This is a genomic window from Pseudomonas sp. SWRI68, assembly GCF_014269165.1.
Lineage (GTDB): Bacteria > Pseudomonadota > Gammaproteobacteria > Pseudomonadales > Pseudomonadaceae > Aquipseudomonas > Aquipseudomonas capeferrum.
Genome location: NZ_JABWRU010000010.1, coordinates 57672 through 113122 on the forward strand (window position 1 = coordinate 57672; position 55451 = coordinate 113122).

The 55451-nt window shown below is 63.9% G+C and carries 55 protein-coding genes and 3 pseudogenes (2 of these 58 cut by a window edge); 26 read left to right on the top strand and 32 right to left on the bottom strand.

Features of this window, described 5'->3' with window-relative positions:
• The 7 genes in view from bcsB to HU770_RS16230 are tightly spaced (each overlapping or abutting the next) and all read right to left on the bottom strand, a layout consistent with a single transcriptional unit that may run on beyond the window.
• Positions 1-2234 carry the 5' portion of a cellulose biosynthesis cyclic di-GMP-binding regulatory protein BcsB gene (gene bcsB, locus HU770_RS16200; RefSeq protein WP_186664233.1) on the bottom strand. The gene continues 49 nt to the left of window position 1, outside the view, so only the first 2234 of its 2283 coding nucleotides appear in the window; it begins with the start codon at positions 2232-2234; the stop codon falls past the left edge of the window.
• On the bottom strand, positions 2231-4840 hold the full coding sequence (bcsA, locus tag HU770_RS16205; protein ID WP_186664235.1) for a UDP-forming cellulose synthase catalytic subunit: 2610 nt from the start codon (positions 4838-4840) through the stop codon (positions 2231-2233). The genes bcsB and bcsA overlap by 4 nt, the downstream gene beginning before the upstream one ends.
• Positions 4837-5544 carry a cellulose biosynthesis protein BcsQ gene (gene bcsQ, locus HU770_RS16210; RefSeq protein ID WP_186664237.1) on the bottom strand — a complete coding sequence of 236 codons (708 nt, stop codon included), beginning with the start codon at positions 5542-5544 and terminating at the stop codon, positions 4837-4839. Before bcsQ ends, bcsA begins: the two co-directional genes overlap by 4 nt.
• On the bottom strand, positions 5541-5759 hold the full coding sequence (bcsR, locus tag HU770_RS16215; RefSeq protein WP_033698437.1) for a cellulose biosynthesis protein BcsR: 219 nt from the start codon (positions 5757-5759) through the stop codon (positions 5541-5543). The genes bcsQ and bcsR overlap by 4 nt, the downstream gene beginning before the upstream one ends.
• Positions 5756-7375: a cellulose biosynthesis protein BcsG gene (gene bcsG / locus HU770_RS16220; RefSeq protein ID WP_186664241.1), complete on the bottom strand. Its 1620-nt coding sequence runs from the start codon at positions 7373-7375 to the stop codon at positions 5756-5758. The genes bcsR and bcsG overlap by 4 nt, the downstream gene beginning before the upstream one ends.
• Positions 7368-7553: a cellulose biosynthesis protein BcsF gene (gene bcsF, locus HU770_RS16225; protein ID WP_186655988.1), complete on the bottom strand. Its 186-nt coding sequence runs from the start codon at positions 7551-7553 to the stop codon at positions 7368-7370. Before bcsF ends, bcsG begins: the two co-directional genes overlap by 8 nt.
• Positions 7550-9040, bottom strand: coding sequence for a BcsE family c-di-GMP-binding protein (locus HU770_RS16230; RefSeq protein WP_186664243.1), 1491 nt, complete (start codon positions 9038-9040; stop codon positions 7550-7552). Before HU770_RS16230 ends, bcsF begins: the two co-directional genes overlap by 4 nt.
• Positions 9041-9353: 313 nt before the next feature.
• On the opposite strand from HU770_RS16230, the gene HU770_RS16235 reads away from it, so the two are divergent.
• Entirely contained in the window at positions 9354-10949 is a 1596-nt protein-coding gene (locus tag HU770_RS16235) for a sensor domain-containing diguanylate cyclase (protein WP_186664245.1), read from the top strand.
• On the opposite strand, the gene HU770_RS16240 is transcribed toward HU770_RS16235, so the two are convergent.
• Entirely contained in the window at positions 10927-11814 is an 888-nt protein-coding gene (locus tag HU770_RS16240) for a MerR family transcriptional regulator (RefSeq protein ID WP_047583150.1), read from the bottom strand. The two genes, HU770_RS16235 and HU770_RS16240, sit on opposite strands and share 23 nt — an antisense overlap.
• A gap of 154 nt (positions 11815-11968) precedes the next feature.
• Between HU770_RS16240 and HU770_RS16245 the strand changes: the two genes are divergently transcribed.
• The 7 genes from HU770_RS16245 to HU770_RS16275 all read left to right on the top strand — a co-directional run bounded on the left by HU770_RS16245 (position 11969) and on the right by HU770_RS16275 (position 17483).
• Positions 11969-12415, top strand: coding sequence for a PAS domain S-box protein (locus HU770_RS16245; RefSeq protein ID WP_186664247.1), 447 nt, complete (start codon positions 11969-11971; stop codon positions 12413-12415).
• A gap of 105 nt (positions 12416-12520) precedes the next feature.
• Positions 12521-12943, top strand: a complete 423-nt coding sequence (locus HU770_RS16250; protein WP_186656007.1) for a nuclear transport factor 2 family protein — start codon at positions 12521-12523, stop codon at positions 12941-12943.
• Positions 12940-13692, top strand: coding sequence for an SDR family NAD(P)-dependent oxidoreductase (locus HU770_RS16255; protein ID WP_186656022.1), 753 nt, complete (start codon positions 12940-12942; stop codon positions 13690-13692). Before HU770_RS16250 ends, HU770_RS16255 begins: the two co-directional genes overlap by 4 nt.
• A gap of 6 nt (positions 13693-13698) precedes the next feature.
• Entirely contained in the window at positions 13699-14946 is a 1248-nt protein-coding gene (locus HU770_RS16260) for an FAD-dependent oxidoreductase (RefSeq protein WP_186664249.1), read from the top strand.
• The gene (locus tag HU770_RS16265; RefSeq protein WP_186656042.1) at positions 14943-15752 is read left to right on the top strand and encodes a DUF1365 family protein; all 810 of its coding nucleotides are present in this window, start codon (positions 14943-14945) and stop codon (positions 15750-15752) included. The genes HU770_RS16260 and HU770_RS16265 overlap by 4 nt, the downstream gene beginning before the upstream one ends.
• Positions 15727-16989 (top strand): cyclopropane-fatty-acyl-phospholipid synthase family protein, encoded by a 1263-nt coding sequence (locus tag HU770_RS16270; protein WP_186664251.1) that lies wholly within the window; start codon positions 15727-15729, stop codon positions 16987-16989. The genes HU770_RS16265 and HU770_RS16270 overlap by 26 nt, the downstream gene beginning before the upstream one ends.
• Positions 16989-17483, top strand: coding sequence for a DUF2878 domain-containing protein (locus HU770_RS16275; protein ID WP_186664253.1), 495 nt, complete (start codon positions 16989-16991; stop codon positions 17481-17483). Before HU770_RS16270 ends, HU770_RS16275 begins: the two co-directional genes overlap by 1 nt.
• 21 nt (positions 17484-17504) lie before the next feature.
• On the opposite strand, the gene HU770_RS16280 is transcribed toward HU770_RS16275, so the two are convergent.
• Complete coding sequence (locus tag HU770_RS16280) at positions 17505-18041, bottom strand: DUF3833 domain-containing protein (protein WP_186656058.1); 537 nt, start codon at positions 18039-18041, stop codon at positions 17505-17507.
• Positions 18042-18288: 247 nt separating this feature from the next.
• Between HU770_RS16280 and HU770_RS16285 the strand changes: the two genes are divergently transcribed.
• The 6 genes from HU770_RS16285 (at position 18289) to HU770_RS16310 (ending at position 24459) form a co-directional block, all read left to right on the top strand.
• Positions 18289-18780 (top strand): DUF1543 domain-containing protein, encoded by a 492-nt coding sequence (locus tag HU770_RS16285; protein ID WP_186664255.1) that lies wholly within the window; start codon positions 18289-18291, stop codon positions 18778-18780.
• A 313-nt stretch (positions 18781-19093) separates the two neighbouring features.
• Positions 19094-20140 carry a diguanylate cyclase gene (locus HU770_RS16290; protein WP_346014129.1) on the top strand — a complete coding sequence of 349 codons (1047 nt, stop codon included), beginning with the start codon at positions 19094-19096 and terminating at the stop codon, positions 20138-20140.
• Positions 20141-20504: 364 nt separating this feature from the next.
• Entirely contained in the window at positions 20505-21914 is a 1410-nt protein-coding gene (locus HU770_RS16295) for a circularly permuted type 2 ATP-grasp protein (RefSeq protein ID WP_186656069.1), read from the top strand.
• Positions 21915-21917: 3 nt separating this feature from the next.
• Complete coding sequence (locus tag HU770_RS16300; RefSeq protein WP_033698461.1) at positions 21918-22868, top strand: alpha-E domain-containing protein; 951 nt, start codon at positions 21918-21920, stop codon at positions 22866-22868.
• Positions 22865-23644, top strand: a complete 780-nt coding sequence (locus HU770_RS16305) for a transglutaminase family protein (RefSeq protein WP_033698462.1) — start codon at positions 22865-22867, stop codon at positions 23642-23644. The genes HU770_RS16300 and HU770_RS16305 overlap by 4 nt, the downstream gene beginning before the upstream one ends.
• A 77-nt stretch (positions 23645-23721) precedes the next feature.
• A complete protein-coding gene (locus HU770_RS16310) occupies positions 23722-24459 on the top strand; it encodes a proteasome-type protease (protein WP_186664259.1) in 738 nt (245 codons plus the stop codon).
• A gap of 47 nt (positions 24460-24506) precedes the next feature.
• Here HU770_RS16310 and HU770_RS16315 read toward each other — a convergent pair whose 3' ends face one another.
• The 3 genes from HU770_RS16315 to HU770_RS16325 all read right to left on the bottom strand — a co-directional run bounded on the left by HU770_RS16315 (position 24507) and on the right by HU770_RS16325 (position 26395).
• On the bottom strand, positions 24507-25217 hold the full coding sequence (locus tag HU770_RS16315) for an anti-sigma factor (RefSeq protein ID WP_186664261.1): 711 nt from the start codon (positions 25215-25217) through the stop codon (positions 24507-24509).
• Positions 25214-25759 (bottom strand): sigma-70 family RNA polymerase sigma factor, encoded by a 546-nt coding sequence (locus HU770_RS16320; RefSeq protein ID WP_033698465.1) that lies wholly within the window; start codon positions 25757-25759, stop codon positions 25214-25216. Before HU770_RS16320 ends, HU770_RS16315 begins: the two co-directional genes overlap by 4 nt.
• 102 nt (positions 25760-25861) lie before the next feature.
• Positions 25862-26395 (bottom strand): DUF3455 domain-containing protein, encoded by a 534-nt coding sequence (locus HU770_RS16325; protein WP_186656079.1) that lies wholly within the window; start codon positions 26393-26395, stop codon positions 25862-25864.
• A gap of 187 nt (positions 26396-26582) precedes the next feature.
• Between HU770_RS16325 and HU770_RS16330 the strand changes: the two genes are divergently transcribed.
• Together HU770_RS16330 and HU770_RS16335 are read left to right on the top strand one after the other, a co-directional pair.
• The gene (locus tag HU770_RS16330; protein WP_186664263.1) at positions 26583-27122 is read left to right on the top strand and encodes a type 1 glutamine amidotransferase domain-containing protein; all 540 of its coding nucleotides are present in this window, start codon (positions 26583-26585) and stop codon (positions 27120-27122) included.
• 42 nt (positions 27123-27164) lie between these two features.
• Positions 27165-27330 (top strand): annotated as a pseudogene (locus HU770_RS16335) (CinA family protein); the annotation flags it as partial.
• A 40-nt stretch (positions 27331-27370) separates the two neighbouring features.
• Here the strand turns inward: HU770_RS16335 and HU770_RS16340 are convergent.
• Positions 27371-27511: a hypothetical protein gene (locus HU770_RS16340; protein WP_186664265.1), complete on the bottom strand. Its 141-nt coding sequence runs from the start codon at positions 27509-27511 to the stop codon at positions 27371-27373.
• A 415-nt stretch (positions 27512-27926) separates the two neighbouring features.
• Here HU770_RS16340 and HU770_RS16345 point away from each other — a divergent pair, with 415 nt between their 5' ends.
• Positions 27927-28391 carry a hemerythrin domain-containing protein gene (locus tag HU770_RS16345; protein ID WP_033698471.1) on the top strand — a complete coding sequence of 155 codons (465 nt, stop codon included), beginning with the start codon at positions 27927-27929 and terminating at the stop codon, positions 28389-28391.
• A 78-nt stretch (positions 28392-28469) separates the two neighbouring features.
• Positions 28470-28718, top strand: a complete 249-nt coding sequence (locus tag HU770_RS16350) for a hypothetical protein (protein ID WP_186656090.1) — start codon at positions 28470-28472, stop codon at positions 28716-28718.
• A 25-nt stretch (positions 28719-28743) separates the two neighbouring features.
• Here the strand turns inward: HU770_RS16350 and HU770_RS16355 are convergent, their stop codons facing one another.
• From HU770_RS16355 to pedF, 10 genes and pseudogenes are all read right to left on the bottom strand, one after another.
• On the bottom strand, positions 28744-30471 hold the full coding sequence (locus tag HU770_RS16355) for a NahK/ErcS family hybrid sensor histidine kinase/response regulator (protein ID WP_186664267.1): 1728 nt from the start codon (positions 30469-30471) through the stop codon (positions 28744-28746).
• On the bottom strand, positions 30455-31618 hold the full coding sequence (ercA, locus tag HU770_RS16360; RefSeq protein WP_186664269.1) for an alcohol dehydrogenase-like regulatory protein ErcA: 1164 nt from the start codon (positions 31616-31618) through the stop codon (positions 30455-30457). Before ercA ends, HU770_RS16355 begins: the two co-directional genes overlap by 17 nt.
• An 89-nt stretch (positions 31619-31707) precedes the next feature.
• Entirely contained in the window at positions 31708-32850 is a 1143-nt protein-coding gene (gene pqqE, locus HU770_RS16365) for a pyrroloquinoline quinone biosynthesis protein PqqE (protein ID WP_186664271.1), read from the bottom strand.
• Positions 32828-33100, bottom strand: coding sequence for a pyrroloquinoline quinone biosynthesis peptide chaperone PqqD (gene pqqD, locus HU770_RS26975; RefSeq protein ID WP_186656103.1), 273 nt, complete (start codon positions 33098-33100; stop codon positions 32828-32830). The genes pqqE and pqqD overlap by 23 nt, the downstream gene beginning before the upstream one ends.
• Positions 33097-33240 (bottom strand): annotated as a pseudogene (locus tag HU770_RS27100) (pyrroloquinoline quinone biosynthesis protein C); the annotation flags it as partial. The gene pqqD and the pseudogene HU770_RS27100, both read right to left, overlap by 4 nt.
• A gap of 47 nt (positions 33241-33287) precedes the next feature.
• Positions 33288-33359, bottom strand: coding sequence for a pyrroloquinoline quinone precursor peptide PqqA (gene pqqA, locus HU770_RS16380; RefSeq protein ID WP_003253598.1), 72 nt, complete (start codon positions 33357-33359; stop codon positions 33288-33290).
• Between the two features lie 229 nt (positions 33360-33588).
• A complete protein-coding gene (locus HU770_RS16385) occupies positions 33589-35109 on the bottom strand; it encodes an aldehyde dehydrogenase family protein (RefSeq protein WP_186664273.1) in 1521 nt (506 codons plus the stop codon).
• Positions 35110-35283: 174 nt separating this feature from the next.
• Positions 35284-36225, bottom strand: coding sequence for a quinoprotein relay system zinc metallohydrolase 1 (locus tag HU770_RS16390; RefSeq protein ID WP_186664275.1), 942 nt, complete (start codon positions 36223-36225; stop codon positions 35284-35286).
• A gap of 41 nt (positions 36226-36266) precedes the next feature.
• Entirely contained in the window at positions 36267-37034 is a 768-nt protein-coding gene (locus tag HU770_RS16395) for a quinoprotein dehydrogenase-associated SoxYZ-like carrier (RefSeq protein WP_095064530.1), read from the bottom strand.
• Between the two features lie 18 nt (positions 37035-37052).
• Positions 37053-37514: a cytochrome c-550 PedF gene (pedF, locus tag HU770_RS16400; protein WP_047583160.1), complete on the bottom strand. Its 462-nt coding sequence runs from the start codon at positions 37512-37514 to the stop codon at positions 37053-37055.
• A gap of 251 nt (positions 37515-37765) precedes the next feature.
• Between pedF and exaA the strand changes: the two genes are divergently transcribed.
• Positions 37766-39661 (top strand): quinoprotein ethanol dehydrogenase, encoded by a 1896-nt coding sequence (gene exaA, locus HU770_RS16405; protein ID WP_095064532.1) that lies wholly within the window; start codon positions 37766-37768, stop codon positions 39659-39661.
• Positions 39662-39725: 64 nt separating this feature from the next.
• Entirely contained in the window at positions 39726-40385 is a 660-nt protein-coding gene (locus HU770_RS16410; protein ID WP_186664277.1) for a pentapeptide repeat-containing protein, read from the top strand.
• A 56-nt stretch (positions 40386-40441) separates the two neighbouring features.
• Here HU770_RS16410 and HU770_RS16415 read toward each other — a convergent pair whose 3' ends face one another.
• Together HU770_RS16415 and HU770_RS16420 are read right to left on the bottom strand one after the other, a co-directional pair.
• Positions 40442-41080 carry a response regulator transcription factor gene (locus HU770_RS16415; RefSeq protein ID WP_186664279.1) on the bottom strand — a complete coding sequence of 213 codons (639 nt, stop codon included), beginning with the start codon at positions 41078-41080 and terminating at the stop codon, positions 40442-40444.
• Positions 41080-41796 (bottom strand): annotated as a pseudogene (locus tag HU770_RS16420) (sensor histidine kinase); the annotation flags it as partial. The pseudogene HU770_RS16420 and the gene HU770_RS16415, both read right to left, overlap by 1 nt.
• A 266-nt stretch (positions 41797-42062) precedes the next feature.
• Between HU770_RS16420 and HU770_RS16425 the strand changes: the two are divergent.
• Together HU770_RS16425 and HU770_RS16430 are read left to right on the top strand one after the other, a co-directional pair.
• The gene (locus tag HU770_RS16425) at positions 42063-42623 is read left to right on the top strand and encodes a PQQ-dependent catabolism-associated CXXCW motif protein (protein WP_186660875.1); all 561 of its coding nucleotides are present in this window, start codon (positions 42063-42065) and stop codon (positions 42621-42623) included.
• A gap of 57 nt (positions 42624-42680) precedes the next feature.
• Positions 42681-43346: a response regulator transcription factor gene (locus HU770_RS16430; protein WP_033698488.1), complete on the top strand. Its 666-nt coding sequence runs from the start codon at positions 42681-42683 to the stop codon at positions 43344-43346.
• On the opposite strand, the gene nahK is transcribed toward HU770_RS16430, so the two are convergent.
• Together nahK and nosP are read right to left on the bottom strand one after the other, a co-directional pair.
• Positions 43331-45991, bottom strand: coding sequence for a hybrid sensor histidine kinase/response regulator NahK/ErcS' (gene nahK, locus HU770_RS16435; protein ID WP_077068451.1), 2661 nt, complete (start codon positions 45989-45991; stop codon positions 43331-43333). The two genes, HU770_RS16430 and nahK, sit on opposite strands and share 16 nt — an antisense overlap.
• Positions 45921-47084: a nitric oxide-sensing protein NosP gene (gene nosP, locus HU770_RS16440; protein WP_186660877.1), complete on the bottom strand. Its 1164-nt coding sequence runs from the start codon at positions 47082-47084 to the stop codon at positions 45921-45923. Before nosP ends, nahK begins: the two co-directional genes overlap by 71 nt.
• A gap of 224 nt (positions 47085-47308) precedes the next feature.
• Here nosP and HU770_RS16445 point away from each other — a divergent pair, with 224 nt between their 5' ends.
• The 4 genes from HU770_RS16445 to HU770_RS16460 are packed head-to-tail and all read left to right on the top strand — an operon-like array spanning position 47309 to position 50754.
• Positions 47309-47905 (top strand): paraquat-inducible protein A, encoded by a 597-nt coding sequence (locus HU770_RS16445; protein WP_033700120.1) that lies wholly within the window; start codon positions 47309-47311, stop codon positions 47903-47905.
• Entirely contained in the window at positions 47902-48546 is a 645-nt protein-coding gene (locus tag HU770_RS16450; RefSeq protein ID WP_033698493.1) for a paraquat-inducible protein A, read from the top strand. Before HU770_RS16445 ends, HU770_RS16450 begins: the two co-directional genes overlap by 4 nt.
• Positions 48527-50182, top strand: a complete 1656-nt coding sequence (locus HU770_RS16455) for an MlaD family protein (protein WP_186660879.1) — start codon at positions 48527-48529, stop codon at positions 50180-50182. Before HU770_RS16450 ends, HU770_RS16455 begins: the two co-directional genes overlap by 20 nt.
• Positions 50183-50199: 17 nt before the next feature.
• A complete protein-coding gene (locus tag HU770_RS16460) occupies positions 50200-50754 on the top strand; it encodes a PqiC family protein (protein WP_238338656.1) in 555 nt (184 codons plus the stop codon).
• A 10-nt stretch (positions 50755-50764) separates the two neighbouring features.
• Here the strand turns inward: HU770_RS16460 and HU770_RS16465 are convergent, their stop codons facing one another.
• From HU770_RS16465 to HU770_RS16485, 5 genes are all read right to left on the bottom strand, one after another.
• Positions 50765-51943, bottom strand: coding sequence for an MFS transporter (locus HU770_RS16465; RefSeq protein WP_186664281.1), 1179 nt, complete (start codon positions 51941-51943; stop codon positions 50765-50767).
• Positions 51944-51967: 24 nt separating this feature from the next.
• A complete protein-coding gene (locus HU770_RS16470; RefSeq protein WP_186664283.1) occupies positions 51968-53005 on the bottom strand; it encodes a Rieske 2Fe-2S domain-containing protein in 1038 nt (345 codons plus the stop codon).
• A 125-nt stretch (positions 53006-53130) separates the two neighbouring features.
• The gene (locus HU770_RS16475) at positions 53131-53964 is read right to left on the bottom strand and encodes an SDR family oxidoreductase (RefSeq protein WP_186664285.1); all 834 of its coding nucleotides are present in this window, start codon (positions 53962-53964) and stop codon (positions 53131-53133) included.
• Between the two features lie 23 nt (positions 53965-53987).
• Positions 53988-54752, bottom strand: coding sequence for an SDR family oxidoreductase (locus HU770_RS16480; RefSeq protein ID WP_186664287.1), 765 nt, complete (start codon positions 54750-54752; stop codon positions 53988-53990).
• A gap of 133 nt (positions 54753-54885) precedes the next feature.
• Positions 54886-55451, bottom strand: the end of a protein-coding gene (locus tag HU770_RS16485) for a helix-turn-helix transcriptional regulator (protein WP_186664289.1). Its footprint extends 685 nt past the window's final position; the window shows 566 of its 1251 coding nt (coding positions 686-1251); its start codon lies beyond the right edge, outside the window; it ends in the stop codon at positions 54886-54888.

Below are 55451 nucleotides of genomic sequence, written 5' to 3' on the forward strand. Positions count from 1 at the left end.
CACAGCAAGAAGGCAAACAGCACCACGCAAAGGGCCGCGATCGCCGCCAGCAACACTGGGTGCTCGGACAAGTGGAACCACAGCAACATCCACCAGGGCAGCGCACCGACAAAGTAGTGCTCGCCGACGAACTGGCTGGTGACACCACTGCTGCGCACCAGCGTCACCGAACCGGCCACGGCATCGAGTTTGCCCACATCACCCAGCACGTCGCGCAGCAATGCGTAATCGCTGTCGCTGTTGGCCAGCAGGGCGACGACGCTGCGCTGCTCGTGGAACGGCGATTTCAACCCGGTGATGGCCGCGATCGGCGCCTGCGCGCTGACCGCCACACGGCTGCTCGCGGCCACCGGCGCGGTGTCGAAGCGCTGGCTGCCTGGCAACCCTGCGCTACGGCCTTGCAGCAGCCAGTCACGCTGGGCGCTGAGCAGCAGGCCGAGGTTAGGCGCATCGCTCAAGGCCTCGGGCAAGCTGCCAATCAGCAACAAGTCGGCATCGGCGGTCGTTGCCTGCTTCCAGTCATCGACCAGCTTCAGGCCAAGCGCCGGGTAACCGATTTGCCCGGCCAGCCCACCAACCGCATCGAGCAAGGTGCCAACCTGCATCGCCGTGGGCGTTGCCGGCATGATGACCAGGGTTTCGGAAAGGTCGGCCATGCGGCTGAACGGGAAGCCGCTGCGGGCGAAGGCGCGCAGGTCGGGCATGGCGATGTAATGGTGGTAGCCGGACAAGTCGATGGTCGAGTTTTCGTCGATCGCCGCGCGCACATCCACCGGCAGCGACGTCTGGCAATGATCGCGCTGGGCGCTGCCCAGGGTGCTGGCAAAGCTGAAATCGAAACGCAGGCGGTTGCGGTCGCCGATCTTCAACGCCGGCACCAGCGATTTCTCGGTCAATGCGCTGCTGTCACCGGACAACACCGCCAGGCGCACCTGCTCGAGCGTGCCGCCGCGCCGGTCGTTGCCCACCAGCGGCATGCTGGTGATGTACTGGTCATTGACGCTGATGCTCAGGCGCGATTCGTCAGTCACTGCCGGTGCCGTGTAGCGGTACAGCGTGCGCAACGGGATGCCCTGGTTGCGCCAGACGAACAAGTCTGGCGGCAAATTCAGTGACAGCGTCACCGGCCGCGGTTGCAGGCCACTGACTTGCAGTTGCTCGGGGTAGTCGAGCAGTTCGGCGAAGCGCACCGGCCGATCGGTGCGCGTCCAGTTTGGCGCGTCATAGGGCTTGCGCGGCTGCAGCGCGGTCATCTGCTCGACCTGCACTCGGGCACCACGGAACAGGTTGTTGCCCACCGCCAGCGCCGAAGCGGCCTTGATCAGGTCGTCATCGTTGCGCCCCAGTACCAACAGCACCTTGCTGAAGCGGTCATGCGGATGGTCGATCATCTGCAACACCGGGCCGTCGACCAGCGGAAACTGCTGCAGGTCGGCGAGAAATGCCGGGCGGCGTTCATTGCTGGCAAACACGATGCTCGGCTTGGGGGTGTCGGCACTGGCCGGCAGGCGGTTGTACAGCACCGGGAAGGTTGCCTTGCGCCAGCCGGCCTGGCTGCCGAAGTAAGACGCCAGGATCGCGGCCGCACGCTGCTCACCCAGGCTCGGCACGCCACTGAACACCACCGGCAGCTCGACCTTGCCGGTGTCGCGCGCGTCAAAGAACGGCAGCGGGAAGTACGCCAGGTCGTTGTCCAGTGCCAGTGCCTGCTCGTGCAACTGCACCTGGCTCTTGCGGTTCAGGTTCAGCCACAGGCCGCTGTGCGCCGGGTCTTCGCAGATGTCGGTGTAATGCCCGACAAACTCCAGGCGGACCCGGTTGAAGTCGCTGAGCAGCTTCGGGTCCAGGGGCAGTTGGCGGCGCACGCGCTGGCCAAGTTGCTCCTTCTCAACCGGCACTACCCCCATCAACTCGTCATTGAGGTAGACGCGCAGGTGTGACAGGTTCGGCAACAGCGCGGGCGAAGGCGTGTAGTCCAACTGCAAGGTGGCGTCGGTGGCGAGGCGGTCGCGACGCAGGCCGAATTCGATGTGTTCGCTATTGCGCACCCCCAGCAGCAGGCTGTCGGACGCATGCCCGAGCTGCTCCAAGGTTTTCGTAACCGGCCAGCTCGGCACCTTGGGTACGACGGGCTCGGGAAGCGGGGCTTCGGAGGCGGCAGCGGCGCTCTGCGACAAGGCGGCAAACAGCGCCATCGCCAGGCCCCAGGTACGCGCGGGATAACCAGTCATCATGCGTCTCGATCAACAGGGTTCATGAAAGGGATAGGCCGCGGCGTGCGGGGCCTGTAGCTGGCCAGCCAATGCACCAGCGCGCGCAGCGGGCGCAACCACGTCCGCAGCCACGGCGGCATGTGCTCGACCAGCCGCAGGTAACCGACAGCGCCCAGCTTCAGCACCTCGACCAGGCTGCGCAGCGGGCGATCGGCCTCGTGTTGCTGGTGCCAGCCAAGCCAGGCATCGGCACGGGCAAAGGTGCAGTGAACCAGGTCGATGCGCTGTTGCTGGCTCAGGTCGTGGAACACCAGGCCCACGTGTTGCCCGACGGTACGGGTGACGCTGGCCTGGAAGGCAAACTCGCGCTGGCCACGGTTGAGCAGCAGGCGTACCTGCGCCCCGGGTTTGAGCGCAAGGCCTTGGTGCAACTGCAGGCCGACGCCGCCATCGGAGTAATCGACCAGGGTGCAGGGGTAGGCGTGACCGCTGGCCAGCACCAGCCCCGCCGGCAAGTGCATCTGCACCCGGTGGGCGCGGCGTACCTGGCGCACCTCGGCGGCCACGGCAACGGCGGCGCCGATGATCAGCAGGTTGTAGACCACCCACAGCGAGCTGACGATCACCGTGCCGACTTCCGCCGTGGGGCCGGTGAACAGCCGCCACACGGCAAAGCCCAGGCCGGCCACGTTGAGTGCCGCAAGCCACAGGTAAGGCTGGGCGATGCGCCAGTCGAACTGCCCCTGCTCCATCAGGCCGCCCTTGGCGGTGACGTTGAAGGTACCCTTCTTCGGCGCGAACAGCGCGACCGTGGTGGGGCGGGCGATGTACCAGGCCAGCACGGTCTCGTAGACCTCGCCCCAGAACGTTTGCCGGTACTTGCCCTGCATGCGCGAGTTGGTCAGGCTGGCGTGGATCATGTGCGGCAACACGTACAGCAGGATCATCAAGGCAGGGGCATAGATGATGTAGGCATGCAGCAACAGGAACGCCAGCGGCGCAGTCAGAAACACCAGCCGCGGCAGGCCGGCCAAGAAGTGCAGCATGGCGTTGGCGTAACACACCCGCTGGAACAGGCTCAGCCCGCGGCCGAAAATCGGGTTGTCGGTACGAAAGATCTGCACCATGCCACGCGCCCAGCGAATACGCTGGCCGATGTGCGCCGACAGGCTCTCGGTGGCCAGGCCCGCCGCCTGGGGGATGCTCAGGTAGGCCGAAGACCAGCCCTGGCGGTGCATGCGCAAGGCGGTGTGGGCATCTTCGGTCACGGTCTCCACGGCAAAGCCGCCAATGCTTTGCAGCGCCGTACGCCGCAGCACCGCGCATGAACCGCAGAAGAATGCCGCATTCCACATGTCGTTACCGTCCTGGATCAGGCCGTAGAACAGCTCTCCTTCATTGGGCCGGCGGCGGAACGAGCCCAGGTTGCGTTCGAACGGGTCTGGCGAGAAGAAGTGGTGCGGCGTCTGCACCAGCGCAAGCTTCGGGTCCTTGAGGAACCAGCCCACCGTCATTTGCAGGAATGAGCGCACCGGCACGTGGTCGCAGTCGAAGATGGCGATCAGCTCGCTGTCGGTCACACCCAGCGCGTGGTTGAGGTTGCCGGCCTTGGCGTGCTTGTTGTCCGGGCGCACGATGTAGCCCACGCCGACCTCGTCGGCGAAGGCGCGGAACGCATCGCGTCGGCCATCGTCGAGAATGTAGATGCGCAAGCACTCGCGTGGCCAGTCCAGGCCCAGGGCGGCCAGCACTGTGGTGCGCACCACCGCCAAGTCTTCGTTGTAGGTGGGGATCATCAGGTCGACCGTCGGCCAGTGCCCGGGGTTGGCCGGCAGGTTCGCTGGCTTGCGCTGCAGCGGCCAGCAGGTCTGGATGTAGCCCAGAATCAGTACGCACCACGAGTAGGTCTCGGCAGCCAGCAGGATCACCCCGCACACCAGGTCCGTGGTGTCGTTCCAGTTCAGTGTCGAGGTATAACGCCACCACAGGTAGCGGCAAGAGATGATGGTCGACAGCACGATCAGCATCAGGGTGGGAAAGCGGCCCGGCATGTGCCGCACCAGCATGGCGATACCCAGAAGCAGGCAGATGAACATCAACTGTGCCAGGTAGCCGAACGGCTCGGTCACGCACAGCAAGGCCAGGCCAAAGGCGCAGAGCGTCAGCACACCATAGAAGGCCCAGCGGGCGAATACGCTCAAGCCACGCAGGCGTGCCGAGGCTGCCTGCTTGAAGGCACTGGCCCGATAGCGCGCGGGCAACTGTTGCAGGCGGTCGATCAACCGGCCACGGTAGTGCTGCACCCTCTGACGCGTGGTGTGCCAGTGGCCGCGCACGGCACGCCAGGCTTTGCTGGTCGGCCCTGGTTGGCGTGGCAGCGGTTGGCGCCGTAGCAGCAGCCACAGGCTCTGGATCATCACCCGCACGGGGTCGCCCAGGCTCGGGCGCTTGCCCGCCAACTGCGGGTACAGGCGCTGACGCTCGGCCAACAGGGCCTGCCAGGCGGGCGACTCCAGGCGCAAGAACAGCACAGCCAGCGCCACACCCAAGGTAAACAGCCAGGCGACCGGCCGCTGCGCGCCGCGTGTGGTGAACCAGGCGTAAGCCGACAGAGGGTTCAGGGTCACGACTGCCGCCTCGTCAGGCAGCGCACTGCTAGGCTCTGCACATCCCGGCAGGCCAGGCTCTGCGGCGCGTAATGGCCCAGCGGGGCCTTGCACGCCAAGGCCTCGAGAAAGGCCTCGTCGCGGTGCACCACCTGCAGGGGCAAGCGATCACGGAACAGGTCGCGCCACACCATCAGAAGGTCGCTCTGCAAGCGGCTGGCCGGGTCGTAACGGTTGATCAGCAGCAGGTCGTAGCGCTCGATGGGTCGGCGCCCGAGCAGCAGATGGCTGGCCATTTCGGCCTCGGCCACCAGCACCTGCACATCGGTCTCGACGCAGTGGCCCGCAGTCGCGGCCGGTAACTGCGGCACGTCGAACAGCAACCAGTCGAAGTGTTCGGCCAGTTCAACTTGGCGAGCGGCCCAGGTTGCAGCGTCGGCCGCCGGGTGCAGCGCATCGCCAGGAGCATTGCCGAACGGCATCAGGCACAGCCCATCGAGCACCTCGTATACAGCGTCGGTGTACGGCCGCCCTTCCCGCTCGGCAAGCGCCCAGCCCTCGCGCGCCTCCAGCGGCAGGTTGAAATGCAACCCCAGCAGGTTGTTCGGGCACAGGTCGATCAACAGCACCCGCTCACCCACGCCCTGCAGCGCATAGCCCAGCGCGGCCAGCAAGGCACTGCGCCCCAGGCCACCGCGCACGCCGTGCAACGCCAGGCTGGTCATGGCAACACCGCCTCGCGCTTCGGTGCAGGCATGAGCAGCCCATCCTGGGCACTGGACCGGCAGCTTTCACCCAGCAACGGCCAGCGCTGCAAGGCCTGCTGAACCCCCACCAGCATGGAAATATCCTGATAGTTCAGGTCCGGCATATCCAGGTGCTGGCGCAGTTGGGCAATGTCGTCACTACGGTCGGCAGGGTCAGCGTTGCCAGGCTTCATCGGCTCTCCTCGGGGATAGGCTGCCAGTCAGGCTGGCCTTGCAGGCGCATGTAGGCGCGCCCCTGGTAGTTCAAGACCTGCGCACCGGAGGTTTCCGCGACCTGCTCGGTGGTCGGCAGGTCGTTCAGCAGGCTGGGCACGTCCAATGGCTGCTGCTGGCCAAGGCCGGCGTACACCCGCGATATCAGCTCGGACAACGCCAGGTAGCTGGTGGGCGCCGAGACCCGCAGCGGCTCGCTGCGCGCAGGCTGCCCCATGCCGATGAACTTGAGGCCAACCGGCACATGGGTAATCGACGGCGTGGGGATTTCGCGCATGCCAGACAGCTGCATGCGGTCGCCATGCAGCGCGGCGCCATGTTCCGGGACGATGGCCACGACCACGCGGCGGCCACTGCGCTGCAGTTCGTCGAGGAAGGTGCCCAGCTCGCCGAACAGGCGGTTGGCGCGAGTGGCGTAGTCGGCCACACGGGTGCCGCCGTCGGCGGTGACGATGCGGTTGCCGTCATGCAGGCTGATGCTGTTGTAGAACAGCGACACATGCTCGGCCGGCGTGCCTTTACGCTGGCCCCACCAGCGCCGCAACACGTCCAGGTCGCTGGCAATCGGCGAGCCGTCGAAGCCGACCAGTGCCCGCGGGAAATCGGTGTTGCGCAGGCCAGGTTGCGGCATGTGCTGCTGGGTGATATCGCCGATGAAGTTGTCGAAGCGCCCGCTGTGGTTGAGCAAGGTATTGCTCTGGAAGCCAAGCCTGGCCAGGTTCTGGAACAACAGGCACTGCTCCGGGGCACTCTGGTACAGGCCCGCGTGGGACGACTGCCCACAGCTGGCACGCAGTACGCGGATGGCGGCCGGCCCGCTGTAGGACGTGGCCGAGTTGAACTGATCGAAGACCACGTCCAGGCGCGAGAGCAGCGGGTTGTCACGCAGCCCCACGGCCGACAGGTCATCCCAGGCCAGCGAGCAGATGTTGATCACCAGCAGGTCGAACGGCTGCTCCTCGGCATTCATGGCAGGGAACGCCGTTACGCGTTCACGCTCACTGGCAAAGAACTGCTCAAGCCAGCCGTCGAGCGTGGCGTTGTCGGCCACCGCCGTGGCCTGCGCCTGCGCAGCGGGGCTGGTAGTCACCGTGCCGGGCGCCTGGCCCGCAGTGAACCCCAGTGACGGCAGCCCGCCGACGGCCAGCCAGCCCAGCCCTAACAGGCTCAGGGTACTCAGGCGCAGCCAATGGCGCAGGTACAGATACCCCACCAACAGCAGTGCCAGCGCGCCCATCAGGTTCCAGTTGATGAAACGGCCCAGCAGTTCGAGCAAGTAGTTCCACGAAAAATCGAGTACCCCCGGCTGCGCCAGCAGGCGACTGAACGGCGGCAACCAAGTGTCCTGGTAGAACAACGCGATGCCAATCGGCAGCGCCGCTAGCTGGCGCGCAATGCGCAACCACTTGCCCGGCAACGGGATCAGCAGAAACGCTGCGAACAACAGGTTCGGCAGCGCCTGGAAGTCGAGCATGCCCAGAGCGACCAGCAGGAACTTGGCCAGAAAATAGAGGTTCCACGCTCCCAGACCAGGCCATCGGGCCAGAACCGGGAGCGTGACGGTTGTATTAGTCATTACGGGGTTCCTGGCGTGCAGCGCGGTGGCGTACGCCCAGCGGTTTCAGGTAACGAGGGGAAAGGCGGCGGTGCAACCAGCCGCGCAACACTGCGCGCAGGCGCACCACCAGCAAGGCCAGGCCCAAGGTGACCAACGCAGTGAGGGCGATCACTTGCAGCAATTGCGCGAAGTTCATACTGCGCCCCGCTTGCCCAGGGCGACCCGGCGCGGCGCCAGTGCCGGCCGCGCTTGCGTGGGCAACTGCGCCGCTGCATCGACCCGCGGCGGCTGCGGCGAGCGGTTATCGAGGAAGGCCGGGGCGGCCAGGCTGTCGACGCCGGCAAGCACTTCCTGGCTGATGAACAGCTCTTTCCATGACAACTGGAAGATGTGATCAAGCGCCTGTTCGACGCCTTCGGAACGGCAGGCAAACAGGAACAGGAACAACACCTCCCCGACCACACAAGCGATGTCGCCGTCGCGGCGGAACACCGTACGCGAGCATGCCTGCAGGGGAGTCAGGCCTGAGGCCGGGCGCAGCACCAGCAACTGGTGGACGATTTCGCCGTTACGCACACCGTGCCACATGTTCTGCACTGCTTCGGCGAACGCATCAGGCGCTACCAAGCCGCAGATCGCGAGTGGCCGCAAACGCGTGAGCAAGGCATCGAAGTCGGTTGGCAGGTGTCGGCGCCAGACATAACCCTGGATGCTTTCCACCATGGTCAGGAAGCGTGACAGGCTGGCGCCAAACGGCACGATCTGGGTGGCGCCGCAGGCCAGCAGCAGTTGTTCATCCTGGTAGCGCAAGGTGGGCGCCATTTCGCGCACTACCAGCTTCAAGGCATTGCCACGCAACTGGCGCAAGCGGTGCAGCTGGCGCGCCAGGCTGTCCAGGCGCTGCCCGCCATCCATGGCGAAAATGACCGTGGCGGACACCGCTCGGCTGGCGCGGTCAGCCAGTTCGTCGAGGCTTTCGCAGACCTGCCAGTGCTCGGAGAAGGCAGGCGCCCCTTCAAGGACCGGCCGCTGGGCCAGGCACAACAGCTCATCGCCACCGGTATCGGTGGGCGCCTGCGGCGTACCGGCAACGGCAAACCCCGCGTCAAGGCGCACCAGCTCCATGTCCCGGGTGCCCGCTTTGCCAAGCGGGTTGCTCCAGAAGTGCTGCAGGTAACGGACCCCGCCTTTGCCGCGATACACCTGGGCCAGGCCGTCGACGCCCTGGTTGAACACGCGCAGGCGCTCCACCAGGCCGGCACTCTGGCCACCGCTGATGACCAGCAGCAGCGCCGCCTCGGCCAACAACAGCGGGCGCAGCGCCTCGCACCAGCGCTCGACCTTGCCGTCTGCCCAGGCACCGGCAGGCGCCAGCACGACAAGCACACGGCCAGGAACATCGAGACGGGGCAGATCATCGACCAGGTGCAGGGTGGCGTTAGGGTTGGCTTCATACAGCGCCAGCTCGCCCGGGCCCTTTGCGGCATCCAGTGCACTCAGCACATCACCCATGCCTTGCGCATCGGCGATCAGGGCTGCCCGCGTTGGTTCGGGCAACCCCTCCACCACCTGGCGGCAGAGCAAGGTGGCGTCTTCTGCGGTGTCACAGGCCAACCAATACAGTCCTTGTAGATGAAGCTGGCTGCTTTCGGCGCCTAAGCCGGAGATTGCCAACAACGGCATTCCATTCGTCAAAACACTGGCTCTAAATTAAGAATTGAAACGGATTTCGGGAGGAATATTGCATGCGCGCTAAGGTGGCACTTTGATCTTCGTCAAAAAAATAGCAAATCAGCATGCAATTGAGCATAACCGTCAATCTTACAGCACGAAGGCAAAATGCTGGCGCGCGCAAATGTAATTAATTGCAAGGAGATGTTCGGTAAGGCCTGTGAGGCGTATGGGGAAGGGGGGCCTGGCTTGGTTTCGGTGCACAACCCGATTCCTGTCTAAGCTTCTGCCAGCATTTCCAGCAGTTGAGGCTTACGACGTACTCATGGGCAACATTCTGTCATCACATATCGGCCTGCGTGGCCTGATTTTGAGCTTTGTTCTACTTGCCGTGCTGGGCACCCTGTGCAATGGACTGATCACGGCCTACGGCGTGCAACGCGATGCTTTGGTCCACTCGGCGCTAGAAGCCAACCGTGCCTATGCCTTCAAGGTGGCCTCCAGCATCGATGGGTTCCTGTACTCGGTCAATGAACGCCTGAAATACAGCAGCCAGCGCCTGGGCCGCGACATTGCCAACCCAGCCTTGCTGGAGGAGGAAGCACTTCGCTTGCAGGCCCAGGACTCGGAACTGAACAGCGTGCTGATCACCGACCCTGCAGGCAAGATCCTGCAGGCATACCCGCCCGGGGTGCAGATCGGTTCGACGGTGGCGTCTACTGAGTTGCACGCAGCACTCAAACAACGGCAGCCCTTGGTCAGCCAGGCATTCACCGCGGCCAACGGCAAGCTCATCGTCTTCGTGTCGCAGCCGATCTTCAGCCCGGCCGGCCAGTTTCTCGGACTGGTGGGCGGTTCGGTGTACCTGCAGCAGCGTGGCGTGATGCATTCGCTGATTGGCGAACATCACCTCGATGGCACCTTCGCCTTCGTCGCCGACGGCAACCGCCGCTTGCTTTACCACCCCGACCAACAGCGCATCGGTGAAGTGCTCGGCTGGAGCGAGACGGTGGACATCGCCCTGCACGGTGAAAACGGCACCCTGGAGACCGTCAACTACCGAGGGGTACCGATGCTCGCCGGGTTTGCCCATGTACAAGGCTCCAACTGGGCTGTGGTGGTGCAACAACCGCGGGCACAGGCACTGGCGCCATTGGCCAAGCTGATGCGCGACATGCTGATCAAGATCATCCCGGCCGGGGTGGTCGGTTTTGCTCTGATACTGCTCGGCGTAATGCTGATCACCCGCCCGTTACGTGCGCTGGCCGGCCATGCCATCGACCTTTCGGCGCCCAATGCAACGGCAGAACTGTCCGCGATCAATGCCTGGTACGCAGAGGCTGCGGCGATCCGCCAGGCACTGGTGATGCAGGCGCAACACCTGCAACAGAAGATCGGCACCTTGAACGCCGCCGCCGAAACCGACCTCTTGACCGGCCTGGGCAACCGGCGCGCGATGAAGGCGGCACTCGAGGCCCTGGATGCATCGCAGCAGGCTTATGCGGTACTGGCGTTGGATATCTACCACTTCAAGCGGGTAAACGACACCTTCGGCCATGATGTCGGCGACCTGGCCCTGCAGCAGGTGGCGCAGGTGATCCGTGACTGTACCCGTGCAGGGGACCTGCCCTGCAGGGCCGGCGGCGAAGAGTTCTGCCTGCTGCTGCCGAACACCGGGCCGAGTACTGCGAAAGAGGTCGCCGAGCGTATTCGCTCGACGCTGAGCGCCACGCCCATGAAGCAGGTCGGCACGCTGACGCTATCTATCGGTGTGGCTTACCGCAGTACAGAGACCCCCACCGCCGCAGCCATCCTCAAGCGTGCCGACGAGCGCCTGTACCTGGCCAAGGAAAATGGGCGTAACCGTGTGGTAGCTGAAGATCGCGTGCCTTCCTGGGTCAGAAATCCAGGGTGCCGCTGAGCAAGGCGTTGAGTTTGCCCGCGACGTCGGCGCCTTGCTCGTCCAGCAGGCACAACGCAATGCCTTGCAACGCCGCCTGAGAGCCCGCCAGGCCTGCGCCTATCAGCGCCAGCGGGCAGGCAATTTCCATCTGCAACGCGCGCAGGCGCCTGGCCAACACCGGGCCAACCGGTGCCTGCAGCGCAATCACCAATGCCGCCGGCTGCATCGCCGCACACAACAGGGGCAGCTCTTCCAGCGGTTGCCCGCAGCCGAGCACCTCGATGCGTTGTTGCTCGCCGCTCAACAGCAGCCCGGCACACAACACTTGCAGTTCGGCTTGCCCTTCGGTGCCCGCCAGCAGTACGCGCGGCGCATCGGGCTGGTTCATCTGCAGGCGCAGCAGCAAGCGGGCGCGCAGGAACGTATCGAGAAACAGCCATTGGCTACGCTGGCCGAACGCACTGCCTGAAGCCAACTCATGCCACACCGGCATCAGCACTTCACGCAGTACAGTGGCCTTGGGCATGAGTGTGAACAACTGGCCATGGATCCCTTCCAGCGCCTGCGCATCGAATGCCTGGGTTGCGCGCACTACGGCGGCGCGCCAATCGTCAAAGGCCGAATGCGGCTGCACAGACGCCTCAGGCTGGCCTACGAGCATGTCACCGACCTTGCTGATGGGCAGGCCGTTGGAGGTCCAGCGCAAGATGTCACGTATACGCTGCACATCCCGGGCCGTGTACAGGCGATGGCCGCCTTCGGTGCGCTGCGGGCGGATCAGCCCGTGGCGCCGCTCCCAGGCACGCAAGGTCACCGGATTGATGCCGGTCAGGCTGACCACGTCGCGCATGGGTAGCAAATCGGGTGGGGTGGCGTCTGTCATGGCGAGTGGGCTTCCGGGGGGTGCCCTATTCTAAACCCATCTGCACCTTCTGCGGCGAGCAACCTTGGTTCATCATACAGCACACGGCGCCGAAGCCTTCTGCACAGAGGCTACGCTGCGCATATCGCATACGAGATTTCTGTGGGTGGGCCCTATGATCAACGCAAAACTCCTGCAACTGATGGTCGAGCATTCCAACGATGGCGTCGTCGTCGCCGAGCAGGAGGGCAATGACAGCATCCTTATCTACGTCAACCCGGCCTTCGAGCGCCTGACCGGCTACAGCGCCGACGACATCCTCTACCAGGACTGCCGCTTTCTTCAGGGCGAGGATCATGACCAGGTGGCCATCGCCACCATCCGCAAGGCAATCCGCGAAGGTCGCCCCTGCTGCCAGGTACTGCGCAACTACCGCAAGGACGGCAGCCTGTTCTGGAACGAGTTGTCCATCACGCCCGTGCACAACGAAGCGGACCAGCTGACGTACTACATCGGCATTCAGCGCGATGTCACAGCGCAGGTATTCGCCGAGGAGAAGGTTCGCGAGCTGGAGGCGGAAGTGGCTGAATTGCGCCGGCAACTGGGCCAGGCCAAGGGCTGACCCAAAAAACCTATACACGATCGTTAATTTGTATAGATTAAGACCTAGACTTCAGCTATACCTGTACAACAAAGCATAGTTGTACAGGATTGACTGGAGCCCAGCATGTCAGCGTACCTACAGCAATTCGCCGAGCGCTTCGCCAGCCTCGATGGGGGTAACCTCGACACGCTGGCAAAACTGTACAGCGAAGAGGTCACCTTTCGCGATCCCCTGCATCAGATACAGGGGCTGCCGGCCCTGCGGGCCTACTTCGAGCAGCTGTACGCCAACGCCCACGATATCCGCTATGCCTTCACCAGCGCCGACGAGGTGAGGCCCGGGCAGGGTTACCTGCGCTGGACCCTGCAGTTTTGCCACCCACGCCTGGCCCGCGGCCAGCAGATCACCTTGCAAGGCTGCAGCTGCTTGCATTGGCACGACCGCGTGCATTTTCACCAGGACTATTTCGACGCCGGCGCCCTGCTGTATGAACACCTTCCGGTCATGGGCAGTGCTATTCGCTGGCTCAAAGGCAGGCTGGCATGAGCCGCTGCTGGCTGACCGGCGCAAGCAGCGGTATCGGTGCCGCACTCGCGCAGATACTGCTGGAGCAAGGCCACCAGGTTGCCCTGGGGGGGCGCCACGCGGAGCGCCTTGCCCCCTTGGCTGAACGGTTCCCCGGGCAGGTATTGCTGGCCATTGGCGATATTGACGACCCGCAGCAGGTGGCCGTTATCGCTGCCCGCATCGAGCAGGCCTGGGGCGGGCTGGACATGGCCATTCTCAATGCAGGCACCTGCGAATACCTGGAGCCGGGCCATTTTGATCCGGCCTTGGTCGAACGTGTGCTGCGCACCAACGTGCTGGGTGCCAGCTACTGCCTGGCGGCGGCACTGCCCTTGCTTCGCGCCGGCCAACGTCCCCACCTGGTGGTGATGGGCAGTTCGGTGAGCTGGCTGGCCTTGCCTCGCGCTGGCGCCTACGGCGCGTCCAAGGCTGCGGTGCGTTACCTGGTGGAGTCACTGCGCATCGACCTCGCACACGAGGGCATCGCGGTCACCCTGGTCAGCCCCGGCTTCGTCGACACGCCATTGACCCGGCGCAACGATTTCCCCATGCCGCAGCTGTGGCCCGCGCAGCGCGCAGCCCAGCATATCGCCAGGCGCCTGCAGCGCCGCCCGCTGGAAATCAATTTCCCCGGCTTTTTTACCTGGGCGTTGCGCCTGCTCGGGGCGCTGCCCGCGCGCCTGCGCCTGGCACTGGGCCAACGCCTTGCCCGTCATGAACAGGAATGATGATCCATGCGTATAGCAATCATCGGCAGTGGCATCGCGGGGCTGACCTGCGCCCATCTGCTGTCACGCAAGCACGAAGTGACGGTTTTCGAGGCCGAGCAATGGGTCGGGGGGCACACGCATACCTTCGATGTGATCTGGCAAGGTGAGCGCCATGCAATAGACACCGGTTTCATCGTCTTCAACGACTGGACCTACCCGCACTTCATCCGGTTGCTCGACCAGCTCAAGGTCGCCTCGCAGCCGACCGAGATGAGTTTCTCGGTGCATGACCCGATCAGCGGCCTGGAATACAACGGTCATGACCTGAACACACTGTTCGCCCAACGACGCAACCTGGTGTCCCCAGGGTTCTGGGGGATGCTACGGGATATTCTGCGTTTCAACCGCCAGGCAGTCGCCGACCTCGACGCCCAGCGCATCGACGCCAATACCACCCTGGGCACCTACCTTCAGGCGCACCGCTATGGGCGGCGGTTCATCGACCACTACATCGTGCCAATGGGGTCGGCCATCTGGTCGATGTCCCGCGCAGACATGCTCGGCTTCCCCCTTGAATTCTTCGTGCGCTTTTGTCGCAACCATGGCTTGCTGTCGGTCACCCAACGGCCGCAGTGGCGGGTGATCAAAGGGGGTTCGCGCGGCTATGTTGCGCCGCTGTGCCGACCGTTTGCCGAACGCATCCGCCTCAACTGCAAGGTTTACCGGGTCAGCCGCGACGAAGGTGGCGTCACCCTGGTCAGCGCTGCCGGCAGCGAACGCTTCGACAATGTGGTGTTCGCCTGCCACAGCGACCAGGCCCTGGCGCTGCTGGACACCCCAAGCCCACAGGAGCGCGCCGTGCTCGGCGCCATCGGCTACGCCAGCAACGACGTGGTGCTGCACACCGATACCCGTCTGCTGCCACGCCGCCGGCGCGCCTGGGCCAGCTGGAACTACCGCCTGGGCGGCCCAGCGCAGGCCCCCGCGGCGCTGACCTACAACATGAACCTGCTGCAAGGCATCAAGGCGCCGACCACCTTCTGCGTGAGCCTCAACCAGACCGCGCAGGTAGACCCGGCGCAGATCATCGCCCGCTTCCAGTACGCCCACCCGCAGTACAGCCTTGCGGCCTCCGCCGCGCAGGCGTGCCAGGCGCAGTTGCAGGGCCAGCAACACAGTTACTTCTGTGGCGCCTACTGGGGTAATGGTTTTCACGAAGACGGGGTAGTCAGCGCGCTGAAAGTGGCCGCGCACTTTGGAGAGCAGCTGTGAACAGCAGCCTTTGCCTGGGCTGGGTCAGCCACCGGCGCCTGACGCCGCGGCGCCACGCGTTCCGTTACCGGATCGGCATGTTCTACCTGGACCTGGACGAGCAAACCTGGCTGCTGAAACTGTCTCTCTGGCTGGGGCGCTGGCGCCTGGCACCGCTGTGTTGGCGCGAGACCGACTACCTGCCCGCGCTGACCCGCCAAGGCGAGCCGTTGGCCCAAGCCGCACGCTTGCTGGTCCACCAGGCGACAGGGCATATGCCCGAAGGCCCGGTGCGCCTGCTCACGCAACTGCGTTGCTGGGGGCTGTCGTTCAACCCGGTGAGCTTCTACTTCTGCCATGACCGCGACGGGCGCCTGGCGGCGATTCTGCTGGAGGTGCGCAACACGCCGTGGCGTGAACGCTTTCACTACGTGCTGCCGGTGCAGGGCAACCTTGCCAAGCACTTCACCGTAGCCAAGGCCTTCCATGTGTCGCCGTTCATGCCCCTGGACATGGACTATCACCTGCGCTTCAGCCTGGACGCGGCGCATGTACGCATTCACATGCAGAACTGGCAAGGCGGCCGCAAGGTGTTCGAGGCCGACCTCACCTTGCAGCGCCAGCCACTGGATGCACCCGCGCTGCGCCGCTACGTGCTGACCTTTCCCTGGATGAGCCTGCACACCGTTCTGGCCATCTACTGGCAAGCGCTGCGCCTGTTGTTCAAACGCACCCCCGTCCATGACCACACCACCCGCCAGGGTGACCTGGCGCTCGGCCAACCTTGCGAGGACCCTGAACATGTCGAATCCCACCCTGAGCGTTAGCAAGTTCGCCGGCCTTGCGCCCTTGCTCGGCGGGCTGGCACGAAGCGCCGTGCTGGCCCAGATGGGCAAACTGCGCCACGGCCACCTGCGTCTGCTCAGCCACGGGCAGCAGTGGAGCTTCGGGGATGCCGAAAGCCTGCTCCAGGCCGAGGTGGAGATCCTCGATGACGCCACTTGGAGCCTGATCGCCGGTAATGGCTCGATCGGCGCGGGCGAAGCCTACATCCATGGCTACTGGCGAAGCCCCGACCTGGCACTGGTTACGCGCTTGTTCGTCGCCAACCTGGAAGTGCTCGATGCGCTCGAAGGTGGCCTGGCCCGCTTCGGCCGCCCTGCCCTGCGCCTGCTGCACCGGCTCAACCGCAACAGCAGGCGCGGCGCCCGGCGCAACATTCTGGCGCACTACGACCTGGGCAATGCCCTGTTCGAGCGGCTACTGGACCCGACCATGATGTATTCTGCCGCCCAGTTCGAGTACCCCGGGCAAACCCTGGAGCACGCCCAGTTGCACAAGCTGGAGCGCATCTGCCAGAAACTCGAACTGCGCGCTGACGATCACCTGCTGGAGATTGGTTGCGGCTGGGGCAGCCTGGCAATCCACGCTGCCACTCGGTACGGCTGCCGGGTCACCACCACGACACTCTCCGAAGCGCAGTACACCCATACCTTGCAGCGCGTTCAGGCCCAGGGGCTGGCGCAGCGCGTGACGGTGCTGCGCGAAGACTACCGCGACCTGCAAGGCAGCTTCGACAAATTGGTATCGATCGAGATGATCGAGGCTGTCGGGCACCGTTACCTGCCGGTGTACTTCCGTCAGTGCGCCTCGCTGCTCAAGCCCGAAGGCCTGATGCTGTTGCAAGCGATCACCATCCGCGACCAGCGCTATGCCCAGGCACGGCGCTCGGTAGACTTTATCCAGCGCTACATCTTCCCCGGTGGCGCCCTGCCCTCGCTGAGCGTGATGCTGGACACCGCCAGCCGGCAGACTGCACTCAACCTTGTGCACCTGGAGGATTTTGGCCTGGACTATGCCCACACCTTGCAGCATTGGCGCGAAAACCTGCGCCAGGCGCGCACAGCGCTGATGGACCTGGGCTACGACGACATGTTCCAGCGCCTGTGGGAGTTCTACCTGTGTTATTGCCAAGGCGGCTTCGAGGAGCGCGCCATCGGTGTCGCGCACCTGCTGTGGGCGGCCCCCCAGGCACGGCGCGCCCCCTGGCCTGGCAGTGCGTGATGCGCAGCTGCTGGCTGGTCGCCAATGCGCTCTGGTTACAGGCCGGCTGGTGGGCCTGCGTGCTGGGCGCGCAACGCCCTTGGTTGCTGCTGCTGGTGCCTGTGGGCCTGGCCGTGCACCTGCGCCTGTGCCCGAACTTCAACGCCGAGGGCAAGGCACTGTGGCGCGTTGCATTGGCCGGCTGCCTGCTCGATAGCGTGTTGGGGGTAATGGGCGTGTTCGGTTTCGACGCCTGGCCACTGCCGCTGTGGCTGGCACTGCTGTGGTGGGTGCTGGCCAGCGGCATGCGCCACAGCCTGGCATGGGCCGGCAAGCGCTACTGGTTCGGCGCGTTGCTGGGCGCATTCGGCGGCCCGTTGGCGTATGTCGGCGGCGCCAGGCTGGCGGATGTCGCCTTGCCTTTGGGCACGATGGAAACCGGCCTGTTATTGATGCCGGTGTGGGCGTTGGCCCTGCCACTGCTTTCGCGTCTCGCGGCGTCGCCCTCACGTTGAGCGGGGCAAGCGCGCTCAGCCTCAGGGCGTGCCCGCTGGCAAGCGGCGGAAGAACAGGGTGATCTGGCCGACTTCCACGCCCAGTTTGCTCATGCTCGTGCGGTTGATCAGCGTGTCTTCATCCATGAGGTACATCCAGTCGTCCATGTCCACCTGCCAGTGCCGCCCGTCGACCGGCAGGTCAAGCTGGTAACGCCAACGCAGCGCATTCCCCGCCACTTCGCCACGCGCCTCACCGATCACGTCCCCCGCTGTCCCGCGCCAGCGGCCAGGGCCATCCGGCACCAGTGTCCAGGTACGCTGCTGGCGCGTGCCATCGCTGTAGAGAAAATGCTCGTCGAGGATCAGCCGCTCACCTTCGCGGCGGCTGTCGATGCGCACGTGGAAGCGCTTCACCACTTCGCCGGAACGCTTCTGGAACATCCCCCAGGCCTGCACCGGGCGCGAGAAGAACGCCGCCAGGTCCAGCGTCGGTTGCGCCTGGGCATAGTGCTCGACACCGACATTGCCACAGCTTCCCAGAAGCAGACAGGCAACCAGCAACAGCGCTTTGTACATGTTCAGCTACCTCGGTCGTTGCCCGCTGCCAGCCCGAGGAGGCGCTGACGCAGTTGCGGGTCCCTGGACTGCGGATCGAGCCAGAGGGCGAAGAACGCCCAGCAGGCCTCGACACCTGGAAAAATACTATACAATACTAGCTTATTGCATAGATATTAGATGGATTTGTACAGATTTCTCCACACTCCACACGCGCCCTGCAAATCCCGCAAAATACGCCGTCTACTGCCCCCTGAAGGAATTGCTCATGCTGTACGTAGTCATGCTCGGTGGCCGCCACCCACGGGCCAGTATCGAGGTACACGACGTGCTGTTCGCACAGGCCGATTCACTGGAGCAGGCATACCCGCAACTGCGCCAGGACTGGTTCGGCAGCCGTGCGGGCCTGCACATCGACTCATGGCTGGAAGTCGACGGCATCGATCGCTACCGTGTCGCGTTCAGCCCGCTGGCGCCAGGCGCGGATGACCCACGGCTGTTCTTCATCAACCTGGGTGGCTACGAGCCCAACGTGTTTGGCGAGGCGCACCGCTACCTGCTGGTGGTGGCCAGGGACAAGGCCCAAGCCAAACAACTGGGCAAGCAACGCTTGCAGTCGGGCTGGCTCAAACCGCATACCGATGCAGTACTGGAAGTAGACGACTGCCTGCCCGTCGACCGGGTGGGCGGGCGTTATGTGCACTTGATCGAAGGTGCCCATGGCGGGCTGCGTCAATACAGCGACTACATCCTGCTCTGAGATTCAAACACCGTCTCACCGGCGGGGATCAGCCCGCACTGACACCCGCGTGCCTGGCTTTCGGATTGTCATGAAACAGGCTATGTTCGACGAAACTCGACTGCGCGTCGCCAGCACCGACTTCGATCAAGGGAAACCTCATGCAGCAACGTGAACTGCTGACAACCGTTGCAGGTGCCTGCGAAGTGCCGCAACGCGCTACCGTTCAAGCGTGGCGGCGGCAGCCATGACAGGCCTTGATCCTCGCGATGAGATAGCGCACTCGGTAAGGACGGACCGCCTGAAACAGCTGTTCGTCCAGTCAGCGCCCGCTGTGCTGGGCAGCTACTTGGCAGCCATCATGTTGTGCTGGCTGGGCTGGGAGCGTTTCGACCAGCCAAAGGTGGTCGCCTGGATGGCCGTACTCAGCCTTTCGACGGCCCTGCGTACCGCCATGTTCATCACCTACCTGCGCGCTCCCGCCAGCCAGCGCACGGCTGAACGCTGGGAGTGGCGCTACTGGGCCACGCTGGTACTGTCGGCGGCGACCTGGGGCTTGGGTGCATTGGCTGTGATGCCGGCCGACGACCTGCTGGGGCAGACATTGATCATGCTGTTTGCCGTGGGCATGTCGGTCAGCGCCGTGTCGTGTTACTCGTCATACCGCAACATGACCGTGGTATCGATCGCCCTGGTGCTGCTGCCCTGTACCGGTTGGCTGGTGGTGCAGCCTTCCGCGCTGCAGCAGGGGATCGCACTGGCGGTACTGGTGTTCGCATCGTTCGTCGTCAACGCGACGCAAAGCCTGTCCTCAGCCCTGTTGACCGCGTGGCGCCTGAAACACGAAATGGAACACGCTCACCGGCTTGCCATGGTGGCTTCGTGCACGGACGAACTGACCGGGCTGAACAACCGACGTGCCTTTTTCGACTCTGCATCGGTGCAGCACGCCCGCTGCAGGGAGGGGTGTAACTTCGTGGCCGTGCTGATGCTGGACGTCGATCATTTCAAGCAGATCAACGATACGGCCGGGCACGCGGCGGGCGACCAGGTGCTGCAGCGGATCGGTGCCGTGATCAGCGCCAGCCTGCGGGATGACGACATAGCCGGCAGGCTGGGCGGCGAGGAGTTCGCCATCCTGCTGCCCGATACGCCCCTGCACACCGCCACCGAGATCGCCGAGCGCCTGCGGGCCCTGATAGCCAAACTGAACGTCAACGTCGAACACCCGGTGACCGCAAGCATAGGCCTGGCGTTCGCAACAGCCCCCGCGAGTGAACTCGGTGCGTTGCTCAGTAGCGCAGACAAAGCCATGTACCACGCCAAGGCATCCGGCCGTAACCGAGTGACGGTCGTCGACCAGATGCACGCCGCCGTCTGACAAGAGGCAAGCCTGCCCAGATTTGGTTCAACCCTGCCATCACGCCAAACCTTGCACTCAATTGATGCAAGGCAGCCGCGCGCTCGGCATGCGCCCCTACATCCAGGTGCCATAAACCCCCGCCAATTCGGCTGATACCGTCGCGTTTCTGCTACTAAACCGCGCACATCTGCTTTTTTAGCGCCATTTTCCCTCCCGATTCATCCGCCCTGCCCGTTCCGGCATTGTCATTGCAAAGCGAGTTCACCCCTTAACCCGAGGCGATCCATAAAAACCGCATCCACAAGTAAATGCAGTACCGCACCCCGTTGTGAATGGATGAATGTGCAACATCACTGCCGACGAGTCGTGGCAAGGAGTGGGTATGTCCCGGGCTTTTTTCAATGAAATGTATGAGGCAAACGGAAGTTGCCGCCCGCACTATCAGGAGTTCGCCCGCTGGCTAGCGAACACGCCGCTGGCATTGTTGGAGCAGCGGCGGCACGAAGCCGACCTGCTGTTTCATCGGGCCGGCATCACCTTCACCCTGTACGGTGACCAGCAAGACACCGAGCGGTTGATCCCCTTCGATATCATCCCGCGCAGCATCCGCGCCAGCGAATGGCGCATCGTCGAACGCGGGTGTATCCAGCGCGTCCAGGCGCTGAACCTGTTCCTGCAGGACATCTACCACGAACAGCGCATTCTCAAGGCCGGCATCATTCCGCCCGAGCAGGTACTGGCCAACGAGGGCTACCAGGTCGCCATGCAGGGCCTGAATCTGCACCGTGGGCTGTACGCCCATATCGCCGGCGTCGACCTGGTGCGTGACAGTGATGGTACGTATTACGTACTGGAAGACAACCTGCGCACGCCCAGCGGCGTTAGCTACATGCTCGAAGACCGCAAGATGATGATGCGCCTGTTCCCCGAGCTGTTCGCCGCCCAGCGCATCGCACCCATCGACCACTACCCCAACCTGCTGCTGGACACACTCAAGAGTGCCAGCCCGCTGGACAACCCGACCGCCGTGGTGCTCACTCCGGGGCGTTTCAACAGCGCCTACTTCGAGCATGCGTTCCTGGCCCGGGAGATGGGCATCGAGCTGGTCGAAGGCGCCGACTTGTTCGTGCGCAACGACCATCTCTATATGCGTACCACCGCCGGCCCACAGCAGGTGGATGTGATTTACCGCCGCCTGGACGACGAATACCTCGACCCGCTGTCGTTCAACCCTGACTCGATGCTGGGCGTACCGGGGCTGATCTCGGTGTACCGGGCTGGCAACGTGGTGCTGGCCAACGCGGTGGGCACCGGCGTTGCCGACGACAAGTCGATCTACCCCTATGTCGACGAGATGATCCGCTTTTACCTGAGCGAGGAGCCGATCCTGAAGAACGTGCCCACTTGGCAATGCCGCAAGCCAAAGGACCTTTCCCACGTCCTGGCCCACCTCCCCGAGCTGGTGGTCAAGGAAACCCAAGGCTCCGGCGGCTATGGCATGTTGGTCGGCCCTGCCGCCACAGCGGCGCAGATCGAAGACTTTCGCGCCCGCATCAAGGCGCGCCCGCACGCCTACATCGCGCAGCCCACGCTGTGCCTGTCCACCTGCCCGACCTTCGTCGAAAGCGGCATTGCGCCGCGCCACATCGACCTGCGTCCGTTTGTGCTGTCAGGCAGTGAAACCCGCCTGGTGCCCGGTGGCCTGACCCGCGTTGCGCTGCAAGAAGGCTCGCTGGTGGTCAACTCGTCGCAAGGCGGCGGTACCAAGGACACCTGGGTGGTGGAGGACTGACCCATGCTTTCGAGAACCGCTTCCGATCTGTACTGGATGTCCCGCTACCTGGAACGCGCCGAAAACCTCGCACGCATGCTCGAGGTCAGCTACTCGCTGTCGCTGATGCCGCAAGCCGGGCGTTCGGATGGCCACGCCGAGCTGGCCATGTCGCTGCTGGCGTCCGGTACGCTGGACGATTACATCCGCAAGCACACCGAGCTGGACCCCGAGCGCATGCTGCACTTCTTTGCGCTGGACGCGAGCAACCCCAGCAGCATCTATTGCTGCCTGCAAGCTGCCCGTACCAACGCCCATGCGGTACGTGGGCGGATCACCGCCGACATGTGGGAAAACATCAACGCCACCTGGATCGAAATGCGCAACATCGCCAGCAACGGCCTTGGGCGCTACGGCATCAGCCAGTTCTGCGACTGGGTCAAGGAACGCTCGCACCTGTTCCGTGGCGCGACCTCCGGCACCATCATGCGCAACGATGCCTACAGTTTCATTCGCCTGGGCACCTTCCTCGAGCGGGCAGACAACACCCTGCGCCTGCTCGATGCCCGTTATGAAATGTTCGGGGAAACCTCCGAGGAGGTCAGCGACGACTCTGCACGCGGTTATTACCAGTGGAGCGCCTTGTTGCGCGCCCTGACCGCCTACGAAGCCTTCAATGAAATCTACCGCAACGCGCCCAGCGCGCGACCGGTGTCGGAGCTTTTGCTGCTGCGCGTTGACGTGCCGCGTTCGCTGCATGCCTGCATTGATGAGCTCGACCAGATTCTTGCCGGCCTGCCTGGCAATACCGGCCGCGCCGCACAAAGGCTGGCCGCCGAACTCAACGCACGACTGCGCTACACCGCCATCGACGAGATTCTCGAAGCCGGGCTGCACCTGTGGCTGACCGACTTCATCGGCCGCATCCACCAACTGGGCCAGACCGTCCATAACGCCTATCTGGAGGTCATATGAAACTGTCCATCCGCCACGACACCACCTACAGCTACGCCAGTGACGTCTGCAACAGCATCCAGTTCCTGCGCCTGACACCGCGCAGCAGCGAGCGCCAGCGTATCCTCGACTGGCAATTGGACTTGCCCTGCAAGGTGAACAGCCAGATCGACCCCTATGGCAACATCCTGCACGTGCTGACCTTGGAAAAGCCCCATGGCCACCTGGCCCTGACGGCCAGCGGCCAGGTGGAAATCGACCCGGATTGCGAGCACGAGGCCGGCAGCCAGTCGCCCCTGCCGTTCCTGCGCAGCAGCCACCTCACCCAGGCCAGTGACGCGCTCAAGGCCTTCGCCACTCAACAGTGTGGCGAGCGCCGCGACCGGGCAGCGTTGACTGCGCTGATGCAAGGCCTGGCCGACCATATGCCCTACAGCCCAGGCGCGACCTCGGTGGGCACCACCGCCATCGAGTCGTTTGCCGGCGGTGCCGGGGTGTGCCAGGACCATACCCACGCGTTCCTGGCCTGCGCCCGCAGCCTGGGTATCCCCGCACGCTACGTGTCCGGCTACTTGTGTACCGAAGACGAAACCCACCTGGCCAGCCACGCCTGGGCTGAAGCCTGGATCGATGAAGCCTGGTACAGCTTCGACGTCACCAACCGCCTCACCCGGCCCGAGCGTCACCTTAAACTGGCCGTCGGGCTGGATTACCTCGATGCCTGTCCGGTCCGCGGCGTGCGCCGGGGTGGCGGCGTCGAATCCATGCAGGCAAGTGTTCAGGTGCATCGCCAGTAACCCCCTGGCGCAACACCAGCAGGCCCCGGCGTGCCGTGTGCGGCGGGGCCCTCCATTCAAAGCACAAGGTAAACAGCATGACCTACTGTGTCGCTATGCACGTGGCGGACGGGCTGGTATTCATCTGCGACTCACGCACCAATGCCGGCATCGACCAGATCTCCACGTTTCGCAAGTTGTTCATTTTCAGCGTGCCCGGCGAGCGGCTGATCGTCCTGCAGACCGCCGGCAACCTCGCCACCTCGCAATCGGTGGTCAACCTGCTCGAACAACGCAGCCGGGGGGGCGCCGGCACCCACTTGCTGAACGTCGCCACGCTCTACGATGCAACGGTGCTGGTGGCCGAAACCCTGCGCGAAGTGGTCGCCCGTGACCGCAGCAAGCTGACAGCCCAGATCGATCTGAGCGCCTCGTTCATGGTGGGCGGGCAGATCGCTGGCAGCCCTATGGGCATCTACAACGTCTATGCCCAGGGCAACTTCTTCCAGGCCACCCAAGACACCCCCTTCCTGCAATTGGGCGAGAGCAAGTACGGCAGGCCGATCCTGGACCGTAATCTCACCTACCACACGCCCTTGGACGAGGCGGTGCGCTGCGGCCTGATCTCATTCGACTCCACCATCCGCAGCAACCTGTCCGTGGGCATGCCCCTGGATCTGCTGGTGTATGGCAAAGACAGCTGCACAGCCAGGGAGCCGGTTCGCATTCATCATGACGACCCTTACTACAGCCAGATCCGCAAGCAATGGGGTGATGGCTTGAAAAACCTGCTGGCCGAACTCACGCCACCCCCACGGGATTTCATGGCCCAATGAGCGAGGTCGAAGCATGCCGTCGGCTGGCGACCGAGCAGCCTCCATGCTCAAATAACCTTCACCGCACGGCCTATGAACTTCACCGGCCCGGTCGGCCGCCCGGTGGGCGAGCCACCGGCTTTTTCAAGCGTCAGCTCGAACAGTTGGTCGGGTTCTAAAGGCGGCATGCTGCTGGCGGGGACGCGGTATTGCTCGCCTGGCTTGATCAGCCCCAGCGAAACGGGCGCGGGCCATTGCGAGCCCTTGGTCCAGAACTGCAGCGCCATGCCGTCAGGTACAGCGTCCTGGCCCAGGGGGATGAGCTCCAAGGCCCGCCCATCGCTTGCCTGCACCACCCATCCCGGCACCTGGTCCGTCGGTGCAACCAGCACCACCAGGTAGCGCGGCGACGGTGCCTGGCTGACCAGCAACAGAAACGTCAGCACCAGGCTCGCTGCGATGCCCACGGCACTCACCCCTTGCCACAGGCGAAGACGCTGCCACCACGCCACGGACGGTTTGGCAAACCACCCCGCGCGCTCGTCCAGGCTGCGCTCTATACGCCCCCATAAGCGGGGGCTGGGTGTCGAGGGTTGGGCAACACGGGTCAGGGCCAGCAGGCGTTCTTCCCACGCATCCACAGCCCGCTGCAGGCGCGGGTCATGCGCCATGCGCGCGGCCAGCGCCGCGCGCTGGTCGGCAGGCAGTGTGCCGAGTACGTACTCCCCTGCCAGCGCCTCCAGCGCGTCCTGGTCTTGATCGGCAGCATCCGCTTTCATCCCATGCACTCTCTGAGAGCCTTGAGGCTTCGCTTGATCCAGGCTTTGACGGTACCTAGTGGCGCGTCGAGCAGGCTAGCGATCTCGATGTGGCTGCACCCGTCCACATAAGCATGCAGGATGCACCGTTGAGGTGACGGCTGCAGTTGCTCCAGGCAGCGGTAGATCCTGCTCGAACCCGACCATGCCTCATCATCGGCACCCGGGAACACGGCGCCGATGGCGTCGATATCGCTTTCGTCAAAAGCGACTTCACAGCGCACGTCACGTATGTGATTCAACGCCAGGTGCCGGGTGATGCTGTAGATCCAACCCCGTGCCGAACCGCGCGCCGGGTCGAAACTCGCGGCGCGGGTCCAGATGCGGATGAAGGCATCGTGGACGATATCCTCGGCGGTTGCGTCATCCCTGGCGATGCGCCGCGTGACGCCCAGCAAGCGTGCGCCTTCATGGGTGTAGAGCGCCTGCAAGGCGCGCCGATCGCCTTGAGCGCACGCCGCCAGGCATGCCTGAAAATCGAAAGGGGTAACAGGCAGGTTCAACGTTCGATCACTCCTAGCATTACCGAGTGCAGCCCCAGCCTTGAGGCCAGGTCTGGCGGTAAGGGTAGATGATCAATCACCCGCCGGCTGCCACAACATCGATCATTTGGCGGCCCAGAACACGTAGTCAGCTTGGTACTTGACGATTTGTCGCTCGCCTTTGTTCTGCGCCATGCAGCCACTTTGCGGCGCAACGCCGCCACGGGTCGCAACGCGCTGGATGTAGCTGACGCCGTGCATGGCACCCGGGCCCTCGGCGGGGTTGGCCTTCACCAGTTGATACGGCAGCGCGGTCTTGTCCACGGGCGCCACAGCGAGCTGGGTCCCGGTGATTTTCGAACCGTCCTTGGCTTGCCAGGTGGCAGGCGGGCCGAAGTAGTCGCCCACTGCCTTGCCCGAACGGTCATTGAGCACCGCTTTCGGGCCTACGAATACCCACTCGGTCTGCCCCGGCATGCTGGCCTTGTCGCGGCATTCGTAGGTGATTTCGCCCACGCCCACGGTTTCCAGGACCACCTTGTGGCCTTCGGGCACCTTCACGGCATCAGGCAGGCCTTGTTGAGCGTGGGCTGTGTGTGAGGCCAGAACCAGGGCCAGGCCAGCGACGAGCGAGCAGGAAACGGATGTGAAGGTCATCGTGCAAACTCCTGATAGGGGGGGGTCGGGGCTGCAGCAAGGCGGCCCTGTCCTGATTACCCGCCACCGTCCTGTTTGGATGCACCCCTGTACAAAAAAATGTGAGGACGCTGACGCACAGCGTCGGAACTTTGCTTGCTTGTCGCAGGCCTTCTTTCTCAGGTGTATTGATAAAAGGAGATACCCGATGAGTGCGCAACTCAGTGGCAAGCGCGTGGCCTTTCTGGTCACCGATGGTTTCGAACAGGTGGAACTGACCGGTCCTCGTGATGCCTTGAAAGATAACGGCGCAGTGGTCGATATCCTGAGTGACACGCCAGGCACCGTTCGCGGCTGGAATCATGACAAGCCTGCCGACGAATTTACCGTGGATGCAACCTTCGACGATGCCCAGCTCGACCTCTACGATGCCCTTGTACTGCCTGGCGGCGTACAAAACTCCGACACCATTCGCCTGATAGCCGGCGCGCAGGAACTGGTAAAAGCCCACGATTCGGCCGGTAAACCATTAGCGGTGATCTGCCATGGTGCATGGCTACTGGTGTCCAGTGGCCTGGTCGAAGGCAAGCGGATGACCAGTTACAAGACACTGCAGGATGATATCCGCAACGCCGGCGGCACCTGGGTGGATGAACAGGTGGTGGTTGATGGCAACCTGATCAGCAGCCGCCAGCCAGATGATATTCCCGCGTTCAACCAGCAGTTGATCAGCGCCCTGGCAGGCTGAACCTGCCCCTTGCAGCCCCTTGCATCGCTCAAGGGGCCTGCACGTCTCTTGCATGTGAACCCGCAAACCATCGAGCGCTATGGCCAGACCAGCGAGGCCGTGGCCTGGAAAATGGCGTTAGGTGCGTTAAAGGACAGCGATGCCCCTGTATGGGCTGACCCGACTGGGTCACTACTACGAGCGCTGGCTGCGCGGGGACCGCGCCTGAATAACGGACACTTCATGAGGGCCACAGTCTCGTCCTGGGTTTACTGAACCAGGATGGCTTGGTGAACCTCGATAGACGGGACGGGCACCACACTGCGCCGCGTCGTCAGCCACTCACGCATCCGTGCGGTATCGAAGATCTGCCCCTCTTCCATCATCACCAGAATCAGCGCTTGGGACATTCGGTAGCACCCGCATTGCGAACAGTGACGCTCTTCCCACCCCGTCGAACACTCGACGGATTCGGCACTTCCCGCGCAAATCAGACAACTCATGAAGCCCCCTTCTGCTTATTTTTGGTAGGAGGTTGAAACAGGGTTAATGAGATGAACTATTTCTCATAGTTACCATGAGATTTCCATGCCAATTCGAAATTCCCTGTTTTTTTTGGGGGGGATTGCATTTGGGCTACAAGGTGCTCGCCAGTGCATTTTTAGCGCCTGTCAGATCGAGCGCCGCGCGGGCGGCGCTTGATCTTCGCAACACCTCCACGCCCAAGACAAGCACGCCAACCATCATCCTTGTTGAACCCTGCTGCACACGGTCGACTCAATGCCTAGTAAGTCTGTATTAACCCGCCCGCACTGAGGTGACGACATGAATGCTATCGATCTGCTGGTTCAAGACCACAACGTGGTTAAAAAGCTGCTGGAAGAACTGTCTTCGACCACTGAACGTGCCGTGAAGAAACGTGCTGAACTGCTGCATCGGATTGAACAGGAACTGCAAGTCCACACCGCCCTGGAGGAAGACATCCTCTACCCGGCGATCAAGCAGGCCGGTGGCAAGGAAGAAGCCAAGATGTATTACGAAGCGAAGGAAGAGCACCGCACCGTCGATTCATTGGTGCTGCCTGATCTGCTTCATACCGAAACCGGCACCCTCGAATTCGCCGGGCGGGTCAAGGTGATGAAAGAGCTGCTGGAGCATCACATCGAAGAAGAGGAAGGCGAGCTGTTCCCGACGGCCAAGAAGCTGCTGGGCAAGGGCCAGCTTGAAGAGCTGGGGCTGGCCATGGAAGCGCAGAAGAAACTGCTCAAGAGCGAGCAGCGCGCCGCTTGAATCGAGTGCACCGTGCCGGGGCCCTCTCGGCTCGCCCTGGCAGGCGCCCAGTAAGAAAATGCGTTGGGGTTGGCGTTGATGGCGAACTGGATCGAATTGCTGGAATGGCCTGCCATGGCGGTCACGGTACTGGCCGCCTGGTGCATAGGCTCGCGCCGCGCCGGGCGTCGCAAGCTTGGCTTCTGCTGTTTCATTGCCAGCAACCTACTGTGGTCAGTCTGGGGCTGGCACGCTCAGGCTTGGGCGTTGATTGTGCTGCAGGTAGTGCTATGCCTCATGAACCTCAGGGGCTGGAAGAAGAACACGGCGGCCGAGCTCCAGTCGTGACGTTCACCTTGGCTGCAGGGGCCTGTTAACCCAGCAACTGGCTCAATACCGCGCGCAATTTCCCCGGTTTGACGGGCTTGTTCAACAGCGGCGCACCGAGCTTTTGCAAAGCACGCCGGCACTGATCGCTGCGGTCTGCGGTGATGATCACCGCAGGGATGGTGGCGTTGAAATGCTCACGCAAGTGCCGGACCACCTCGCAACCCACAACCCCGTGATCCAGGTGGAAATCCGCCAGGATCAGCTCCGGAGCCTGCCCCTGCAAGGCCAACAAGGCCCCTGCCTGGTCGGTCGCGGTCACCACCTCGCAGCCCCACTGAGCCAGCAGCGCGCGCATGCTTTCGAGAATGCTCACTTCGTTGTCCAGCACCAGCAGCCGGCGGCCGGGCAACGGGTTACCGGCGCCGGGCTGCGGCGCGCCCTTGTGGATTGGCAACGGTACTTTCTCGCCGATCGGCACCTCGATGCTGAACATCGAGCCACGGCCGGGCCATGACCGCACCTGGATCCGGTAACCGAGAATCTTGGCGATCCGCTCAACGATGGCCAAACCCAGGCCTACGCCTTTGCGATCAGCGGCGCGGCCAACGTCCAATTGGTTGAACTCAAGGAAAATGGCCTCCAGCCGATCCTGCGCAATGCCACGCCCGGTGTCCCACACCTCCAGGCGCAAGCAGGCGCCGCGACGCCTGGCCCCCAGCAAGATCCGGCCCTGGTCGGTATAACGGCAGGCGTTGCTGAGAAAGTTGCGCAGGATCCGCGTCATCAGCCGCAGGTCGGTGCTGATAGCGTAGTCACCGATGCGTGCCCGCAGTTTAAGGCCTGCCGCGTCGGCCACCGAGCGGAATTCCGAGACCAGCGGCCCGAGCAGTTCATCGAGGCGGTACAACGCCACGTCAGGCTTGACCGCCGCCTGGTCGAGCCGGGAAATGTCCAACAGGTCGGTGAGCAGGTCTTCGGCGCCCTCCAGAGCCTGATGGGTACGCTCCACCAGCACCTGCTCGGCCTCCGGCAATGGCCGTTCGCGCAAGGTCGAGATCAGCAGGCGTGCGGCATTGAGCGGTTGCAGCAGGTCATGGCTGGCAGCAGCCAGGTACTTGTCCTTGCTGCGGTTGGCGGTTTCCGCGGCGTCGCGAGCGTCGCGCAGGGCTCGGGCGATCTGTTTACGCTCGGTAATCTGCTGTTGCAGGTTGCGGTTGGCCTCCAGCAGTTCATCGGTACGGGCAGCCACCCGCTGCTCCAGTTCGTCATTGAGTTGTTGCAGGCGCTGCTGGGCCTGTTTGCGTTCGGTGATGTCGGCGACAAAACCTTCCACCAGCCCTTGCTGGCCGGGTTTGAGTAGCAGGTTCATCAGCACATCGAGGTGGCTGCCGTCCTTGCGCCGCAAACGGGTTTCGTAGCCATGCAGGCTGTGTTCACGTGCTAGGGACGCGGTAATGGCGTGCAGCTCCTCGGCACCGCCGACAAACAGGTTGGCGGCCAGGTCGGTCAGGGAAAACAACACCGCCTGCGGGCTCTCGTAGCCGAGCATGCGAGCCAGCGCCGGGTTGGCGGCACGCATGCCCTCTTGCAGGCTGGCTTGGAAAATCCCGTGGACGGCGTTCTCGAACAGCCATTTGTAACGGTTGCGCTCGGCTTCCAGTTCGTCCAGGCGCGCCGCCAGTTCCGGGTAATGGCTCTTGCGCGCCGAGTGGTCGCCCAGCCCCAACAGCCCGGCCAGCGCCCGCTGCTGCTCGTCAGAGGGCCTCGCCATAGACGACCTCGACATCACGTTGGCTCGACTCACGAGGGTTGGTGAGGATGCACGGGTCACCCATGGCGTGCTGCGACAAAAACGGAATGTCGGACGTGCGCACCCCATGCAGACCAAGGGTTTCATGGAAGCCGATAGCGCGCTTCAACGCGATCAGGTGGTCCACCAGGCGCGCGCAGATCTGCCGGTGGTTGAGACCGCGGCAGTCGATGCCAAATACCTCGGCAATCACCTTGAAGCGCTCCGGGGCCGAGCTGTAGTTGAACGCCACCACGTGCTCCACCAGCACGGCGTTGCACAAGCCATGGGGCAAGTCGAGGAACCCGCCCAGGCTGTGGGACATGGCGTGCACCGCGCCAAGAATCGCATTGGAGAACGCCAGGCCGGCCTGCATGCTGCCCAGCATGATTTTCTCGCGCAGGGCGATATCGCCCGGGTTGGCGATCATCTGCACCAGGTTGCCATTGATCAGGCGCATGGCCTCCAGCGCATGGGGGTCAGTCAGCGGGCCGCGGCCGGTGGAGACGAAGGCTTCGATGGCATGCACCAGCGCGTCGATGCCGGTGCAGGCAGACAGGAAGGGGTCCATGCTCAGGGTGGTTTGCGGGTCGATCAGCGAAACGTCCGGCACCACGGCCTTGCTGACGATGGAGAACTTCATGCGCTCCTGCTGGTTGGAAATGATCACGAACTGCGAGACGTCGGCCGAGGTACCGGCCGTGGTGGGGATCAGAATCAGTGGCGGGCTGGGCACCCGGATCATGTCCACGCCTTCGAACTCAAGGATGCTGCGCCCGTGGGCGACCACGATGCCAATCGCCTTGCCGCAATCCATCGGGCTGCCGCCGCCGACGGCGACAATCACGTCGCAGTGGTTTTCCCGGTAGATCTCGGCGCCGAGCATTACCTCTTCGACCCGTGGGTTGGGCGACACGGCGCTGTACAGGCAGTAATCGATGCCTTGCGCCTGCAGGCTGGCCTCGACATCCGCCACCCAACCGGCGGCAATCACGCCGGGGTCGCTGACCACCAGCACCTTGCGGGCACCGAAGGTCTTGGCGTAGTTGGCGACGTTATGCCGGCAGCCGGCACCAAAGATGATTTCAGGCGAAACGAACTTGCGAAGCGGGCTGAAACTCTGGCTCATCGGAAAGCCTGTTTTTTTTGTTCTGAAAGGTAACCGCCAGCGTAAAGCATCCCGCAACGAAAGCAACCAGACCAAAGGGTGGCAAGGGCTCAGCCCCGAAAAATCAGGCGCGACGCCTTTTCGTTGCGCAAGGTCAGTTGCACCATGCCCTGCCCCGCTGCCTGCGCCTCCTCCCGGGCCTTGAGGATGACGCCGTGGTGCGGCGACTTGCTGCACACAGGGTCGGCATTGGCCGCATCGCCGGTGAGCATGTAGGCCTGGCAGCGGCAGCCACCGAGGTCCTGGTGCTTTTCATCGCAGGAGCGGCAGGGCTCCTTCATCCAGGCCGTGCCGCGAAAACGGTTGAAGCCGAAGGCGTCGTTCCAGATATGCTCGATGCTGTGTTCGCGCACGTTGGGGAAGCTCACCGGCAACTGCCGGGCGCTGTGGCACGGCAGCGCAGTGCCATCCGGGGTGATGTCGAGAAACAAATTGGCCCAGCCGTTCATGCAGGTCTTGGGGCGTTCTTCGTAGTAGTCCGGCGTGACGAAAATCAGCTTGCATGGATGTCCCACGGCCTCCAACCGCTGGCGATAACCCTGGGTAATGCGTTCGGCCCGTTGCAACTGCTCACGGGTCGGCAACAGGCCTGCACGGTTGAGCTCGGCCCAGCCGTAGAACTGGCACGTCGCCAACTCGACGAAGTCCGCCTGCAAGGCCAGGCACAGCTCGATGATCTCGGCAATCTGGTCGATGTTATGCCGATGGGTCACGAAGTTCAGCACCATCGGATAACCCTGGGCCTTGACCGCCTGGGCCATCGCCAGCTTCTGCGCGAACGCCTTGCGCGAGCCGGCCAGCAGGTTGTTGACCGCCTCGTCGGCGGCCTGGAAGCTGATCTGGATATGGTCAAGCCCGGCGCGCTTGAAGTCGCGGACTTTCTGTTCGGTCAGGCCGATGCCGGAGGTGATCAGGTTGGTGTAGTAACCCATGCCCCGCGCGGCCTCGATCAGCACTGCCAGGTCTTGGCGCACCAACGGTTCGCCGCCAGAGAAGCCCAGTTGCGCGGCGCCCATCGCCCGCGCCTCGCGGAACACCCGGATCCATTCTTCAGTGGTCAGCTCCTCGCCCTGTTGGGCAAAGTCCAGCGGGTTGGAACAATACGGGCACTGCAGCGGGCAGCGGTAGGTCAGTTCCGCCAGCAACCACAGCGGCGGCCCCGGGCGTGGCTCATTCGATCCAGTATTTGGCACGAGCCACCTCCAGAAACGCCAGCACATCTTCATCCAGCCCCGACACGCCGGGGAAGCGTTGCGCCAGTCTGTCGATGATCAGCGCCACGCTGCGCTGGCCGTCGAGCAATTCGAGGACCCAGCCGGCGCTGGCATTGAGGGTGATCATGCCTTCGGGGTACAGCAGCACATGGCAATCCTGGCGTGGCTCCCATTGCAGGCGAAAACCGCGGCGCAAGCCCAGCACCTGCTCACGCTCGATCAGCTTCACAGGGTAATCCTCCGATGCCAGACGTTGTCCCGAGTGACGCTGTGATACGGCAGCCGCTGCAGCCCATACGCCATGCTCATGGCATCGAGCATGCTCCACAGCACATCGAGCTTGAACTTGAGGATGTCCAGCATGGGCTGCAATTCCCAGAGAAGAAACGGCCATCGCAACGATGGCCGCAAGGCCATCAACGATTGGCGAAGTACATCGTCACTTCGAAGCCAATGCGCAGGTCGGTAAAAGCGGGTTTAGTCCACATGGGGCAGTCCTCTTCTAATGCCGGGCGATTCCGGTAGAGGCATTAATGCACGGGGGGCGACGGGGCCGAATGCTACTTTGGAACGAGTTTGCGGGGTGCGTTGGTAGGGGGTGACACGGGACATTACGCAAACGGGTGACGCGCGCGGGGAGGCGCCCACCCAGAGCCCTCCCCGCGTGCGTCGTTGCATCCAGGCCCAGCGGCACCCTACCGCTGGGCCTGTGTGCGCTTAGAAGAAGCCCAGCGGATTGATGTCGTAGCTCACCAGCAGGTTTTTGGTCTGCTGGTAATGGTCGAGCATCATCTTGTGGGTCTCGCGGCCCACCCCAGACTTCTTGTAACCACCAAACGCCGCATGCGCCGGGTACAGGTGGTAGCAGTTGGTCCACACGCGACCGGCCTTTATCGCCCGCCCCATGCGGTAGGCGCGGTTGATGTCGCGGGTCCACAGCCCTGCGCCCAGGCCGAACTCGCTGTCGTTGGCGATCGCCAAGGCTTCGGCTTCGTCCTTGAAGGTGGCCACGCCCACCACCGGGCCGAAGATCTCTTCCTGGAAGACGCGCATCTTGTTGTGGCCCTTGAGCAGGGTCGGCTGAATGTAGTACCCACTGGCCAGGTCGCCGTCGAGCCGCTCGGCGCCGCCGCCGGTGAGCAACTGCGCGCCCTCGTCCTGGGCGATCTGCAGGTAGGAGAGGATCTTGTCGTATTGCTGCTGCGAAGCTTGGGCGCCGACCATGGTTTCGGTGTCAAGCGGGTTGCCGCGGGTGATCCTGCCGATCTTCTTCATCACCTCGGCCATGAACGGTTCGTAGATCGACTCCTGGATCAACGCCCGTGACGGGCAGGTGCAAACCTCGCCCTGATTGAAGAACGCCAGCACCAGGCCTTCGGCGGCCTTTTCGATGAACGCAGGTTCGGCCTGCATGATGTCTTCGAAAAAAATATTCGGCGACTTGCCGCCCAGCTCCACGGTGGACGGGATGATGTTCTCGGCCGCGCACTTCATGATGTGCGAGCCCACCGGGGTGGAACCGGTGAAGGCGATCTTGGCAATGCGCTTGCTGGTGGCCAGGGCCTCGCCGGCTTCACGGCCGAAGCCCTGGACGATGTTCAGCACACCGGCGGGCAGCAGGTCGGCGATCAGCTCAGCAAACACCGTGATCGACAAGGGCGTCTGCTCGGCGGGTTTGAGCACCACGCAGTTACCGGCGGCCAGGGCCGGGGCGAGTTTCCAGGCGGCCATCAGCAGCGGGAAGTTCCACGGGATGATCTGCCCGACCACGCCCAGCGGTTCATGGAAATGGTAGGCCGTGGTCAGTTCGTTGATCTCTGCCGCGCCCCCTTCCTGGGCACGGATGCAGCCGGCGAAATAACGAAAGTGGTCTGCTGCCAGCGGCACGTCGGCATTGAGGGTTTCGCGTACGGCCTTGCCGTTGTCCCAGCTTTCGGTCACAGCGAGCACTTCCAGGTGCTGCTCGATGCGGTCGGCGATCTTCAGCAGCACCCGCGCGCGCTCCTGCACCGAGGTCTTGCCCCAGGCTTCGGCGGCGGCGTGCGCGGCGTCCAGGGCCAGGTCGATGTCCTGGGCAGTGGAGCGTGGGAATTCGGCAATCGGTTGGCCATTGACCGGCGAGCTGTTGGTGAAGTACTGGCCACCCAACGGTGGCACAAACGCGCCGCCGATGAAATTGCCATAGCGGGGTTTGAAGGCCACGACAGCGCCTGGCGTTCCGGGTTGTGCGTAGATCATGCTGAGCCTCTGCGGGTCGATGCCTGTCCGACGACGGGCGATGGAGCCATGGTAAAAAGCTCCGCGTGCCGGACGAATGCATCGTTGGCAGTGGAGGTCTCGTCATTTGGTAGTAAGGGCACGAAGGATCGGGGGTTCAGTTTGAGGGTTGTGGTGGTGCGTATATCCTGATCCCTACAACCCCACCCTACCCCCATCAACGCGCTGCAACCGCTGACGTTCGTAACGCGGATAAAGATGGCTGACACTGCGGATCAATTCATACCGGCTCAAGCTGATACTGGCAAACCGCTCGGGAATCGGGCTGCGGATCATCTCGATCATGTCATCCCCCCGCGCTGCACCCTCACGCATCAGGCCATCGAGCCAGCCCAGGTAGTCGCGCATCTGCGCAAACGGCCGCGCATCGCTGGCCACCGGCCCGTGCCCGGGTACAACCCGCTTCCAGGGCAAGGCTTGCAGGGTATCCAGGTCCTTGAGCCAAACCTCCAGCCCCGGGCTGTTGGGCGTGGTCAGAGCACGCTCATGGAACACCAGGTCACCCGCAAACAGCACGCCCGTCTGCTCATCGAAAATCGCCAGGTCAGCGCCGGTATGCCCGCCCAACGCCAACAGCCGCAGCCGGTGGCCGCCAACCTCATGAACGCCTGGTTCCAGCACTCGGGTCGGCAGCACCACCTCGGTGCCGCGCATCCAGTCGCCGACCAGTCGGTACATGTTCTCGGCCATGGCGTCGCCCTGATGGCGCAAGAGCTCGCTGGTGCCTGCCAGTGCGCCGATGGGCACATCGGCAAAGGCCTGGTTGCCCAACACATGGTCGGGGTGATGGTGGGTCAACAGCAGTTCGACCACCGGCTTGTCGGTGGTCGCGGCAATGGCCTGGCGCATAGCTTCGCCATAGCGTTTGGACGGCCCGCTGTCGATCACTACCACGCCGCTGTCGGTGACGATGAACGCCGTGTTGACGACATTGCCGCCATTGCCCTTGGCGAAATTGTCGGTGCTGCCCTCCAGCAACCAGGTACCCTGCGCGATCTGCCGGGGCGTGAGGCGATAGTCCAGGTCGGCCCAGGCCGGCAGGCCCAGGCATAGCAGCAACAGCAAGGTCCAACGCATGGCGGGCGCCTCGGGTCAGGGAATGAAAGCGAGCAACACGCTCAACGAACGGTCGCCTCGAAGCGGTTGCCACTGTTGTCCTGCAACACCAGCCGGGTCAGCCCAGGGCCCTGGATATCGAAGCCCAGGTTGGGGTTTTCGCTGACCGCCGGGTACAGTTCCAGGCTGGCCAGGCGCTGGCCATCCGCGTCTTGCAACTCGGCATGGTTTAGGAAGAATTCGGGGATGCCGCTGACCAGGCCGTTGTCCATCGGGTGGGCCACCTGCAAACGCAGGCGGCTGGTATCGCCTCGCGGGTAGCGACCGCCCAGCACTTCACCCAGGTGTTCCTCCCAGCCGGGCTGGCTGCGCACCACGCTGGGCGCCGTACAGCCTCCACCTGCAGCATCGATCAAGGTCGAGCCGACATGCCAAAGGCCGTCGCGGGTCAGCACCGCCGCACGCAGCGGCGTGGCCTGCTCAATGCGGATGCGCACCGACAGCCACGGCAGCACGCGCTCGCCCGGCTCGAAATCGACGATGCGCGGCAGCGGGTTGAGCTCGGCCCAGGCAATGATGCGTACCACCTCGCCGGCGAACGCCCGGGCGTCGATTTCCAGCGGCACCTGGCGTGCGTCCTCGGCAAAGGGCGGCGCCAGCAGCTTGACCCGATCATCGAAGACGAAAGCGGCCTGCCCCAGCAACTGCTTGTGGTAGAAGTCCCACATCACCGACGGTACCGGGTCCGGGTGGGCACTCGCTTCAGTGGCCAGGCCCTGCGCTGCCCAGGGCATCCAGCAGGCCAGCAGCATAGTCGTTCGCCAGTTCATCACCTGCTCCTAGGGTTGTCACTCCTCGACGTGCACGCTGTCCAGGTAGGTGCGCACTGCCCACAGGGCTTCCTGGCTCAGGTAGTCGGCCATCTTTGGCATGTACACCCGCCCGTCACGCACCGCGCCGTGGCGCACCCGCTCGACAAACCACTCATCCCCTGCCTCGCCGACATCGAGCATGCGCAAATCCGGGGCGATGCCGCCGGACTTGGCTTCCAGGCCATGGCAGGCAGCGCAGTTCTGGTTGTACGCCGAGGCGCCGATTTCCACGGCCTTGTCGTGCTCGGCGGAGGTACGATACGGGTTGACCGCCGCCCAGCCGTCGCCGTCCAGGCTGACCCCGGCGTCCTTGATCGGGGTCAAGCCCTTGGTTTCCACTGCCTGGGGCACCACGTTGCCATGGGCCCAGGCCGTACCGGTCAGCAAAGCGCCGGCCAGCAGGCCTGTAGCGAGCAAGACGTTGCGTTTTGTTGTCATTGTTATGCCCTCAAGTTGCACGCAAGGCCTCAACCACAGAGGCCGTGCCGCCATCTTAGAAACAGCCCGCAGGCGGCCGTATGCTGCTTTGGTGGCCGGGCCGTACTCCCTTGGTAGTAGGGCTTGTGGCGAAGGGCCAAATGAGGTGCCGACCGGGAACTTTTCCCGGCAAGTGCGGGACTTTTTCCGTATCCCCGACAGCCGCCCCGCCCCACCCTGTGCAGGCCAAAACTCCACAGGGAACTGCAACCATGACAATAAGATCGCTACCCGCCCTTTCCCCTCTGGCCCTGGGCGTGCGGGCCCTGCTGCTGGCCGGTAGCCTGGCCCTCTGCACGGCGGCCACGGCGGCCAGCGCGCCTGCGGCACCGGCCGGCAAGAACGTGACCTGGGAAGACATCGCCAACGACCACCTGACCACCCAGGACGTACTGCAGTACGGCATGGGCACCAACGCCCAGCGCTGGAGCCCCTTGGCCCAAGTCAATGACCAGAACGTGTTCAAGCTGACCCCGGCCTGGTCGTATTCCTTCGGCGACGAGAAGCAGCGCGGCCAGGAATCCCAGGCCATCGTCAGCGACGGTGTGGTCTACGTCACCGGCTCGTACTCACGGGTGTTCGCCCTCGATGCGAAGACCGGCAAACGCCTGTGGACCTACAACCACCGCCTGCCGGACAACATTCGCCCGTGCTGCGACGTGGTCAACCGCGGGGCGGCGATCTACGGCGACAAGATCTACTTCGGCACCCTCGACGCCCGCCTCATCGCCCTGGACAAGCGCACCGGCAAGGTGGTGTGGAACAAGAAGTTCGGCGACCACAGCGCCGGCTACACCATGACCGGCGCCCCGGTGCTGATCAAGGACAAGACCAGCGGCAAGGTGTTGCTGATCCACGGCAGCTCCGGCGATGAGTTCGGCGTGGTCGGCCAGCTGTTTGCCCGTGACCCGGACACGGGCGAAGAAGTGTGGATGCGGCCCTTCGTGGAGGGCCACATGGGCCGCCTGAACGGCAAGGACAGCACGCCGACCGGCGACGTCAAGGCGCCGTCCTGGCCAGACGACGCCACCACCGAAACCGGCAAGGTCGAGGCCTGGAGCCACGGCGGCGGCGCCCCTTGGCAGAGCGCCAGTTTCGACGCCGAGAGCAATACCATCATTGTCGGCGCAGGCAACCCTGGCCCCTGGAATACCTGGGCGCGCACCTCCAAGGATGGCAACCCCCACGACTACGACAGCCTCTATACCTCGGGCCAGGTCGGCGTCGACCCGAGCACCGGCGAGGTGAAGTGGTTCTACCAGCACACGCCGAACGATGCCTGGGACTTCTCCGGCAACAACGAACTGGTGCTGTTCGACTACAAGGACAAGGACGGCAAGGTGGTCAAAGCCACCGGCCACGCCGACCGCAACGGATTCTTCTACGTGGTGGACCGCAACAACGGCAAACTGCAGAACGCCTTCCCCTTCGTCGACAACATCACTTGGGCCAGCCATATCGACCTCAAGACCGGGCGCCCGGTCGAAAACCCCGGCCAGCGTCCGGCCAAGCCACTACCGGGTGAAACCAAGGGCAAGCCAGTGGAAGTCTCGCCGCCGTTCCTGGGCGGTAAAAACTGGAACCCCATGGCCTACAGCCAGGACACCGGCCTGTTCTACATCCCCGGCAACCAGTGGAAAGAGGAGTACTGGACCGAGGAGGTGAACTACAAGAAGGGCTCGGCCTACCTGGGCATGGGTTTTCGCATCAAGCGCATGTACGACGACCACGTCGGCACCTTGCGCGCCATGGACCCGAGCACCGGCAAGCTGGTCTGGGAGCACAAGGAGCACCTGCCGCTGTGGGCCGGCGTACTCGCGACCAAGGGCAACCTGGTGTTCACCGGCACGGGCGACGGCTTCTTCAAGGCCTTCGACGCCAAGACGGGCAAGGAGCTGTGGAAGTTCCAGACCGGCAGCGGCATCGTCTCGCCGCCGATCACCTGGGAACAGGACGGCGAGCAGTACATCGGCGTGACCGTGGGCTACGGCGGCGCCGTGCCGCTGTGGGGTGGCGACATGGCCGAGCTGACCAAGCCGGTGGCCCAGGGCGGCTCGTTCTGGGTGTTCAAGATCCCGAGTTGGGACACCAAGACCGCTCAGCGTTGATCCCTGCGGGGCGCGGCCAGCCCGCGCCCCGCAACAGCCCTCCTTTCGCCGAGAGCCTTTTGCCATGAACTACCTGACTTTTGCCCTGCTGCTGGCCCTGACACCTGCCCTGGCCGCGAACGCCGACGACGATGGCAACGATACCCCCTTGACCGTCAACGGCTGTGTCATCGCCGAAGCGAGCCAGTGCCCGGGGGCCAATCTGCGTGGCGCCAACCTGGCCAACCAGGACCTGCGCAAGATGAACCTGGCCGGCGCCGACCTGCGCGAGGCCGACCTGCGCCATGCCCAGCTGGACCTGGCCAACCTGGAAAAAGCCCGCTTGCAGGGCGCCAACCTGACCCGCGCCAGCCTGCAGCAGAGCAACCTGCGCTTGGCAGACCTGAGCCATGCCCGGCTCATTGCCATTCAAGGCTGGGGCTTGTTCGCCCAAGGTGCGCAGTTTGAAAGTGCCGACCTGAGCGCTGCGTACCTGCAGTTCGCCCGGCTTTCTGGGGCGAAGATGCACCAGACCAACCTGCAGGCGGCGGACCTGGAGATGGCCTGGCTGAGCAAGGCTGATCTGCAAGGGGCCAAGCTTGGCGATGCCAACCTGCAGGAAGCCAAGTTTGGCCAGAGCAACCTGGCAGGGGCCGACTTGCGCGGGGCGCGGCAGCATTATGGGAATTTCCAGGAGGCGAATATGGAGGGGTGTGCGGGGTGTCCTGAGACTTGGGATAAATGAGTTGGGAGGGGCTGCCAGATTTTTTGTGTGCCCCCCCACAATCCTCATCCCCACCCTCACCCCGCCACCCTCACCACCCCCATGTCGATCCCCAGATGCACCAGCTCGGCATGGGAACTGACTTGCAACTTGCTCTTGAGCAACGTCAGGTGGTTGGACACCGTCTTGGCGCTGATGCACAACTGCTCGGCAATCACCCGCATCGGTGTGCCCTTGGCCAGCATCACGAAAATCTCCATTTCACGCTGGGTCATGCGCCGCATGCGCGGGTCGCTGGCGCGCTGTTGTGGGGTACACGCCAGCTGGGTGGCCAACGCTTGTTCGATGTAGGCATGCCCGGCCAACACCCGCTGCACCGCTTCGATCAACACCTCGGGCGCCGCGTTCTTGGTCAGGTAACCCGAGGCCCCCGCATCCAGCGCCTGGCGCACCAGGGGCAGTTCATCGTGCAGGCTGAAAAACAGCACCCGCAACTGTGGCAGGCGCTGGCGCAGGCGGCGGGTGGTTTCCAGGCCGCTGATGCCTGGCAAGCCAAAGTCCATGATCACCAGGTTCGGCACTTGCTCCTGAACCCGGGCTAGGGCCTCTTCGCCGCTGGCGGCCTCGCGCACCTGCAACGCCGGCAGCACTGCCCGCAGCAGGCTGGCGTAACCTTGACGGACCACCGCGTGGTCATCGACCAGGACGATATTCATCAGACCTCCACGGGCATGTTCAGGGCCAACGCCCAACCGGCACCCGGCCGGCTGAGGATGCGCAATTCGCCGCCCAGGCTGCGGGCGCGCTCGGCCATCGAATGCAGCCCCACCCCGGGGCGCTGGGGCTGGCATGCGCCGCAGCCGTTGTCGCGGATCAGCAGGCGCACGCCCTTGGCGCTGCGTTGCAGGCGTACCCGCACCTGGCTGGCGCCGGCATGCCGGGCGACATTGGTCAACGCCTCCTGCAGCAACCGATACAAGTGCACCCGGCTTGCCCCACTCAGCGTCGGCAGGTGCTCAGCGACCCGCAGGCGGCAATCGATGCCCTGGCTGGCCTGCCATTGGCTTACCAACTGGCCGAAGGCTTCGGCCAGCGGTACCTGGTGCAAGGCCACCGGATACAGGTCGTGCACCAGCGCACGAAAGCCCTGCTGCAGGTATTCGCAATGGAGTGCCAGGGCCTGCGCGGTCTGCTCCACCCGCGCAGGCTGGTCGGCCACCCTGCGCAGCAGGCAGGCCTGGGCGCGGATGCCCGCCAGGTATTGCCCGAGGTCGTCGTGCAGGGCCTGCGCCAGCCGTGTGCGCTCCTGCTCCTGCACCGCCAGCAGGGCCTGAGTCAGCTGGGCATTGGCGGCCTGGGCCTGGGCCAGCTCATCCAGCAACCCCCTGCCCCGGCGCACCGCCCAGCGGATCTGTAGCAACGGCAGAAGCAGCACTTTGACCAGGCGCATGGGCGGTTCTCCTCAAGGGTTGCGCGCCCAGCCTGGGGTGCGCTGCTGCCCATCGTAGAACCGAGCACCCCCAGCGGATTTACTACCTTGGTGCCGGGTAACCGCTACTTTCTGCATAGGCCCGCAACCCACTGGGGTCATCAGCCACGGCCAACTACTACTTTAGTACTGGCTTTGCTGTCTATCGTCGCATTCACAAAGCACCCCTGCTGGCATGTAATGGGCCTATAACAAAAAGGACAAAGCCCATGCCACGTGCCCTGCCCAGGCTGCCGCGCCCTTTGCTGGCGGCCCTTTCGCTGAGTCTGTCGCTGGGCGTCGCCCAGGCCGACACGACGCCGCTGTTCTCCGCCGAGGGCTATCGCACCGCCCTCTATCGCAGCCCGACCCCGCACCAGGTCGAGGGCGCCCAGGTTATCGATACCGCCACACTGCAGGGCCTGCTGGGGCAACAGCCCAGGCCGGTACTGGTCGATGTCTATCGCCGGCAATGGCTGCAAGGGCGCTTCATCGAAGACCACCCCCACACCAACCTCCCCGGCAGCTACTGGCTGGCCAACACCGGTGACGGTGAGCTGAGCCCGCCCTGGCAAGCCTACTTCGCACGCCATCTGCAAAAAGCCACCGGCGGCCATGTGGATCAACCGCTGGTCTTTTACTGCCGCGCCGATTGCTGGTTAAGCTGGAACGCGGTAAAACGCGCAGCGACCCTGGGCTATAAGAACCTGTATTGGTATCGCGATGGCCTGGACGCCTGGCAAAACGCCAAGCTGCCGCTGCAAGCCGCGCAGCCAGAGCCCTTTCCCTGAACTGACCGCCTGCGAACGCGTGCCCGCCCCATCCAATAACAACGAGGTGAAAAGGCCATGTACAAAATTCTGATTGCCGACGATCACCCACTGTTTCGCGAAGCCATCCACAACGTCATCAGCGATGGTTTCCAAGGCAGCGAAGTCATGGAAACTGCCGACCTGGACAGCGCCCTGGCGCTGACCCAAGCGCATGACGACCTCGACCTGATCCTGCTCGACCTGAACATGCCAGGCATGCACGGCCTCAATGGCCTGATCACCCTGCGCAACGAGGCACCGACCACACCGGTGGTGATCGTCTCGGCCGAGCAGGAAAAACAGATCGTGCTGCAGGCCATCACCTATGGCGCCGTGGGGTTCATCACCAAGTCCTCGCCGCGCTCACAGATGATCGAAGCGATCGAGCAGATCCTCAACGGCAATGTCTACCTGCCCCCAGACATCATCCGCGCCCAGAAGCCCGGCACCAGCCGACGCCTGAACGAGGCCCCGAGCTTCCCGCCGGAGATGCTCCAGGCCCTGACCCGCAAGCAACTGCTGGTACTGGAACGCATGACCAAGGGCGAGTCGAACAAGCAGATCGCCTACACCCTGGATATCGCCGAAACCACGGTCAAGGCCCATGTCTCGGCGATTCTGCGCAAACTCAATGTGCACAATCGTGTACAGGCAATCCTCAGTGCCGGCGATATCGACTTCGGCGACTACCTACGCCGCTGATCAGGCTGCGTGGCGTTGCCGGCCAGCAGGTGGCTCATCGCGGTCTTGAGTTTCATCGGCCGCACCGGTTTGTGCATCAGGGTGTGGCCCAACTCACGGATCTGTTGCTTGAGTTCGTTGCTGTAGTTGGCGGTGATCATCATCACCGCCAACGGCACCGCACGGCGGGCATTGATCCGCGCCACCGCATCAACGCCATTGCAGCCGTTGCCCAGGTGGTAGTCGGCGATCAGCAGGTCGGCTTCGGCGTGGTAGTTGTCCACCTGGCGCGCCAGGTCTTGCTCCGAGAGTGCCGTGACCACCCGGCAACCCCAACCTTCCAGCAGCGTGCGCATGCCGGCGCAGATCGCCGCGTCGTTATCCAGCACCCAGACCCGCGCCCCGCGCAGGCGTTCGAGCATCGGCTCGCTGATTGCCAGGCTCGGCTGTGGCTTGGGCGCGGTGGCGCTCAGCGGCACCTCGACAGCGAACACCGAGCCCTTGCCGAGCCATGAGCGCACACGGATCCGATGGCCGAGGATGCCGGCGATCTTCTCCACGATAGCCAAACCCAGGCCCAAGCCTCGGTCCTGGTCCGGGCGCTGCACATCGCCACGTTTGAACTCCTGGAACATTTCGTCAAAGCGTTCTTCGGCGATGCCGATCCCGCTGTCCCACACCTCGATCCACAGGCCGCGGTGCTGGCGCCGACAGCCCAGCACCACGCGGCCACTGCGGGTGTAGCGGATGGCATTGCTGAGCAGGTTGCGCAGGATCCGCGCCAGCAGCTGGATGTCGCTGTGCACCACGGCCGAACAGCCCACGAAGTGCAACTCAAGCCCTTCGCTGCGCGCCACCTGGGCGTACTCGGCAGCGAGGTTGTCCATCAGCTCGCTGAGGGCGAAGGGTGCGATATCGGCCTTGATAACCCCGGCATCAAGCTTGGAAATGTCCACCAGGGTGCCTAACAGGTTTTCCACGTCTTCAAGGGAATTGCTGACATTACGCACCAATTGAACACTCTGTTGCGGCTCGCGGCGCTCGAGCAAGGCGCTGGTGAACAGCCGCGCCGCGTTCAAGGGTTGCAGCAGATCATGGCTGACGGCGGCGAGGAACTTGGTTTTCGACAGGTTGGCCTGCTCGGCCTCGCGCTTGGCCTCGCGCAAGCGCGATTCAGCGTGGCTGCGCTCATCGATCTCGCGCAGCAGCTGGTCGTTGAGGCGGGTCAGTTCGGCGGTGCGCTCGCGCACCCGTTGCTCCAGGTTCTGGTAGGCCTGGTGCAGGGCCTCGGCGGTCTTGCGGCGCTCGGTAATGTCGCGGATCAGCACGAAGATCCCCACCACTTCACCGTTGGCCAGGCGGTTGGGGACGTAGGAGCGCAGCATGTAGCGCTCCTGATCGTTGATGTTGGTTTCGGCAAGCTCGAACGTCACGCTCTCCCCCGCCAGCGCCCGCGCCACGTAGGCTTCAAGGCGCTGGTAATGCTGCTCGCTGTGGGCCTCGCGCAGGCTCTGCCCGAGCATTACGCCGCGCGGCCAGCAATACCACTGTTCATAGACCTTGTTGGTGAACTCGTAGACCAGGTCGGCATTGAGGTAGGCGATCAGCGCCGGCACATGGTCGGTAATCAGCCGTATCCAGCGCTCGCTTTCGCTGAGGGCTTCGGCGTGCTGGTAGCGCTCGGTGATATCGGTGAAGGTGTTGACGAAACCGCCGGTGGGCAGCGGATGTGTACGGATTTCCAGCATGCGCCCGTCGTACAGGCGTTGTTCGCACTCGTGGATGACCCGCCCGTTGGCGTCGCGGCTGTCTGGGGTCAACAGGCTCAGTTCGCTGTCGCCGATCACCTCGGCAAAGGGCCGGTGGGCAGCGACTGGAGCCAAGCCGCTGAGCTCCAGAAAACGCCGGTTCCACAGTTCCAGAACCCCCTCGGCATTGACCATGGCCACCCCCTGGGACAGGTTGTCCACCGCCCGCTGCAACAGGTGCGACTTCTGTGCCACGGCCTGCTCGCGGCGCAGGGTTTCGCTGAGCTTGACCTCGGTGATATCGGTAAACAGGATCACCCGCCCGCCTTCGCAGGTCGGCCGTTCACTGACTTGCAGCCAGCGCCCGTTGTACAGCCGGTACAGCAGGTGCTCGTCGGCGTGCCCGCGGGTTTCTTCGCTGAACAGGCCACTGGCCGTCATCAGCCGCTTGACCTCGGCCAGGCGCATGCCGGCAATGATGCGCACCCGGGTGTTGGCCCAGAAGGCCTTGAAGCGGCTGTTGCACAGCACGATCCGCTGGTTCTGATCGAACAGCACGAAGGCGTCCGAGATGCTTTCGATGGCGTCTATCAGGTGCTGGTGGGCCGTCTCGGCCCGCAGTCGGGCTTCGCCGAGCAGATGGTTGCCGGCCTTGAGCTCGGCCATGGCCTGGTTCAGGGCATCGGTGCGTTCACGCACCTGCTCGGCCAGCACTACCGAATGCTGGAACGCCGCGTACGGGTCGTTGCCACGCGTCACGCCGGACTCGATGCGCTCGATCAGTGCGCCATTGATCCGCTGCAGCTTATGATTTTCGTGCTGCAGCCGGGCGACCTCGGCCTGCAGTTCAGCGGCTGAGCGCAGCTCGGTTGCGGGCAATGGCGACCCCGGTGAAGGTCTGGTTGATGTGCATGCCATTGAACTGCTCTCCGTAGGTGTTGAAGCCCATCACCCGCTGCTCGCGCAAGAACCCGCCGACCTGCGCCAGGCTGCCCTGGGCTTCCAGCTCCAGGCGCCGCAGGAAGCAGTCACAGCCGATGGTCAGCAGCAACGGGCCGAGGCGCCGGTGCAAGCCATCGAACACGTTGTGCAGGTTTGGCAACAGTGGCCCTGGGGCCATGGCCGTGAGCACGATGCCGTTCTCCACCGCGCAGTAGAAGCTCAGGCTCAGGTCCGGGTGCACTTGCTGGATCGCCCGCACGTAGTACTGGTCGTGGAGACGTACTGCCAGCGGGTGGGCGGCGAAAACCCGGTGATCGAGCTCGGCCACCGGCACGCCGATGTGCCGGGCGTACTCCTCGGCAGCGGGCTCGGCATTGAGCTCGAAGACCCGGCGCTGGGCACTGTCGGCGCCGGTCACCACCAGCTTTTCCTGGCGCGGCAGGATGTGGTGGGTGGTGAACACTTCGAAATCGAGCCAGGTGTTGACCAGCACCACCACCGCCGCACCGCTGTGGAAGGCGCCGCCGAAGTACACATGGGTGCGGGTCAGGTAGTTGTCATCGCCGGCCGAACCGCCGAAATGCGGGATGTCCCCCAGTGCTGCGCTAAGGGCGGCGAGGATCATCTCCTCGCGGCTGGACAAGCCGTCGAGCAGGGTCAGGGCAAAGCTGTGGCCTTTGATCGGCGCCAGGGTATTGCTGCGGCAGGTGCCGACCAGGCGCTCGACCCGCTGTTGGGCGTCGATCAGGCTGAAGCGCTCCATTTCATCGATCAGTTCGGTGGCGATGGAGAAATGCCGATGATCGAACCCCACTGCCGTCACGCAATTGCGGCCGTAGCCCAGCGGGGTGATTTCGCCGGCACTGGTGCAACCGACCAGGCGGATGCCGCCGAAACCTTGTTCGAGGGCCTCGCCCAGCTCGCGTAGATTGTATTCGGCCGAACAGAAGAACAGCACGAAGCCCAGGTGCGGGTGCAGCAGTTGCCGCGCCAGGTCCTGGGCCGCCAGCCGCGCGTCGGTTGCCTGGGACATGGCGCTGACAACACCATCGTTTTGGGCCTGCTGCATCGTGGTCTCCGGCGCGGGGTGTCTGAGGCTTGAGTGTACGGAGGGCGCACGGGGGGACGAATGCTACTTGGGTAGCGGGTTTGGGGTTCGATGGGTGTAGAGGGGGCGGATTGGGGCTTGGCCAGCCAAGGGCCAATCCGTGTTTCGTCCGCCGGCCATTTGCCTAATGCCAGAGCGCTTCTATATTCAGAAAGGCCTCACTGCCGGTTGATCAGAGCATCATGATGTCCACACCCGAGCAATTGATCATCTGCGAGCACTGCGATTGCGTTTATCAGAAGGCATTGCTCGCCAAACATCAGAAAACCGTGTGCACGCGCTGCGGCGGTGTGCTGCAGCGGCACAACGGCTTGACGGTGGAACAACGCCTGGCATTAAGCTTCACGGCTGCGGTGCTGTGGTTGTTTGCCAACTTCTACCCGGTGATGAGCATCAGCCTGCAGGGGCTTAAAAACAGCGCCACGTTATGGGACTCGGTGCTGGCGTTGAGCCAGGGGCCGATTACCTTCATGGCCATGGTCGCGGCCATTTCGATCATCATCGCCCCCGCCTTCCAGCTGCTGTTGCTCATCTGGGTGCTGGGTTTTGCCCTCACCGCCCGCCGCTCCCCCGCGTTCAAGCTGTGCATGCGCTGGCTGGAGACCTTGCGCCCCTGGAGCATGCTCGAAGTGTGCCTGCTGGGGGCGATGGTGGCGGTGTTCAAGCTCGCCGGTATGCTCGATGTGCTGCCGGGTATCGGCCTGCTCGCACTGGCTGTGTTGAGCCTGTTGATGATCCGTATCGCCGGGCGCGATATTCGTGACTTGTGGGACATGCCATGAGCCGGCCACCAACCGCCAGCGAGCTTGACTTGTGCCTGTGCCACAGCTGTGGCCTGGCCTGCGACATGCACGACGAACCGCACCAGTGCCCGCGCTGCGACGCCCCTTTGCATCGGCGCAAGACCAATTCTCTGGGCCGCACCTGGGCTTACCTGCTGGCCGCCCTGGCCTTCTATGTACCGGCGAACGTGCTGCCGGTGATGAACACCATGATGCTCGGCAGCGGCGCCGACAGCACCATCATGAGCGGCGTGCTGGAGTTCTGGGAGCACGGCGCCTGGGACATTGCGCTGATCATCTTCATCGCCAGCATCGCTGTGCCGGGGGTGAAGTTCGTGGCCCTGTCGATGCTCTTGATCACCGTCCAGCGCGGCAGTACCTGGGCGCAACAGCAGCGCTCGAAGCTCTACCGTTTCGTTGAACTGATCGGCTATTGGTCGATGCTCGATGTGCTGGTGGTAGCGCTGGTCGCGGCGCTGGTGAAGTTTCAATCGCTGGGTGACATCGAGCCGCGTCCGGGCATCCTGTTCTTTGGCCTGGTGGTGGTGTTCACCATGCTCTCAGCAATGAGTTTCGACCCCCGCATGATCTGGGACACGCCACCTGACAAGGAGCTCATGGATGACCCCATCCAGCAATGACCGCCCGCCCATTCCCGGCCCTGCACCGGTCAAGACTCGGCGCTTCGGCTTTTCCCTGGTGTGGATCGTGCCCATCGTGGCCGTGCTGGTCGGGCTTTCCCTGGTCGTGCACAACCTGATGCAGGAAGGCCCGACCATCACCCTCACCTTCAAGACCGGCGCGGGGCTGGCGGCCAACAAGACCGAGGTACGCTACCGTAACGTGGTGATCGGTCACGTCACCGAAGTGGCCCTGAGTGACGACCAGAAAAACGTCAACGCCACCGTCAAGCTCGACAAGCAGGCCGAGAGCTTCACCCGCGAGGACTCGAAGTTCTGGGTAGTCCGCCCGCGCATCGGCGCCGGTGGCGTGTCGGGCATCGACACCCTGCTTTCGGGCGATTACATCGGCGCCGACATCGGCCAGTCGAGCACCCGCGTGAAGCACTTCATTGGCTTGGAGAACCCGCCGGCCATCACCTACGGCGAGCCCGGCAAGCACTTCACCCTGCACACCCAGGACCTGGGCTCGCTGGACATCGGTTCGCCCGTGTATTACCGCAAGATCCCGGTCGGCCAGGTGGTCGCCTACGCCCTCGACCAGGAAGGTAAAGGGGTGGACGTGGAGATCTTCATCCATGCACCCAACGACGCCTTCGTGAGCGCCAACACACGCTTCTGGAACGCCAGCGGCATTGATGTGGAGGTCGGCGCCAATGGTTTTGCGTTGAAAACCGAGTCATTGTCGTCGATCCTGGTCGGCGGCATCGCCTTCCGCGCGCCGGACTACAACCCGAACGACACGGCCGCCAGCGAGAACCAGCGCTTTGAACTGTTCGCCGACCAGGCTGGTGCATTGGCCCCGCCCGCCGGCAAGGCGCAGTACCTGGCGCTACGCTTCGACCAGGCGATGCGCGGCCTCAAGGTCGGTGCGCCGGTCGAGTTCCTGGGCGTGGAGATTGGCCGAGTGGTCGCGGTGAACCTGGACTTCGATGAAGTCAAACGCAGTTTCCCGGTCAATGTCGGCATCGTCATCTATCCGCAACGCTTGGGCCGGGCGCACGAGAAGATGCTCAAGGTATTGCAGCACGACCCCAATGACGAAGCCTCCGCCGCCAAGCTGATCGGCACCTTTATCGACAACGGCCTGCGTGCCCAGGCGCGCAGTGGCAACCTGCTCACCGGCCAACTGTACATCGCCCTGGACTTCTTCCCCAAAGCCGAGAAGGTGGCCTTCGACCCGGCGGCCCGCCCGGTGGTCATCCCGACCATTCCAGGCAGCCTGGAGCTGCTTCAGGAGCAGTTGCAGACCATGGTCGACAAGCTCAACCGGCTGCCGCTGGAGCGTATTGCCGGTAACCTCGATGCCAACCTGGTAGAGCTGCGCAAGGGCCTGACCCAGTTCAACGCCCGGACCTTGCCAGGGGTGCAGAACACCCTGGCAGAGGTCAGCAATACCTTGAAGTCGGCCAATTCGACCCTGGCAGAAGACTCGCCACAGCGTGAACAGCTGACCCAGACGCTCGACGAGCTGGGGCGCATGTCGCGCTCCCTGCGCGAGCTTGCCGACTACCTGGGCCGCAACCCCGAGTCGCTGATCCGTGGCCGCCCGGACAACGCAGGGCCGATGGACCTGCAAGGGCCGCCCCGCAAATGACCACAGGAGTGTTGAACATGACCCCGTTGCCAAGGATTACCCTGCTGGTCGCGCTATTGGCCCTGGGCGCTTGCCGCAGCGACCCGATCCAGTTCCATACCCTCACGCCGGCGCAGCCGGCACCCACGTCGCACAACGCTGCGGACGAGATCCTGATCGAAAGTGTCAGCGTTCCACCACAGGTCGACCGGCCACAGCTGGTGATCCGCCAGGGCGACAGCAGCCTGGCGATTCTCGAGACGCAGTGGTGGGGCGCCACGCTGGTGGATGAGCTGCGCAGCGCGTTGGTCGACCAACTGAGCAATACCCGCCCCGCTCGCAAGCTGTCCCTGCGCGTGGATGTGCAACGTTTCGATTCACTGCCGGGGCAGTACGCACTGCTGGACGCCAGGTGGCGCTTGCGCGCCCGCGAAGCCAATACCCAGCTGACCTGCCGCAGCACCTTGCAGACCGCCGCTGGCAGCAGCATCGATGACGTGGTGATTGCCCAGCAAGCCAACGTCAAGCGTCTGGCGGCCCTGATCAGCCAGGCCGCCGCGTCGTCGAGCGGCACTTGCCCTGCCAATGGTTGAAGCTGCGCATTTACCGTGCCGCCCCTAGCGCCGCCGTCTGCGCTGAGGGCCGCGCCAGCAGGCAGGAGAACACCAGCACAGGAAGCACCGCACAGCTGGCGGCCACCCACAACAGCGCACTGTACCCCCCGCTGACCAGTTGCCCGGCCAACGCCGGCCCTGCCATGGAGCTCAGGGCAAACGCCCCCGGAATCAGCATGATCGACCGGCCACTGCTGTCCAGACGCGCGATGGCCGCAGTCTGATACACGCAGCCCCAGGTGAACCCCACCTCCCAGATCCAGGCGCCCAAGGCATAGCCCAGAAAGCCCTCGGCATTGGCCAGCAGCAACAGCCCGGTGCCCAGAACGGCCAGAACCACCCCATGCGGCAAGCGCACACCCAGGCGGTCACCGACCAAAGCCAATGCGAGGGCCGCCGCGCCGCCCAACAGCTTCAACACGGCGAATACGACCCCCAGTTCAGTCGGCTGCAGGGCCAGGGCATGCCCCAAACGCTCCAGAAACGCCCACAACCCGATCTGCCCGGCACCAAACAGAAAAAAGCATGCCAGCGCGGCATAGGCGGCGGGTGGGCAGCTGAAGCGTGAAAGCAGCGACCCGTGGTGGGCCGGGCCACCCTCACCGACGAAGTCCTCGCGCCTGGGCAAGGCCAGGGCGCTGCAACTCAACAGCAGAATCATCACGGCCAACATCAGCGCTGCGCCGGCGTAGTGAAAGTGCGCAATCACCAACGGCGGCAAGGCGAACAACACGGCCGCCACCACCGCCAGCTCAATCCCCAGGCGCATACCCAGGGCACGCTCCTTGTTGGCCATCTGCCCCATGATGCGCATGCCAAGGCAGGTCATCAGCGCCGCAAAGAAACCGATCAACGCCCACACCGGCAACGGCGCCGCGGCGGGCAGCCAGGACGACAGCCAGTACGCCGCCGCAGCGCCGAGGGCACAGCCCAGCGTCAGCCCACGCCAGTTCATGCGGTCGATCAACGCCACAGCCACCACGGTGCCCAGCAGGTAACCGGCAAAACACACCGCCCCCAGCATGCCGATCTGCCCGGCATTGAAGCCCAGGCTGTCGACCATCGAGCCGAGCAGGATAGGCAAGGTGTTGAACGGCAGCCCTCCAATCGTCGAAGCGAAACTGGCGGCCAGCATGATCGCCAGCGTTTTACGGCCATTCATGTTCATTGCGCACTCCTGCTCGTCTGGGTATCAGCGCTGGCCGACGGTGATGATTTCGCGCCGCTCGGCCATGGCAGGGGGCACGCAGGCTTCGTCCATGAAGAACTGCTCATACCATTCACGCAGCTGATAGACCGGGCCATCGCCTTGCGCCAGAACCGGGTTGTTGACCCGGACCTTGTGCGCCCAGATGTCCACGTCCTGGTAGAACGACTCGCGGTTGCGCATCACGTAGTCTTGAGCCAGGGCGCGGTTCTGCTCTTCGCTCCAGCCATCGATCTTTTTCACCATGCAACCAAAGCGCAGCTCGAAGCTGTTGGCGTTGATCGGTACATGGCAGTTGAGCAGGATCGAATGGATCTCCATGCCCTCGAACACCGCGCGCATACGGGTAAAGTGGGTCGCCGGGCCGTAGTAGGCCGACTCCGCCACCAGGTCGCCGCCCAGGCGCTCGGAATCGCCATGGAAAATCTGCTGGGCAATATGGCCTTCGAAGACGTTGGCAAAGTACTTGGTCGGCGTGCCGTGGACCGGGCCGAAGTGCTGGGCGTCTGCCAGGTTGTCGACCAGCTCCCGCGGGTTGGTCTCGATAATCAGCTTGTCCATGTGCCAGTCGTGCAGCCAGGCGTCGCTGTCTTGCTCCGGCAGGTGCGGGATCACCACGTCGGCGGCCGGGGCGTTGCCCTCCGGGTTGTTCCAGACAAACAACAAGTTGTTTTCTTCACAGGTCAGCCAGCTGCGGGTCTTGGCCTTGGGCGGTATGCGCTTGCAGTAAGGAATTTCCACGCATTTGCCGGTCGCATCGTACTGCCAGTGGTGGAAGGGGCAGACCACCCGATCGTTCTCCAGCGTGCCGCGCGAAAGGTCGGCGCCCATGTGCGGGCAGTGCGCATCAATCACGCTGATCTGGCCCGCGGAGGTGGCGAAGGCCAGCAAGCGCGTGCCGAAGATATTCAGGGTATGCAACTGGCCGTCACGGTAATCGGCCGCTTCACCCAGGCAATGCCAGCCTCGGCCAAAGCGAGGGGCCAGAACACTGTCGACATTGATTGCTGCGAGCTTGGTCATTGTTATTGTTCCTCGTGTGGAAATCCCCGGTAACTTGCCCGGCCAATCTTCACCGAGCAGGCGCCGAGGCTCATCCTCCGCATGGACTAGATAGCCCCCACACAAGCCACTTCGCAGGCTTTGTCTCAGCGCCAGTCGTCGACGATAGCGTGCTCCAGGGCAAAGGGTTGCGCGGCAATCGTGCGCCGTTGGAAGCGTGCGGCCTGCTCCGCAGTGGCCAGCCATACCATTACCTGAGCCGGCACCTGCGGCGGCGCCGTGCCGCTGCGCATGGCCAGCACGCCGCGCTCGCCCAGCGTGGCCTTGAGCGCATCGGTGGTGACTACACCGGGGTTGAGCGTGAACGCGCGAACCCCCTGCCCGCCCAATTCGGCGGCGATGACCCCGCTGGCCCTGGAGACTGCCGCCTTGCCGGCCCCATACGCATAGCCCCAGCCCCCGTCTGCCGCCGCCATCGGCGGGTCGCTTTCGCCAGCGCCCGAGGTGACGTTGATCACCACCCCGGCGCCTTGGGCAAGCATCGCCTTGAGTACCGACTGGGTCAGCAGCATCGGTGCCAATACATAGGCCCTGTACACGCGGTCCAGGGTGTGCGCCTGCAGGCTCATGTACGCCCCGTTCAGGTCATTGCCTTGATAGATGGCGTTATTGACCAGCACATCGATCCGGCCATAGGCCGACAATACCGCCTGGCTGGCCTGCAATACCGATTTGCTGTCGAGCAAGTCCATGGGCACCACCAACGCCTGGCGCCCCAGTGCACGAATGGCTGCCGCGGTGTCGTTGAGGCTGCCGGGCAAGGGCTTGCCTTGCGCATCATGCAAGCGGTGCTCCAGGTGGGTGCCCTCTTCCACCGTGCGGGCACTGATGGCCACATCGAAACCCGCCCGGGCAAAGGCCAATGCCGTTTCGCGCCCGATACCGCGGCTGGCGCCGGTAATGAATGCCACCTTGGTCATGCGTGCTCTCCCTGGGATAAAAGTCAGAAGCGTGCCGGGCGAACCCTGGCATCCATTCCGCCATCGACGAATACCACGCTGCCGTGCACGAAACTCGCCTGCGCCGACTGCAGAAACACCACCACCTGGGCGACTTCCTCCGGGTGGGCCGAGCGCCCCAGCGGCGCGACGAACTCGCGTACCGCCTTGGCGAAGCGCGGGTCGTTGAGCGCCGCCTGGTGCAAAGGGGTCTCGACCGCCCCCGGGGCCACCACATTCAAGCGGATACCCTGCCGGGCCCAGTCCACCGCCTTGCCGCGCGCGTTGGCGGTCACGGCATATTTGGAGCAGGCGTAGGCCACGTGCGACTGTTCAAGCGCATTGGCCTGCTCCAGGGCGAGGGTTTCGTTGCCCGCGAGCATGGCGGCAACCATCGGCTGCTGGTCGGGGTTCACATGGGTTGCCGCAATCGAGGCGATGACCACCGCTGCCGGCGCCTGGCCTTTGGCCAAGGCCTCGGCCAGGCCATCGAGCAGCTCGGTGACGCCAAAGTAGTTCACCGACACGATGGTATCGGACAACGCGCTGGAGCCCACACCGGCGCAGCAGACCAGGCCGTCGAGCACACCCTCACTCTGTTCGAGCACAGAGGCGATGGCGGCCTGGCGCCCGGCGGCGCTGGACAGGTCGGCAAGCACCTCGGCATTTGCCCGGTCGATGCCGATCACCCGATGGCCTGCGGCACGCAGCAACTGGCACACGGCGGCGCCGATCCCTGAAGCAGAACCGCTGACGGCTGTAACTGGCATAACGTCGTTCCTCGTTAAATGACGGTGCGGGCTAGTATTGGTGGCGCAGCCACCCGCCAACATCGTCCGCACGGACTAAAACGCCCCGGCCTGGCAGGCAGGCGCGGGGCGTTCGTGTGGTGACCGGTGAGGGTCAGGCGCTGTTGCGCAGCGGCGGTGCCAGCTTCAAGGCAGGTGCTTCGAGCTTATCGGGTGCCAGCAGGGCTGCCTTGGGCTTTCCCAGGGCAACCACGCTGTTGAGGATGATGCGCACCAACTCCGTCTGGCGGCGTACGCCGGTCTTGGAAAATATCGAACGCAAGTGGGCGCGGGCCGTGTTGCGGCGCACGTTCAACACTTCGGCCGCTTCTTCAAGCGACAGGCCGTTGGCCAACTCCATGGCCAGCGCGGTTTCGGCGCGGGTCAGGTTGAACAACTGCTTGGTCACGGTCTCGTTGGCCATGGAGCGGCCCACCGCATCACGGATATACACGACCACCACCGGTTTGGTTTTACCCTCTGCCCAGTCCTGGGTCGGAATGGCCTCGACCACCACGCCAAGGTTGACGTTGCCGGACGGCCTGGCCACCGACATGGCCTCGGCAGCGGCGCTGACCTTTTCATTGCCCATGTCGCGCGCAAAGGCACTGCGCACCAGGCGCTGCAATTCGCGGTTATCGCTGGGGTAGGTCGCTTCCAGGCGCCCGCCGACCAGTTTCA

Excerpts from the sequence above, each read along its gene's own strand:
- HU770_RS16390 (WP_186664275.1), bottom strand. The coding sequence starts at position 36,225 with ATGCGTTGGACCTTGCTGTTGCTGCTATGCCTGGGCCTGCCGGCCTGG.
- HU770_RS16255 (WP_186656022.1), top strand. The coding sequence starts at position 12,940 with ATGAGCCGCTGCTGGCTGACCGGCGCAAGCAGCGGTATCGGTGCCGCA.
- HU770_RS16455 (WP_186660879.1), top strand. The coding sequence starts at position 48,527 with ATGACCCCATCCAGCAATGACCGCCCGCCCATTCCCGGCCCTGCACCG.
- HU770_RS16450 (WP_033698493.1), top strand. The coding sequence starts at position 47,902 with ATGAGCCGGCCACCAACCGCCAGCGAGCTTGACTTGTGCCTGTGCCAC.
- bcsG (WP_186664241.1), bottom strand. The coding sequence starts at position 7,375 with ATGACTAATACAACCGTCACGCTCCCGGTTCTGGCCCGATGGCCTGGT.
- HU770_RS16415 (WP_186664279.1), bottom strand. The coding sequence starts at position 41,080 with ATGAATATCGTCCTGGTCGATGACCACGCGGTGGTCCGTCAAGGTTAC.
- HU770_RS16475 (WP_186664285.1), bottom strand. The coding sequence starts at position 53,964 with ATGACCAAGGTGGCATTCATTACCGGCGCCAGCCGCGGTATCGGGCGC.
- HU770_RS16345 (WP_033698471.1), top strand. The coding sequence starts at position 27,927 with ATGAATGCTATCGATCTGCTGGTTCAAGACCACAACGTGGTTAAAAAG.
- HU770_RS16480 (WP_186664287.1), bottom strand. The coding sequence starts at position 54,752 with ATGCCAGTTACAGCCGTCAGCGGTTCTGCTTCAGGGATCGGCGCCGCC.
- HU770_RS16245 (WP_186664247.1), top strand. The coding sequence starts at position 11,969 with ATGATCAACGCAAAACTCCTGCAACTGATGGTCGAGCATTCCAACGAT.
- nosP (WP_186660877.1), bottom strand. The coding sequence starts at position 47,084 with ATGCAGCAGGCCCAAAACGATGGTGTTGTCAGCGCCATGTCCCAGGCA.
- HU770_RS16445 (WP_033700120.1), top strand. The coding sequence starts at position 47,309 with ATGTCCACACCCGAGCAATTGATCATCTGCGAGCACTGCGATTGCGTT.
- HU770_RS16425 (WP_186660875.1), top strand. The coding sequence starts at position 42,063 with ATGCCACGTGCCCTGCCCAGGCTGCCGCGCCCTTTGCTGGCGGCCCTT.
- HU770_RS16235 (WP_186664245.1), top strand. The coding sequence starts at position 9,354 with ATGGGCAACATTCTGTCATCACATATCGGCCTGCGTGGCCTGATTTTG.
- pedF (WP_047583160.1), bottom strand. The coding sequence starts at position 37,514 with ATGACAACAAAACGCAACGTCTTGCTCGCTACAGGCCTGCTGGCCGGC.
- HU770_RS16250 (WP_186656007.1), top strand. The coding sequence starts at position 12,521 with ATGTCAGCGTACCTACAGCAATTCGCCGAGCGCTTCGCCAGCCTCGAT.
- HU770_RS16260 (WP_186664249.1), top strand. The coding sequence starts at position 13,699 with ATGCGTATAGCAATCATCGGCAGTGGCATCGCGGGGCTGACCTGCGCC.
- HU770_RS16325 (WP_186656079.1), bottom strand. The coding sequence starts at position 26,395 with ATGACCTTCACATCCGTTTCCTGCTCGCTCGTCGCTGGCCTGGCCCTG.
- HU770_RS16240 (WP_047583150.1), bottom strand. The coding sequence starts at position 11,814 with ATGACAGACGCCACCCCACCCGATTTGCTACCCATGCGCGACGTGGTC.
- HU770_RS16385 (WP_186664273.1), bottom strand. The coding sequence starts at position 35,109 with ATGATCTACGCACAACCCGGAACGCCAGGCGCTGTCGTGGCCTTCAAA.
- HU770_RS16430 (WP_033698488.1), top strand. The coding sequence starts at position 42,681 with ATGTACAAAATTCTGATTGCCGACGATCACCCACTGTTTCGCGAAGCC.
- HU770_RS16230 (WP_186664243.1), bottom strand. The coding sequence starts at position 9,040 with ATGCCGTTGTTGGCAATCTCCGGCTTAGGCGCCGAAAGCAGCCAGCTT.
- ercA (WP_186664269.1), bottom strand. The coding sequence starts at position 31,618 with ATGAGCCAGAGTTTCAGCCCGCTTCGCAAGTTCGTTTCGCCTGAAATC.
- HU770_RS16305 (WP_033698462.1), top strand. The coding sequence starts at position 22,865 with ATGAAACTGTCCATCCGCCACGACACCACCTACAGCTACGCCAGTGAC.
- HU770_RS16295 (WP_186656069.1), top strand. The coding sequence starts at position 20,505 with ATGTCCCGGGCTTTTTTCAATGAAATGTATGAGGCAAACGGAAGTTGC.
- HU770_RS16410 (WP_186664277.1), top strand. The coding sequence starts at position 39,726 with ATGAACTACCTGACTTTTGCCCTGCTGCTGGCCCTGACACCTGCCCTG.
- nahK (WP_077068451.1), bottom strand. The coding sequence starts at position 45,991 with ATGGCATGCACATCAACCAGACCTTCACCGGGGTCGCCATTGCCCGCA.
- HU770_RS16340 (WP_186664265.1), bottom strand. The coding sequence starts at position 27,511 with ATGTCCCAAGCGCTGATTCTGGTGATGATGGAAGAGGGGCAGATCTTC.
- HU770_RS16310 (WP_186664259.1), top strand. The coding sequence starts at position 23,722 with ATGACCTACTGTGTCGCTATGCACGTGGCGGACGGGCTGGTATTCATC.
- HU770_RS16330 (WP_186664263.1), top strand. The coding sequence starts at position 26,583 with ATGAGTGCGCAACTCAGTGGCAAGCGCGTGGCCTTTCTGGTCACCGAT.
- HU770_RS16300 (WP_033698461.1), top strand. The coding sequence starts at position 21,918 with ATGCTTTCGAGAACCGCTTCCGATCTGTACTGGATGTCCCGCTACCTG.
- bcsR (WP_033698437.1), bottom strand. The coding sequence starts at position 5,759 with ATGAAGCCTGGCAACGCTGACCCTGCCGACCGTAGTGACGACATTGCC.
- HU770_RS16285 (WP_186664255.1), top strand. The coding sequence starts at position 18,289 with ATGCTGTACGTAGTCATGCTCGGTGGCCGCCACCCACGGGCCAGTATC.
- HU770_RS16350 (WP_186656090.1), top strand. The coding sequence starts at position 28,470 with ATGGCGAACTGGATCGAATTGCTGGAATGGCCTGCCATGGCGGTCACG.
- HU770_RS16315 (WP_186664261.1), bottom strand. The coding sequence starts at position 25,217 with ATGAAAGCGGATGCTGCCGATCAAGACCAGGACGCGCTGGAGGCGCTG.
- bcsF (WP_186655988.1), bottom strand. The coding sequence starts at position 7,553 with ATGAACTTCGCGCAATTGCTGCAAGTGATCGCCCTCACTGCGTTGGTC.
- HU770_RS16395 (WP_095064530.1), bottom strand. The coding sequence starts at position 37,034 with ATGAACTGGCGAACGACTATGCTGCTGGCCTGCTGGATGCCCTGGGCA.
- HU770_RS16460 (WP_238338656.1), top strand. The coding sequence starts at position 50,200 with ATGACCCCGTTGCCAAGGATTACCCTGCTGGTCGCGCTATTGGCCCTG.
- HU770_RS16465 (WP_186664281.1), bottom strand. The coding sequence starts at position 51,943 with ATGAACATGAATGGCCGTAAAACGCTGGCGATCATGCTGGCCGCCAGT.
- HU770_RS16275 (WP_186664253.1), top strand. The coding sequence starts at position 16,989 with ATGCGCAGCTGCTGGCTGGTCGCCAATGCGCTCTGGTTACAGGCCGGC.
- HU770_RS16470 (WP_186664283.1), bottom strand. The coding sequence starts at position 53,005 with ATGACCAAGCTCGCAGCAATCAATGTCGACAGTGTTCTGGCCCCTCGC.
- HU770_RS16270 (WP_186664251.1), top strand. The coding sequence starts at position 15,727 with ATGTCGAATCCCACCCTGAGCGTTAGCAAGTTCGCCGGCCTTGCGCCC.
- HU770_RS16355 (WP_186664267.1), bottom strand. The coding sequence starts at position 30,471 with ATGGCGAGGCCCTCTGACGAGCAGCAGCGGGCGCTGGCCGGGCTGTTG.
- bcsQ (WP_186664237.1), bottom strand. The coding sequence starts at position 5,544 with ATGACCAGCCTGGCGTTGCACGGCGTGCGCGGTGGCCTGGGGCGCAGT.
- exaA (WP_095064532.1), top strand. The coding sequence starts at position 37,766 with ATGACAATAAGATCGCTACCCGCCCTTTCCCCTCTGGCCCTGGGCGTG.
- HU770_RS16280 (WP_186656058.1), bottom strand. The coding sequence starts at position 18,041 with ATGTACAAAGCGCTGTTGCTGGTTGCCTGTCTGCTTCTGGGAAGCTGT.